The sequence below is a fragment of the Paraburkholderia sp. C35 genome (genome assembly GCF_003121405.1).
GTDB lineage: Bacteria > Pseudomonadota > Gammaproteobacteria > Burkholderiales > Burkholderiaceae > Paraburkholderia.
On the sequence record NZ_QBUY01000044.1, the window covers coordinates 1 to 56,775 of the forward strand.

Sequence of the window (56,775 nt, forward strand, 5' to 3'; positions counted from 1 at the left end):
ACCACAACACCCCCCCCCCCGCGCCCCGCAGCCGCAACCTGCAAAAAACCCGCAACCGCAACACCCGCCGCGCCTTCCACCATCCATCTATCCGTCTGCGCGAGCCGCTTCATCGCCGAAGTAATTTCCTCCTCGCTCACCAGCACGCACCGATCGATCACGCGCTGCGCAATCGGCAACGTAATCGTATCCGGCTCGACACCGCCTGCCGTGCCGTCTGAAATAGTATCCGTCTCCTCCACATCGATCACCTTGCCCGCCTGGATGCAGCGGTAAAGCGTCGTAGCATTCGCCGGCCAACACCCCACGACGTCCGTGCTCGCGCTCGCCGCCTTGATCGCCGAACCGATGCCGGAAATCAATCCGCCACCGCCCACCGACGCGAACACGGCTGCCAGTCCTAGCTGCTGCTCCATCAGCTCGACGCCGATGGTGCCTTGCCCCGCAATCACATCGATATCGTTGTACGGCGAGACGAACGGCAATCCCGCCGCTTGCGCACGCCGCGCCGCTTCGAGTTCGACTTCCAGCGTCGAAGCGTCGATCGTGACGACCGTCGCGCCAAGCGCGCGTATCGCGTTCAGCTTCACGGGCGACGCCGTCACCGATGCATACACCGTCACCGGCACGCCCGCGAGCTTGCCCGCCAGCGCGACGCCCTGCCCATGATTGCCCGTCGATACCGTCGCGACACCGCGGCGCCTGATCTCGGCATCGAGCAAACGCAGCTTGTTCGATGCACCGCGAAACTTGAACGAGCCGGTGTGCTGCAGATGCTCGCACTTCAGGTAGACATCGCAGCCCGTCTGCTCCGACAGCAGCGCGCTGTGCTCGAGCGGCGTCACGCGCACCTGCGGTCTGAGCACGCGGTGTGCGTCGAGAATGCGTTCGTAGAGATCTTCCATCGTCGGGCCTTTCAGAAATCGTTCAACAGATTGCCGGCCGTGCGGCCCGGCAGCGGCGTCGCGCCAGCCAGCAACGCGATCCGCTGCCCCGCCTTCACCAGCCTGAAGTGCTGCGCAACCACGAAAATGCCGTCGACATCGCTGAGCACACGCTCGCGTGGCGCGTCGGGCGGCGCATCGATGCGCACGATCTCCGCGATCAGATCACCACGCGCAACGGTATCGCCCGGTTGCTTCGCGTACACGACAATCCCCGTCGAAGGTGCACCGACATGCGATAAGCCTTCCAGCGGATAGACACGCGGTTCGGCTGTGCGCTCCGCATCGTGTTCGTCATAATCGATGATCGACTCGGCCGCGAGAAAACGCAGAATGCCTTGCGCGTCGGCGATAGCGAGTTCATCGCTCACATCCGCCTGACCGCGCAACTCGACAGAGGCGGCAAATCCGCTTTGCGCTGAATCGACGAGACCCGCCGACGCCAGCACGTTCCAAGGCTCCATATACGCTTCGTCGAATGGACCGCCGCCCGCGCGCTCTTCGAGAAACACGGCTTCGATACGCATTGCCTTCGCGAGCCGCAACGCGCGCATCTCCTGTGCACGCGTGCTGTAGAGATGCAGGATGCCGCGCGTATCGCAATGCAGATCGAGCAGGATGTCGTGCTGCAACGCCTCGCGCAGCAGATGCAGTTTGTTTGCCCTGACAGGATCGCGTGGCGACTGTGCAGCAAGCAGGCGCGCGAACAGCGCCTTGAATTGCGTCACGTCGTTGCGCTCGAAGCGCGCGTCGCTCAACGCGTGTTCGACGGCGCCCGCAATCGACGGAAAATGGCGGTTGAAATTTTCGCCGTTCTCCAGATTGAAGCGCCCGGTGGGCATGCCGAAAATCCGCTGACTCATGCCGACGGGATTCGCAAACGGCAACAGGACAATGCGCCCCTTGATGCGCCCGTCCGCTTCGAGCGCGCTCAACATGCGGAGCAGGTGATGCACGACCAGCAAGCCGGGATGCTCGTCGGCATGCAGGCCCGCCTGAATGTACGCGCTGCGAGTCGTGGCGCCCGTGCCGTCAAAGGTGTATCGGATCAGCTGATGCGCGGCGCCGGGCGCCACCTGCGGCAGGTCTATCGTCTCTTTGTGCACCGTCACGTCGATCTCGCCCTTTTCAAAGGTTGCTCGAAAAACAGATCCACCGCAAAGCCGTTTCGTCGAAGAGACGGAGAAGTCTCATATGGACATATTTATCCATAATAGACTACTTGTGGATTTTTTTCCAAGCGGGATCGTCGACGGGTGATTGGCCGTCACACGCAGCAAAGCGTCACGCCGCCATATGCCAGTGCCACGCGTCCAGCGCCATTCTCGCGCCGAGCGCGAGCAGCATCGCGCCCATCACGCAGCGCTGCACGCCGAGCCAGTTGGGACGCGTCGACAGAAAGCGCGCCAGGTTGCCCGAGAACATCGCCACCGCCGTGTTGACGGAAGCGAAGGCAAAGATCAGGGAAAAGCCCAGCGTCAACGACTGGCGGAACACGTCACCCGCGCGATAGTCGATGAATTGCGGCAATAGCGACAGAAAGATCAGTGCAAGCTTGGGATTCAACAGGCTGGTGGTCGCGCCCATCGCGAACAGCCTGCGCGGCCTTTCTATCGACGCGACTTCGACCTGCAACGGCGAACGGCCGCCGGGCCTCAACATCTGCCAGGCGAGATACAGAAGGTATAGCGCACCGCATACGGCCAGCATGCGCGCTGCGCCGGGTATCGCGAGAAACAGCGTCGTGATGCCGAACGCCGCGCCGAACATGTACGTCAGATAGCCGAGCATCACGCCCGACAACGAAATCAACCCGGCGCGCGTGCCTTGCGCGACCGAGCGCATCATCACGTAGACCATGTTGGGACCGGGCGTCACGGCCAGCATGCCGCCTACGGTGATGAATTCGACCATCGTTCTCATACGCTGCCTCGCTACGTCCGTGATACCGACCACGCTGGCAGTATCGATTTGCCCGACAGCTAAGTAAAACGATTTAAACTGAATGAATTCCTCAATTTTTCTGACTGATGAAAAAGCTCGATCTGGACGTTCTGGAAATGGTCGTCGCCGTGGCCGACACGGGCTCGTTTGCGCGCGCCGCCGCATCGTTGCACCGCACGCCGTCGGCCGTCAGCATGCAGATCAAGACCATCGAAGAAGCGCTTGGCAAGCCGCTATTCGTGCGTACTACACGTAACGTCGCGTTGACGGAAGAAGGCAGGACCATCGTCGACTACGGCCGGCGCATGCTGGCGATGCGCGAGGAAGCGTGGTCTTCAGTCGTGCGTCCAGAGATACGAGGCCGCGTCACGATCGGCGTGCCCGACGATTACGCGTCGTCGCTGCTGCCCACGGTGTTGCGCAAATTCGCGGTGGCGCACCCGCGCGTTCAGGTGCGCGTGATCGGCATGGCAAGCGGCGCACTCGTGCCTTTGCTGAAGGACAACACGCTCGATCTCGCATGCATCACGAAGACGCGCGGCGTCACGGGCGTGCCGATCCGTTCGGAGCGGATGGTGTGGGCCGCCGCGCGCGGCAACCAGCAGATATGGAAGGAGCGTCCGCTGCCTATCGCCGTGTTTGCGCCCGGCAGCACGGCGCGCGCGCATGCAATTGGCGCGCTGCAGCAGGCCAATATCCGCTATCGGATGTCGTATGAAAGCCCGAGTCTGCTCGGCCTGATCTGCATGGTGGAAGCGGGGCTCGCCGTCGCGCCGCTCGCGCGCTGCAGCGTTCCGCCGCATCTCGCGCAACTCGGCGAGGCGGAAGACCTGCCGCCCCTCGCCCCACTTGAAGTCGTGCTGGCACGCAGCGCGCGCTCATCGCGACCGCCGTGCGATTTTCTCGCCGAACAGATGCTCGCTGACCTCCGGCCCTAGCGTGTCGCCGCGCGTACGTCAGCCGAACGGCTTCACGCCGAACAACCAGCCATGCAGAAAGAACGCGAATACGGCCCAGATGACGACACCCGCCACGACGGGCATCACGTCGCGCGACAGCGTGCCGCTCGGATAGATCACACCCTCAGCGCGATCGCGCCGCAGCGCGGCGGCAAAATCGAGCACGGCCCACACGAAGAATGCACCGAACATCACGACCGCGTTCAGCGTGCCATTGGCGATGAGATGTCCCAATGCCCATAGCGCGACAGCGAATGTCATCGGGTGCCTGAAAAACGACTTGAAATGATTGCCCGGCGCGTGCGCGGCCGGAAACAGAATGAACGTGAGAAGTGTCAGCAGACCCGTCAGATGCGGTGCCCACACGGGCGGCGCCCACAGCACGTCCGGCTCGCGCCGTGCCATGCCGTAACCGAGGATGATCAGCACCAGCCCGATCAGGGAAACGACGGAATACGCCGCTTTCCATTTTTTCTCGCCCATCCGTGCAATCTGCGCCTTGCGCCAGTCTTCGGCGACGATGCGAACCGAATGCCCACCCAGAAACAGCAGCAACCCCACGATCAGTAGCAACATGACGGCTCCTCGTGACAGATGTCGATGCGTGGCAACGATTGTGCTGCATGCTGCCCGATGTGCCAATATCGCTCTGCGCGTGCCGGGCGTGCTCATGCGACAATGACGCGCTTTCTCGCGACATCGCCTCATTCCTGAAAGAAAGCAACGGCATGCTCGATGCGCTTGCAACATGCCGGCCTGTCATCGTAGAACCTACAACCACACGCGATGTTGAATCTTTCTTTCATGAGGCGGCTCGCGGGTGCCGCCCTGTTCGTCGTATCCGGGGTGGCTGCCGCGCATCCACATGTGTGGATACGGTTTACCGCGCACGTGCAGATGCAAGGCACGTCCGTCACTGCCATAGCGGAAACATGGCGCTTTTCAGAAGGCTTTCCAGTCCAGCTCGTCGGCATCGATACCTTGCCCGATAGCGGACCACTCGACGCCAGGCAGACCGCGATCTTCCGCGAACAGGCCTTCTCGTCGCTCGCGGGAGCCGGTTACTTCAGCCACCTTTATGCCGACGGCGACGTGCAACGTCTGGGCAATCCCACAGGCTTTCGCGTATCGATCGATCAGGGCAAGCTGGTCTACACCTTCGTATTGCCGCTCAAAAAGCCCATCGATGTGACGGCTCACAAGGTGTCACTCGGCATCTGGGACGAATCGTTCTTTGTCGATTACGAACCGGATGGCGCGAATGCCGTCAGCATCGACGGACACGCGGCTTCGCCCTGCACCGCCAAGCCCTTTCAGGATCACGCGCACCCGATCTTCAACGGCATCGTCGTGCCACAAGCGACGGCCATATCATGCTGAACTTCGAACGCGGTTTGCTTCGTCTGATGCTCGCGCTTTGCATCTCGGTTGCAGCGGGCGTTTTCGCTGCGCCATCGCAAGCGGCTTCTGCCGCTGTCGATGTATACGGTCAACCGGTGAAATCGGCTTCTTCGCCAGCGGAGAGCGCTGAGTCAGCCAGCGCGCCGTCCGCCAGCGTCAGCACGCAAACCATCGTGCTGCCCGAGTTCGTGCGCACCGTGCTCGCCACGTCGATCATCTGGCAAGGCCGGCTCAACGCACGCATCGCCGACGCCGCGCAAGATCTGCGACGCACCTCGACGCCATGGACCTGGCTCGCTTTGCTCGGCCTTTCGTTCGCGTATGGCGCGCTGCACGCGCTGGGACCCGGACACGGCAAACTGGTAGCAGGCACGTGGATCGGCTCGCGCCAGACGCGCATCGCGCAGGCCGTCGCGCTGGCTAGCTGGAGTGCCGCCGTGCAGGCGATGAGCGCGATCGTGCTCGTGTTCGGCGCTGTGTGGTTCGCAAAGGAAGGTGTAACGAGCGTGCTGTCCAGCGCGGCCTCGCTCGATATCGTCAGCTATGCGCTGTTGTGTGTGGCGGGTGGCTGGACGATCTACAGCACGCTCGCGCGGCGCGACTGCTGCGTCGATCCGCGCGCGTTGAAACTCGTGCCTGCGGAACGCGCCAGCGCATCGGAGGACGAACCGGCTTACCTCGGCGCAAAGCTGCAGCTTCGTGCGCGGGACTCGGGGCAATCGAAGCTGTTCGGGCGCGTGCGGGTCTCCGTCACCTCGCAGATTCTCGCCACAGGCTTCGCATCGGGTGTGCGGCCCTGTGTCGGATCGATCTTCGTGCTGATTGCGTCGGTGGCGGCGCACGCGCCGTGGGTGGGTATCGCGGCGACTTTCGCCATCGGTGCGGGCGTTGCCGTGACGGTGACGCTGTTCGGCTTGAGCGCGATCGGTGCGAACCGGTTCTTCATGGGCCGCAGTGGACACCTGCGCGCACGGTTCGATGCGACACGACGCGTCGTCGCGATAGCAGGCGCACTCGTCATCGTGCTGTTTGGCGCCGTGCAGGCCGCGCTGATTCTCGGCGGCTACGTGCAACCGGCTTTGACGTAAGCGCGGCTCACGTCGGCGCTTTACGCGCCAGCAAACTCCACGCGATTGCGCCCGCTGCGTTTGGCGCGATAAAGCGCTTCATCGGCCAGGCCATACGCGGTGTCGAAATCGGTCCCAGCGGCATTCGCGCTGACGCCAAAGCTCGCCGTGATGCGGCGGTCGACGGGCGATGCAAACACCAGCCGGCCAATCGCTTCACGCATCTTCTCGGCATGCTGCAACGCATCGGCTATTTCGAAGCCCGGTAGCAGCACGGTAAATTCTTCGCCGCCCACGCGGCCAATGAAACCCGGCTCGCGCACGATTCCGCGCAGACATTCCACGATCCCCATGATCACGGCATCGCCCGCCGGATGGCCGAAGTCGTCGTTGACGCGCTTGAATTCGTCGATGTCGAGGATGATCATCACCGCGCTGTCGTGGCGCAAGGCCTTCGCCGTGCGCTCGATCACCGCGCTGCGGTTGAACACGCCCGTCAATGCATCATGCGTCGCACGGTGCGCCAACTGCTGCGCGAGCGCCTGCATTTCGCGCTCGGCGCGATCGCTGCGGCCAATCAGGCGCCGCGTCTCGCGCATCAGACGCTCGTAGTGCGTAATCAGTTCGCCGAGCGACTGGCGATATTCGCTCGCATCGGCGTGAGCCGCTGCATGGATCGCACGCGCCTTGTCGAGCGCCTCGTTCTCGCTCTGGAACAGATCGGGTGCGTCGCTCGTGGGCGCATCCAGAGAGGAAGTCCGCGGCACCTTATTGTCCCTGATGAGCGACCGGGCGATCGGTGAACTCGATCGCATGAAAATCGGCCTTCAGTTCTTCACCGAACTCGAAGATCGTTTCGTCTTCTTCGTCGCGATACCAGTTCATCAGTACGCGGCTGCCCGATTGCGCAGCTTCGTCCAATGCATCGAACACGCTGAACAGCATCTTCGTGCTGGAGCTGTTGAAGTAGGTCAGAACGACATCGACGGTGATCACCGCGCCCACCGACTCTGCCAGATACTGGCGCAACTGTTCGATGACGGGTGCGTAAAACGCCGCTGCATTCTCGGGATACGACTCGCCCCGCAGCAGCAGCGAGTGCTGGTCGAAACGAAAGTCGACTTCAGGAGAGGTCGCTGTCGCGGCAATGTAGAGATTGTCCATAGCTCGTGCGCCTTATACTCAGATGATGGCCTTCAGGCAAAACAGCGTGGTTCCGGGTTCGTCGGCACGCGGATGAAACTCGAATTCAAGCGGTGCGCTCGCGTCGCGCGCCATCGTCAGGAAGCCGAGGCCTGCGCCCTTGCTGTCCTCGGGCGTATCGGCCCGCAACGAGACCTTGTAGGCCTGCTTGATCTCTTCCACCGACATGCTGCGCAACGGTTCCAGCTTGTTGCGCAGTCCTTCGACGTCTGCCGCAGCAATCGGATTGACGCACATCATCAGATGCCTTTCACCTTCCGTGCTGATGCAGACGGCGCCTTCGCGAATCGAGCCGCCGCCTTCGCTGTCGGGTTGAAGCGAATCGGAAGAATAGTGAACGATGTTCTGCGACAGTTCGACGAACGACGAAAACAGCTTGCGGCGCGTCGGCCCGCTCACGCCGGCAATTTCCAGCTGCAGCTTGACCACCTCGCCCATCGCGGCCACGATGTTATGAGAAAAATATCCCTTGTGATAGAAGAGAACGTTACGCCGCTGCGCCAGATCGAAAAAGGCGCTGTCTTGATCGAGTAGTTGAGACATGCTTTATTGGTCGGTAATGCGGGCACAAAACAGGGTGAGGTCATCGCGGCGCGGTTGCGCGCCTTGCCAGTCGGCCAGCGCAAGCCGCACTTTTTCGCAGATGACGGAAGGCGCTTCCGTACGATGCGCGAGAATCAGATCCAGCGCGCGGCGCCGGCCGAAGGCGATGTTCTTCGGCCCGCCAATCTGGTCGATCAGGCCGTCCGTGCAGATGAACAGCAGACTGCCCGGCGGCACCGAAATCTTGCGCAGCTTCCACGTGTAATCGGCCAGACTGTCGACATAGCCGACACCCATGCGATCGCCCGCAATGGTTTCGAACTGGTCCGCGTCCGGTGTGAGAATGTGCAGTGCGATTCGCGCGCCCGCAAAATGCAGCAGGTTTTCGCGCGTATCGAACCAGAAGAATGCAGCGTCGAGACCATCGTCCGATTGCGACACTTCGGCGCTGCTGTTTACCTGGCCCAGCAGCGTCTTCACATTGCGATTCACGGCGGCGAGCAACGCTGCGGGATCGCGCGGCCCGATCTGTTCCAGCGCCTGCGACAGCGACGCCGACGCGAGCAGCGTCATGAACGCGCCCGGCACGCCGTGCCCGGTGCAGTCGGCCGCCGCACCGAACCAGCCGTGCGGGAACGCAGCAAAATGATAGAAATCGCCGCCGACGACATCGCGCGGCTCCCATACGAGTGCTGCATCGGGAAGATTCGCAGCGAGCGTGTCGCGCGACGCGCGCAGCATCGCGCGCTGGATCACGCTCGCGTATTCGATGCTCTGCATGATCTGGCGATTACGTTCCGCCTGCATCTCGGCCACTGCGCCAAGCAGTTGAAGGCCGCTGCCAAGACCCACGAAATTACCGTCACGCGTCACGATAAAGCCGTCCACCAGCGCCTTCTCGCCGACTTCGACCGTCTTGAACGTGAGCGCTTCGATGCTCATGCCGGCATCGACGACCAGCGGCTCCTTGTCCATGAACGCGATACAACTCTTCTTGTCGTAAAGCTCGCGATGGAATGGCTTGCTCATCTGCGACAGGAAGATATCGCGATTGATCAGTCCGATAGGCCGGTTGCCTTCGATCACCGCGAGACTCGTCATGTCACGGCGCGAAGAGAAGATTTCCATCACGGCAGAATTGGGATCTTCGGCGTCGACGGAAGGAACCTGCTGACACAGGTCGCCCGCAGAGCGTGGTTCACCTTGTGCAGATGAACGGCGTAACCGTGAAAACGCGGGATGCATGGCGAAGCGAGCCGGTCGATGGAGGAACCCTGCACGCTAATGTTTCTCTGTGTACTTTACGTGACAGAAAATAAATTCTTTAGACAATTGACAACACAATTCCTGAATCCGTTATTCAACCGTTATGGTGGTGATTGAAAAAGATCTGCTATTCATCACGAATACTTGCAGAATAAACAAATGCAAACGTTTGCCGTTCGAAATATAGAAAAGCACCGGATTTAGTGCATCTTTCTCGCGTTGGACCAATACCGTCGGCACTGCCGAAACGCCGGGATGAACGACGCAATCCGCAGAGTACTTTGTGTTTATTTGCGTCGTTAATCGCCACGCAAACGATTGCCTTTTCGCTGGCGTGCGGAATGTACTAAAAACCCCGGCAAAAAATCACGCTCCCGAAATAAGATATTCGGGAGCCTATATTTCAGCGCAGACCGGTTATCAGTGAAGTGTCAGGCCGTTGATTTCCACCACGCGCTTTTCCCTGATCGACTGCTCAGCCGCCAGCCCGATCACGACCGCCTTCAGCCCGTCTTCCACCGACACCTTGACGGGCGCCCCTTCCAGCACCGACTGCTGGAAACCGAGGTGCTCGAAATACGTCGATCCATGATGCGCGCCGAGGCTAAGCAGTTTTTCATCTACCTCGACGGTGCGCCGCACGGGACCCTTCGGGTCACGCGGACTCACCACCAGTTCCGCCTGCCGCTCACCGCGTCCCGGCCAGTGCTTGCCCGCGCCCGGCACGAAGCACTCCACCTTGCCTTTGGCGCCCACCGCCGCGAACTCTTCCTGCCAGTACGCACCATCCGCGAACATGCACAGATCGAGACTCGCGCGCCGCCCGCTCTTGAACTCGACCACCACGTACGCGTTATCGATCATGTCGGGTACGTTGCCTTCGTACGATTCGTCGCGATGATTGACGTCGGCTGCCCCCGAAGCGAACACGCGCACCGCTTCATCATCGACGATCAGGCGCATCAGATCGAAGAAATGGCAGCACTTCTCGACCAGCGTGCCGCCCGTGCGTGCAGCAAAGCGGTTCCAGTTGCCGACCTTGGTCAGGAAAGGATGGCGATGCTCGCGGATCGAGAACATTTTCAATTCGCCAATCTGCCCGGCATGGATCTCGTCGATCATCGCCGTGAGCGGCGGCATGTAGCGGTATTCCATGCCGACCCACAACGGCGCACGATACCCTTCTGCTGCCTCGGCGAGATGACGGCAATCGGCAATGGTCGTGCAGATTGGCTTTTCGATCAGCGTCGGGTAAGCCGTCGGCGCACTGAGAATGTCTTCGAGAACGGCGCGATGCGTATCGTTCGGCGTGGCCACAACCAGCACGTCGCAAGCCTTGCTTTTCAGCAGATCGCGATGATCGGCAAACACCTGCACGTCGCGTCCCAAGGTCTTCGTGGCCGATGCAATCGACTCCGCATGCGGATCCGCCAGCGCCGTCACCATCGCGTTCGGCAGCAGCGCGATATTGCGAAGATGCTCCTGTCCCATCATGCCGGCACCGATCACGCCGTATCTCAAAGGCTCAGTCATGGAATCTCCTTCAGTGTAGAAGCGTGTGCGAATCCGCACACGCAGGAATGGTCAGAACGACGTGCGCAGGCCCACCGTCACCGCCCACGGATCGAAGCCTGGCGTCACAGTCGAATAGGTTGAATTGAGCAGCGCGAAGCCCTGCGTCGAATGGCTGTTGTTGGTGATCATCGACGCGTAGCCATACAGTTGCGTGCGCTTCGACAGAAAGTACACATAGCCCGCGTTGTAGGCCATTGCACGTGCCTCAGCGTTCTCGATGCGGCGCGCCACGCCCAGTTCGATATCGCCAGGTCCCGCCGGAATCTTCGCGTTGACGAGAAACGCCGACGCAAACCAGTTGGTCGCGTCCGTGCGCTTCGAATAGATATAGTTCACGCCGACAAAATTGCCGCTGTAGCCGTACGTTGCAGCAAACACATGCGTGAGTTGCGACGACGCCGTCAAGGTACTCGTGTTCGCGTAGTACTGGTAGCGGTTGAAGCCGTAGCCGAGCATCATGCCGAAGCGCTGGTACATCACGTTCGCGCCGATGTTGCGCCCGTCCGCCGTCTGTCCCGACGCATTCTGCGCGCCGAACGAATAGCCGATTTCGCTCGACAGCCCGTTGATGTTCGGCGTGCGATAGCGCACCGCATTCGGATAGAAGCCACCCGTACCCGATTTGCCGAGCGTCGTCGTATGTTCGAGCGACATGATCGCGGCGGGATTCGACAAGCCATACGTCGCGACGTCCGAAGCGAGGAACACCCAGTAAATCGGCAGGTACATGTAGCCTGCATCGATGCTGCCGTAAGTATTGCTCGACAAACCCACCGACGCGCCACGATTGAACATCGTCGAGCCGCCGCCTACACCTGTATAGGTGTTGAAGCCCGTTTCGAGCTGGAAGTTCGCGCGATAGCCACCGCCCAGATCCTCGCTGCCGCGAAAACCGAAGCGCGACGCCTGCAGATTGCCGCTCGCCGCCATCGCTGTCGCGCCCACTGTGTTGTTGAACTTGCCGTACTGCACAGCCGAATCGACGATACCGTACAGCGTGAGCGTCGATTGCGCCCACGCAGCCGTGTGTCCCGCTGTCGCCAGTGTCGCAGCCACTGCGCCGTTTCGCAGGCACGAGCGCGCCCACGCGCCCTTTTTCAGGCACTTTTTCGTGTGAAGCATCAGAAAGTCTCCAGATTCCTTTGGTTTTAGTGGTTCTTCTAGTGATGACGCGAGAGCGAGTGGCTGCCGTCCGTCTAGCCGACGACCGACACCTGCGCGAGTCCTGCATCGACGATCAGGTTCTGGCCCGTGATCGCCGCCGCTTGCGGACTCGCGAGAAACAGCACCGAATCCGCGATATGCGCGGGCTCGACGCGGAACTTCAGGCACTGCAAATCGAGAAACTGCTGATCCGAGGCAGGATCGCGCCACAGTGCAGTTTGTCGCGGCGTGACGACGGCGCCGGGCAACACCGCGTTCACGCGAATGCCGCCGTCGCCGAGTTCGCGTGCGAGCGTGCGCGTGATGCCGGAGATCGCGGCTTTCGATGCCGTGTAGCCGATCAGATTAGGCCGTCCACGCAGCCATGAAATCGAGCCGAGATTGACGATCGAACCGCCGCCCGCTGCGCGCATGCCCGGTGCAACGCGTTGCGTTGCGAATACGTGATGAGTCAGATTGACGGCGAGCATCTCGTTCCACATCTCGACGGACAGATCGTCGAGTGCATGGCGCGTGTCGCGGCCCGCGTTGTTCACCAGCGTGCGGATCGGTCCCAGTGCGCGAGCCGCGTCATCGAGCACCGTGCGATACGCGTCGATGTCGCGCACATCGCAGCGTGCAAACCAGGGGCGCACACGCCTGACAGACGACGCATCGCCGCCCGTGCTGCCGAGCCGCTCGCATAGCGCATGACCGGCCTGTTCATCGAGATCGCAAAAGGCCACTTGCGCGCCTTGTTCCCAGAATGCTTCGACGATCGCTTCGCCGATGCCCGACGCGCCACCCGATACGAACGCGACTTGCCCGGCCAGTGCCGGATATAGCGGACGGGTTGAATTCATGACTCGCTCCTGATTGATTCGGTATTCAGCGCCTGCATCGACATGACGACGCCTGCTTCAAGTGTTTCGCCGCGCGCGAGCACATGCATCGGCGGCTCGTTGCCGTTCAGCGCGTTGTTCGCATGGCTGACGGGTTCGAAGGCGAAAAACGGCTGACCTGCGGGACGGAACAGCACGGCGCAGCGCAACGCATCGCTCGCCTCGATGACAACGCGATGGTCTGGCGTGTCGATATGCGCGCTTCGGCTCCAGCCGGTAAAGCAGTTATCGACCACGGTGTCGTCCATCGGACCGAACTGTGGCGGGCGCGCGGCCTCGCATGGCAGATCGTTCGCGTCGCTGACCAGCATCGAGGTCCATGCGGTGCGCAGATGCGTGGCGCCCGTCGCTGTATCGAGTGGAAAGAACGGATGCCATCCCAAACCGCACGGCGCGCTGCGCGTGTCGGTGTTGGTGATGCGCAAGTCGAGCCGCAACGCATTGCCGTCGATTGCGATGCACTGCTGCGCTTCGAACGCGAACGGCCAATGCTCATCCGGTGTGTGCGTGAGCCGCATATCGACTGCATTCGCAGCGCTTGCGTGCACAGACCACGCGCGCTGAAACCCGACACCGTGAATCGCATGCGAGATGCCCGCCAGATTCTTCGCCAGCGCGTGACGCGTATCGCCGAACCTGAACGAACCGAACGCGATGCGATTCGAAAACGGCACGAGCGGATAGCACGCCGTCTTGCGCACATTGCCTGCTGCCAGTTCAGCAGCAGGCGTTGGCCGCAGCACGTCGCGGCCACGCCAGCGCGCATCGATGATCGCGCCGCCAAGCGAAGGCGCGACGCGCACCTGCCAGGCGTCGTTACTCAGCGACAACAGTTCGGTTGCGCTCGACATGATCAGTAAGGTCCACCCGCATTCGCGTTCGCCTTCACCTGATCGAATTCGGCGATAAATGCATTCGCCTGCCGCATCATCATGCCCATGTCGGATGCAATCGCGACGTAGTCGTAACCCATCTCGACAAACTCGCGCACCATCGCGGGCGTCGGTCCGACAATGCCGATCGGCATGCCGATCGCGTTCGCGCGGCGTGCGCAATCGGCGAGCGCGGCGCGCACTTCGGCATCGGCGAGATTGCCGATCTTGCCCATCGCCGCCGACAGATCGCCCGGCCCGACGAACAGCGCATCGACGCCCGGCACAGCGGCAATCGCTTCGAGTTGCGCGACGGCTTCGGGCGTTTCGAGTTGCACGATGCACGCCGTCGCTTCGTTGGCGCGCGTGCCGAATTCGCTCCACGTGCCATAACGGCTCGCACGATGCATGGCCGCAAAGCCACGCGTGCCGAGCGGCGGGAACTTGATCGATGCGACGGCTGCACGCGCTTCTTCCGGGCTTTGCACGTAAGGGAACATCAGCGTCGGCGCGCCCATGTCCAATGCGCGCTTCGCGAGCGTCGCATCGTTGCGTGCAATGCGCACGATGGGCGCTGCGCCACCGCATTCGACCGCCTGCAGCATATGCAGCACATCCGTGAATTCGAGCGGTGCGTGTTCCATGTCGATCAGCAGCCAGTCGAAGCCTGCATGTCCGAATGCTTCCGCCGATGCCGCCGAACCCGACATCAACCATGTGCCGAGCGGTTTGACGCGCATCGCGCTGTTGTCGCTACGTTGGATCGCGTCACGAAACGCATTGCGCGTGGGATCTTTCTTGATGCTGTTAGCCATGTCGTTATGTCCTGTGTTCAGAAAATCGACGGTTCGACGGGTTCTTCGAAGCCTGTGAGAAAGTCGAAGTCGCAACCTTTGTCCGCCTGCGAAACGCGCTCGATATAGAGCCGGATGTAGCCGCGCTTGCGCGGCGCGGGCGGCGCGCGCCAGTCTTCGCGGCGGCGCGCGAGTTCTTCGTCGGACAGCACCACATCAAGGCGCCCCGCTTCGACATCGAGTTCGATCATGTCGCCCGTGCGAATCAGCGCGAGTGGGCCGCCTGCCGCCGCTTCGGGCGCGACGTGCAGCACACAGGTGCCGTAGTGCGTGCCGCTCATGCGTGCATCGGAGATGCGCACCATGTCGCGCACGCCTGCTGCGAGCAGCTTTTTAGGAATCGGCAGATTGCCCCATTCGGGCATGCCGGGCGCGCCGATCGGACCGCCGCCGCGCAACACCAGCACCGTGTTCGCATCGACATCGAGATCGGGCGCATGAATCTTCGTGTTCATCTCGGCAATCGAATCGAACACGAGGGCGCGCCCGCGATGCTTCATCAGATGCGGGCTGGCAGCGCTCGGTTTGATGACGGCGCCATCCGGCGCAAGATTGCCGCGCAGCACGCCGAGCGCGCCGCGTTCGCTGACGGGATCGGTCAACGGACGGATTGCATCTTCGCCTTGCGGACGCTGACCCGCTTCGAAGCGCGCGATGTTCTCGCCGAGCGTTGCGCCCGTCACCGTGACGCAGTCGAGCGTCAGATATTCCTTCACGCCGCTGAGCAACGCAGGCAGGCCGCCCGCGTAATAGAAGTCTTCCATCAGGCGCTTGCCGGACGGGAACACGTCGGCGAGCACCGGGATGTTCTTGCCGATGCGCGCGATATCGTCGAGCGTCAACGGCACGTTGCCGCGGCCTGCAATCGCAATGGTGTGGATCGCTGCGTTGGTCGAACCGCCCAGCGCCATATACGTGACCACGCCGTTCTCGACCGACTTGCGATTGAAGAAACGGCTCGGCTTCAGGTCTTCCCACACCATGCCGACAATGCGCTCGCCGCTCGTCGAGCACATACGTGTATGCGACGAATCCATCGCGGGAATGCTGGTCGCGCCAGGCAGCGTGAAGCCCATCGCCTCGACGATCGACGTCATCGTGCTGGCCGTGCCCATCGTGTTGCAGGTGCCGGGCGCGCGCGTCATGCGCGCTTCGAGCGAGATCCACTCGGGCTGTTCGATGTTGCCCGCCACGTACTCGTCCCAGAACTTCTTCGTATGCGTGCCTGCGCCGACTGCCTGACCGCGATGACGGTCGTTGAGCATCGGGCCTGCCGGCACGAAGATGCACGGCAGATCCGCCGACAGCGCACCCATCAGCAGGCCAGGCGTGGTCTTGTCGCAACCGCCCATCAGCACGGCGCCGTCGATAGGCAGCGAGCGCAGCAGTTCTTCCGTTTCCATCGCGAGGAAGTTGCGGTAGATCATCGTGGTCGGCTTGACCATCACTTCGCCGAGCGACATCGCGGGCAACTCGAACGGCATGCCGCCCGCCTGCAGGATGCCGCGCTTGACGGCTTCCGCGCGCTCACGCAAATGCGCGTGACACGGCGACAGATCGCTCCATGTATTGATGATGCCGATCACCGGCCGCGACATGAACTCTTCGCGGCGCAAACCCATTTGCTGCAGACGCTGACGATGCGCGAACGAGCGCATGTCATCGGGTGCGAGCCAGCGCTGGCTGCGCAGTTCGCTGAGTTGTTTGAGCTTTTGTTGCACGATATTCACGCCGTGATAGAACGAAGTTGAGAGGATGCCGCGCTGACCTTGGTCTTCGTGTTCGCCTTCGCGCTCGCGTTCGTGACGGCGGGCGCGACGAGACTCGCGCCAGCAATCGCCAGCAGTACGAACACCACGCGCCGCACGGCGGCCGGCGACCAGTTAGGCGGATAGCGGCGCGCGAGCCACGTGACGATCAGCACGATCGGCAATGCTTCGACGCTCAATGCGAGCGACGCCGCATCGAAGCGCCCTTGCGCCAGCACGATGACGAGCCGCAGCACGGCATTGACGGCGAACAGCAGCACCAGCGTGTCGCGCACGACCACGCGATCGAGCGGCTGGCGATACAGATGGAACACCATCGGCGGACCGGCGCTGGCGAACACGCCGCCCATCACGCCGGAAATGCAGCCGTAAAACGCGAACGTACCGGGCGATGCAAGCTGTGCACGCGGCTTCGCCTGCACGACCAGCAACAGGCTGCACGCGAGGATCGCGAGTCCGAGCGCGAAGCGCACCACGCCGATGGCGTTATCGGATAGCCACGCCAGCAGGCAGGCGCCCATCGCCACGCCGACCAGACTGCTGCCATACGAAGGCGTCAGCAGACGGCGCGGCAGCGCGGGCACGCCGCGCACCAGCAACGCGGCGTTGGCGAGCACCATCACCGTGACCACGTTCGCGGCAACGGGCAATGGCGCAAGATGAAACACGGCGACGAGACCGAGCAACACCAGACCGAACGCGAAACCCGTGAGGCTCTGCGTGAACGTCGCAGTCGCGACGCACACGGCAAACAGCAGATGGTGGAGGAACGGACTGAGGCTCACGCTGCGTCCTTTGCCAGCGCGAGCAATTGCGCTTCGCGTGCGGCGCCGGCGCGCACGAACACGGGCGGCTCGCCGAGCGGTGCGGCCACTTCGATGGACTGGCCGCCGTCGTAGCGCGTGCCGCTCCACAGATGCGTCCACGCATCGCCTTGCGGCAGATACACGCGCCATTGCTCAGCACCTGCTGCATGAACCGGCGCGACCAGCAGATCGCGGCCATACAGGTACTGATCCTGAATCGCGTAAGTCGCGCGATCGTGCTCGTAATGCAGAAACAGCGGACGCTGCAGCGGCAGACCGCGCGCCGCCGCTTCATCGACGAGTCCTTGCACGTAGGGCTTCAACGCAACGAAGACACGCGTCATGCGCGCGAAGTGGGCGAGCACATCGGCGTCCTGCCAGAACTGGAAGTTTTCGTCGGGACGATTGCCTTCGTGCGTGCGCATCATCGGCGTGAAGGCGGCCATTTCGGCCCAACGCTGGAACAGCTCCGGCGTGCGCCGGTTGCCGAACAGACTCGTATAACCGCCGATATCGCTATGGTGGTACGCGTTGCCGAGCAGCCCCGACGACAGCGCGCCGCAGATCACCGTCTGCAAGCCATCGTGACGCGTGAAATCGACGGATTGATCGCCGGCCCACAACAGCGGGCAATGCGCCTGCACGCCCGTATAACCCGCGCGCATGAAGAACACGGCATCGCCGGTGCGGCCCGCGTCTTCGATCGCACGCGCATTGACCTCGGCCCACAGCGTCGGCCACGCGTTGTGCATCAGCTTCGCGTCGATGCCGTTCGCGAGCGTGACGTCCGTCGGCAGGTATTCACCGAAGTCTGCCATCCAGCCGTCGAGGCCCTGGTTCAGCATCTCGTCGCGAATCACGCGCTGCTCGAACCAGCGCGACGCCGCCGGATTCGTGAAGTCCACCACGCCGCAATCGAACTCGCCGAAATCGACCAGATAGTCGCTGCCATCTGCGCGCGTGGCCAGATAGCCGGCGGCTTTGGCTTCGACATACAGCGTGCCGTCATTACACAGATACGGGTTCACGTAGCCGAGAAAACGCACGCCATCGGCGTTGAGTTGCTTCACCCATTCCGCGTGCTGCGGATAGCGCGTTTCGTTCCAGCGCCAGTCCCAGAAGAGACGCTTGCCAAACGAAGTCTGGCGAATGCCGACCCAGTCTTCGCACCACAGACCGCTCACCTTGAGGCCCGCCGCGCGGCTCTGCTCCATGATGGCTTGCGCATGTTCGCGGCCATTTTTCAGGCCGAGAATCGCGCCGTCCATCACCCATGCAGGCAACGCGGGCTGACGGCCAAAGCGTTGCGAAATGCGTTCGACGAGCGCGACGAAGTCATCGGCAATCAGGAATTCGAGCCGCTCAGGAACGGCCCAGAATTGCAGTTCATGCCGCTCGGGATGACGGAAATCGAAATCGGCATAAGCCGTGGTTTCAGCGTGCAGACAGTACTTCTGCGACGACACGAAAGTCGGCTGCGGATAGTTCGTGTTGTAGTAATCGCCGCCCGACTTCGACGTCGTATCGGCCTGCCAGGTCAGATGCGTGCTCTTGTCACGGCCAACGCCCGGCTCCGAGGTCCACAGCGGATAACTGCGGCCACGCAGATCGAAGTACGACATCTGCTCGCCGCAGCCCCACACATGTTCGTTGCTCTGCGCAGGCACGCGCCACCACACTCGGTTGATCTCGCCGTTTGCCGCCGTCAGCGCCAGTTGCACGCCATGCGTTGTGCGGCTGGCGATGAAAGTCAGCTCGGCGTCGGCTTGCGCGTCGCGCGCCAGTTCCACGCGCGCGCTGCCATCGTCGAGCAGGGTCAGCCGCGCGTCGCGCAGCGCCACGCGTTCTTCAACGTAATCGCTGATGTCGAAATTGCCGCGATACATGTCGATCGTCTCGACGCCATGTCCCACGAACACAGCGGGTGCATCCGGCGCATGTTCGAAAAGCGTGCGGCCCGCGGCGCGCAACACGAGCTTGCCGCCCGCTTCTTTCTGCCAGTTCATCAGCTTTACCTTGCTATTACGTTGAGTTGATACGGTTTCGTTACGGCGCGCTCAGTGTCCGTTGGACTCGCTGGGCGACTGGCTCCACGCCAGCGCACGCTCACCCGCCGATGCACGGCGCCGGAACAGTGCGATCAAGGCGACGGCCACACACCAGGTCAGCGCGATCAGCACTTCGTATTGCGTCGTCACGCCGCCTTGGCGCGCCACGCCGATCGGCGAGAAGGTCAGGTAGATGCTGACCAGCATCGCGATCAGGAACACGCTCATCGTGCTGGCGTGACGCCATGGCGTGAGGTCGCCCGTTTGCCGCGATTGCGGCTCATATGCCGTGGCACGGCGATGACGTTGACCGAGCACCAGCATCAGCGCCACTTCGCACACGAACAGGATGCCCATGATGTGAATGAAGTTGATGCCGAGCAGCTTGTCGACCTGGAACACGAGAATGCCGAGCGTGTAGACGATCACATGCAGCAGCAGCACCATCTTTGCGGGGAATGCGCCGATCTTCTTGCTGAAGAAGCCCACCAGCACGACCGCGATAATCGGAATGTTGTAGAAGCCGGTGAAGCGGCGCATCACTGTATAGATGCCGTCCGGTGCGTACATCAGCAGCGGCGCGACCAGCAGCGACACCACGGCGATCACCACGCTTGCCGTCTTGCCCACGCGGATCAGCTTTTCATCGCTGGCTTCCGGCTTCCACACGCGGTAGAAATCGAATGCGATCAGCGTTGCCGTACTGTTGATCACCGCATTGAAGTGGCTCATCACGGTGCCGAACAGCACGGCGATAAAGAAGCCTTTCGCCCACCACGGCAGCACGTCGGTGACGAGTTGCGGATACGCGAGGTCCGGACGGCTCAACGGATGCGACGCATACAGGTGATACGCAACCACGCCCGGCAGCATCATGATGAGCGGCACAAGCAGCTTCATCAGACCCGACAGCAGCACGCCCTTTTGCCCTTCGGCGAGGCTCTTTGCTGCGAAGGTGCGCTGCACGATGGCCTGATTCGTACACCAGTAGAAGAGATTCGCGAAGATCATCCCCGTGAACAGCGTGCCGAACGGCACGGAGTCGTGCGGGCCGCCAATGGCGGAGAGTTTCTCGGGCGCCACCGTCGCGACGGTATGCACGCCGGCGAGAAAATCGCCATGGCCGAGCGCAAACAGACCGAGCACGGGCACCAGCAGACCTGCGACCAGCAGACCGACACCGTTGATCGTGTCCGACACGGCCACCGCGCGCAGCCCGCCGAAAATCGCATACAACGCGCCGATGATCCCCGACATCCACACGAGAATCGTGATCGTCGCCGGATACGACGTGCCCAGCAGCGCCTGCACGCCGAACACCTGGTTGAAGGTGATCGCGCCGAGATACAGGCCCGACGGATTCGCAACCAGCATGTAGCCGATCACGAAGAACGCACTGACCACGCGCCGCGTAGTCGAATCAAAGCGTTCTTCGAGAAACTGCGGCAAGGTCGAGAAGCCGCCGCGAAGGTATCGCGGCAGAAAGAACATTGCGAGCGCGACGGTCGCAATCGCAGCCGTGCATTCCCACGCCATCGCCGAGAGATTGTGCGCGTAGGCATCGCCGTTCAGACCGACCATCTGCTCGGCGGACAGGTTGGTCAGCATCATCGAGCCCGCAATGAACCAGCCAGTCAGCCCGCCGCTTGCCATGAAGTAGCCGCGCGCGCCGTGATCCTTCGCGCGGCGCGTGAACAGGTACGACACGAAGCCGACCAGCGCGGTGAAAAAAGCAAAACTCAGTATGGTGAAAATCATTGTCTCCTCGTCCCTTTGAGGTTGTCGTCGGGCTTCGTGCGGGCGATGCGCCTGGCAACCTGCGCCGCTATTTTCGCAGCGCTGCGATTTCAGTGCGAAATTTGCAGCGCTTTGTAAGGCTCGCCGTTCAGCCAGCCATCACGCCACGTGCATGCACAGGTATTTCATTTCGAGGTATTCGTCGATACCGTATTTTGAACCCTCGCGCCCGAGGCCTGACTGCTTGACGCCGCCAAACGGCGCTTCCGCTGTCGAGATCAGCCCCGTGTTGATGCCGACCATGCCGAACTCCAGCGCTTCCGCCACGCGCCAGACGCGCGCCATATCGCGGGTGTAGAAGTAGCTGGCAAGGCCGAACTCGGTGTCATTGGCGAGCGCGATCACGTCCTGCTCGTCGGTGAAACGCATCACGGGCGCGACCGGGCCGAAGATCTCTTCACGCGCCACGCGCATCGACGGCGTGACGTGGGTGAGCACGGTCGGCGCGTAGTAACGCCTGGTCTGATCGCTGCCCAGCGCCAGCGCTTCGCCGCCGCACAGCACCTTCGCACCTTGCGTGCGCGCATCGTCGACCAGTTCGCCGATCTTGGACAACGCACGCGCGTCGATCAGCGGACCGATCTGCGTCGAAGGCTCACGTCCGTCGCCGCAACGCAGCGCCTGCACGCGCGTCGCGAGCTTATCGATGAAGGCTTCGTAGATGCCGGCTTGCACGTAGAAACGGTTCGCGCACACGCAAGTCTGGCCGGCGTTGCGGTACTTCGAAATCAGTGCGCCTTCGATCGCCGCATCGAGATCCGCGTCGTCGAACACGATGAACGGCGCATTGCCGCCCAGTTCCAGCGACAGCTTCTGGATATGCCGCGCGCCTTGCTCCATCAGCCGCGCGCCGATACCCGTCGATCCCGTGAACGACAGCTTGCGCACAATCGGATTGCCCGTCAGCTCTTCGGCGATCGGTTGCGGATCGCCCGTCACGACGTTGAGCACGCCAGCCGGAATGCCCGCGCGCTCGGCGAGCGCAGCCAGAGCGAGTGCCGAAAACGGCGTCTGCGATGCGGGCTTGAGCACCATCGTGCAGCCCGCTGCGAGCGCCGGACCGGCCTTGCGCGTAATCATCGCGGCGGGGAAATTCCACGGCGTGATCGCGGCGCACACACCGACGGGCTGGCGGATCGTCAGCAGACGCCGGTCATTCGACGGCGTCGCGATCACATCGCCATCCACACGGCGCGCCTCTTCCGCAAACCATTCGATAAAGCTCGCCGCGAACGCGATCTCACCCTTCGCTTCGGCGAGCGGCTTGCCCTGCTCCGCCGTCATCAGCAACGCGAGGTCGTCCTGATGGTCGAGCATCAGATCGTGCCACTTGCGCAGCAGCGTCGCACGCTCCTTGGGCGTCAGCGCGCGCCACGCGGGCAGCGCGGCTTGCGCTGCGTCGATGGCTTCGCGCGTTTCGACGGCCGTCATCGACGGCACACTGGCAATCAGCGCGCCCGTAGCGGGATCGGTGACGTCGAAGCTGCGGCCATCGCGCGCCGTGCGCCATTCGCCGCCGATCAGGCATTGCGTGCGCAACAGAGTGGGGTCTTTCAGATCAGGCATGTCAGGTTCCGTCGATAGAAAATTCATACCGATGCGCGCCAGCGCGGTTCGGGCAATCCCGGCACTTGCGTGCGCATGGCGAAGAGTCCGCCCGCCAGCGGCTCGCGTTCGAGTTCCTCGGCGCTGCGTCCGGCGCGCGCCGTCGTGATGTAGAGCGTGCGCAGATCGTCGCCGCCGAACGCGCACATCGTCGGGCAGCGCACGGGCAACGGATACACCGCATCGACGCTGCCGTCCGGCGCGAAGCGGACCACGCGCCCGCCTTCGTAGAACGCGCTCCAGTAGTAGCCTTCGGCGTCGATCGCGGCGCCGTCGGGGCGGCCACGGTCGCTCGCCGTCGGCTGGATGCGGGCCCACACTTCGGCTTCGCCTGTTGCGCCCGTTGCGAGGTCATACGCGCGGCGGTAGATCGTGAAGTTGGGTGTGTCGGAGTGATAGAGCCAGCGGTTGTCCGGGCTGAACGCCAGTCCATTCGACGTCAGCAGACCCGCTGCCAGCGCGTCGAGCTTGCCGTCTGCGAAGCGGTACAGGTGCGCGTTGCCGCCTGCCTTCGGTTCATCGATGGTGCCCGCGAAAAAGCGGCCTGCCGCGTCGCAACGTCCATCGTTGAAGCGGCTCGTGCGCACGTCTTCCGGGTTGGCAGCGAGTTGGCCCGTCGGGCGCGCAGCCTCGTCGAGCATCCACATGCCCGAGCGCAGCCCGGCGATAAAGCCACCGCCCTCGCGCAGCGCAAAGCAGCCGATGTGCTCCGGCAGCGCAAACGTCTGATCCACACCCGTCGCGGGATCGAAGCGGTGCAGCGCCGGTTCGAGAATATCGACCCAGTACAGCACGCGCTCGCGCTCATCCCAGCGTGGGCATTCGCCGAGTTCGGCACGGGCGTCGAGGACGCAGCGGGGATCGGAAGAAGACATGTCACCGTAAGCTGTTTAGGGCGCATCGCTAAAATCGCAGCGCTGCGAAATAATAGCGCTACGATTCTGGAGACCGATACCAGGGTTAGTGCGGAGACAATGACTCGTTGCGCTGCGTCAATTACAATATAAGCTCCGCGCCGATGGTGGCGCCTGCCCTTCCCACCGCTTGCAGCCCATGTCTCAGACAGCCAAGGCACCGCGCTCCCGGCGCAGCACCAACCGGGTCACGATGGACGACGTCGCCGCCCGTGCGCGCGTGTCGGCCAGTTCCGTTTCGCTGTTCCTGCGCAATCCCGAGGCGGTGTCGCCACGTATCGCGCCGCGCATCAAGCAGGCCATCGACGTGCTCGGCTACGTGCCGAACCTGCTGGCGGGCAGTCTCGCCGCGGCGCGCACGCGCGCGATCGGCGTGGTGGTGCCATCGCTCGGCAACGCGTTCTTTTCCGCGACGGTCGCGGCGATGCAGACCGAGTTCGACCGCCACGGCTATCAGTTGCTGCTCGGCGCGACCGAATACCAGCCGGGCCGCGAAGCGGATCTCGTGCGCACGTTCCTGTCGTGGTCGCCCACGGCGCTGGTCGTGACTGGCTGCCGTCACGACGACGAAACCCGCGCGCTGCTGCGTAGCGCACGCGCGCCCGTGGCGGAAATGTGGGAACTCGGCGATCAGCCGTTCGACCTGCAGGTGGGTTTCTCGCACTACGCAGCGGGCGAAGCCGTCGCGCGTCACATGCTGGAAATCGGCGCGCGCCGCGTGGCGTTCATCGGCGCGCGCATGGCGAGCGACGTGCGCGCACGGCAACGCTGCGAAGGGTTCAGCCGGGAAATGCTGAAGGCGGGCATCGAAGCGCGCATCGAAGACGTACCGGGCGATGCATCGCCACAAACGGGCGCACACGCGCTGGCCGACATTCTGCAGAACATGCCGGACGTGGACGCCATCGCCTGTTCGAACGACGTGATCGCCCTTGGCGTGCTGTTCGAAGCGCAGCGGCGCGGCATCCCGATTCCGCAGCAACTGCGCGTGGCCGGGTTCGGCGACTTGCCGTTCAGCGAAGAATGCGTGCCGCCGCTCACCACGGTTCAGCCGCGCGCAAACGAGATCGGCCTGCGCATCGCGCAGGAACTGATGGAGCGCACCGACCACGAACCCGCCGACGACATCGAGCCGCGTATCGTCGATGTCGGCTTCGAACTGGTCGTGCGGGCCAGCACGTCAAACGTCTTGACCGATCACGACGCGTAATCGGACGCGGTCAGCGGCGACGTCTGCACAGTCGGACGCGCCTCGCGCGCAAACAACCGGCGGCATGCCGCGCGATTCTGCGCGCTGCCCGTCGCAAACGACACCGAATCGCACATCGCCGTCGCACCATTGCCGGAATGGCCGGCTGCGGGGCTGGCTGGCTGCAAGGTGCTGGCGTTCGCGGCACTCGCTGCCAGCAGCAAGGTCAATGCAAATGGCTTGAAAATCGTCATGGCTTTTCGCGCTGGATCCCTTGTCGCACAAGGCCTGGCGCGCCTCTCACTACAGTCTTTGAAGTCTAGCAGTTGCCCGTGCGGACTTCACAGAAGGGCCGCTGCAAAAGACTCTTGAAGAACGCGGAACGATCTCGCGCGCAGGCGCCCTGTCCGACCTCGCTGCAGTGCACATCCGTTTTGCGTTAAAATGTACGAACTAGTTAGTTCTATGTGAATTTGCGCTGTTCCTGCAACGCGCATCTCCTCACATCGCACGCGTCGCGCCCAGCCATCGCCCGGTGCGCGCCTGTGCCAAACCATCACGATGGATTCCATCGCGCGTCGACTTTCCGGCGGGCTGCGCGCGCACGCGCGCGGCCCGTGGCGTTTCGCGCGCGCTCACTTTGCGTACCCATGAAAACAAGCCATGTCCAAGCAACCTCAAACTAAGCCCATATCGACGGGCGCCCGCGTCGGCCTGATGCTCGCTGGCGGCGTTGGCCTGCTGCTCGGCCTGTACTTCGCGATCGGCGGCGCGCTGCTCATCGCGCGTGGCGGCAGTGCGTACTACCTGCTGATGGGACTCGCCGTGTGCGCAACGGGTATCCAGCTGGCGCGCCGCAAGCCTTCCGCCTGCGTGATCTTCGCGCTGGTGATCGTGGCGACCGTGCTGTGGGCCATCTGGGAAAGCGGCTTCGATTTCTGGCCGCTGCAGACGCGCATTTTCATGTTCACGATACTCGGCATGCTGCTCGCGCCCGTCTATCCCGCGCTGCGCCGCCTTCAGGGACTAAGCCCGGCGAAAGGCGCGGCATGGGTGGCGAGCCTCGTGCTGCTCGCGTGCAACGCGGGCTTCGTGTACGGCATGTTCGTGCCGCATGGAACGTTCGGCGTGGAGGCCCGTGCGGCTGCGGGCGCAAATGGTGACAACGGAAGCGGCGACTGGTCCGCATACGGGCACTCGGCAGGCGGCGACCGCTTCGCCGGCTACACACAGATCAACCGCGACAACGTGAAGAACCTGCAGGTCGCGTGGACCTACCATACGGGCGACGTGCCCGTCAGCCCTGGCGGTGGCGGTGCGGAAGACCAGCAAACGCCGCTGCAGATCGGCGATACGCTGTTCCTGTGCTCGCCGCACAACACCGTGATCGCCGTCGATGCCGCCAGCGGCCACGAAAAATGGCTTCACGCCTTCCCGACCAAAACCACCGTCTGGGTACGCTGTCGCGGCCTCGCGTATTTCGACGCGACGAAGCCCGTGCAACAGCCGAACGTCGCCGGTTCGACGCCCGTCACGCCCGTTGTGGTCCCCGATGAACACGCTGCCTGCCGCCGCCGCATCTACATGAACACGATCGACGCGAAGCTCGTCGCGCTCGATGCAGACACCGGCAAGCTGTGCGCCGACTTCGGCAGCAACGGCGTGATCGATCTCAAGGCGGGCCTCGGCAGCGCGGCAAGTCCGCTGTACGAACTGACTTCGCCGCCCACCGTGGCGGGCACCACCGTCGTGGTCGGCGGCCGGGTGGCCGATAACGTGTCGCTCGACATGCCGGGCGGCGTGATACGCGGCTTCGACGTGATGACGGGCGCCATGAAGTGGGCGTTCGACCCCGGCAATCCGCAGGACAAGCAGGCGCCTGCGGCCGGCAAGACCTTCACGCGCTCGACGCCGAACGTGTGGGCGCCGATGTCGTACGACGCGACATCGAATACGGTGTATATGCCTGTCGGCAGCGCGGCAATCGACCTGTGGGGCGTGAAGCGCACGAAGCTCGACGAATCGTATGGCGCGTCGATCCTCGCGCTCGACGCGACTACCGGCATCGAAAAGTGGCACTTCCAGACCGTCCATCACGATCTGTGGGACTACGACGTGCCGATGCAACCGACACTCGTCGATTTCCCTGTCGATGGCAAGACGGTGCCTGCGCTGATCGTCGGCACGAAGATGGGCCAGCTGTTCGTGCTCGACCGTCAGACGGGCAAGCCGCTCACGAAGGTGATCGAGCAGCCGGTCAAAGCCGCGACGATCCCGAACGAACCGTATGCGAAGACGCAGCCGCTGTCGGTCGGCATGCCGCAGATCGGAGCGGAAGTACTGAAAGACGCCGACATGTGGGGCATGACGCCCATCGACCAGATGATGTGCCGCATCACCTTCCGCGGCATGCGCTACGACGGCCTGTTCACCGCGCCGGATACGGATACGTCGCTCAGCTTCCCCGGCTCGCTCGGCGGGATGAACTGGGGCGGCCTGTCGTACGATCCGAACGCGGGCATGATCTACGCGAACGACATGCGCCTCGGCCTGTGGGTGCATCTTGTGAAGGAAGACCGCAAGGCAGGCACGTCGAACGGTAATGAAGCGGTGAATGCCGGCATGGGTGCCGTGCCGCTCGGTGGCACGCCGTACTCGGTGACGAAGGACCGCTTCTTCTCGCCGCTCGGCATTCCGTGCCAGAAGCCGCCGTTCGGCAGCCTGACGGCCATCGACCTGAAGACGCGCAGCATTGCGTGGCAGGTGCCGCTCGGCACGGTGAAGGACACGCGTCTGTGGGGCGTGCAGATGCATATGCCTACGCCGATCGGCATGCCGACTATCGGCGGCTCGCTCAGCACGGGCGGCGGCCTCGTCTTCTTCGCGGCGACGCAAGACTACTATCTGCGTGCATTCGATAGCTCGACGGGCCGCGAGGTCTGGAAAGCGCGTCTGCCCGTCGGCAGCCAGGGCACACCGATGAGCTACGTGGTGAACGGCAGGCAGTACATCGTGATCTCGGCGGGCGGCGCGCGCCAGTCGCCGGATCGCGGCGATGACGTGATCGCTTACGCGCTGCCGCAATAATGCGCGTCGTGCAACGCACCAGGATAGCGCTCGCGATATTCGCCGCCTGCGCCGCGAGCGCGCACGCGCAGTCGTCCGTCACGCTCTACGGCGCGCTCGATACCAGCATTGAGATCACCAATCCTGGCGGCGGCTACGTCGCGCGGATGGATTCGGGCGCGTATCGCGGCTCGCGTGTCGGGCTGCGCGGCGCGGAAGACATCGGCAACGGCGTGCAGATCCTGTTCGATCTGGAGAATGGCTTCAGTTCGGGCAACGGCTCGCTCGCCGTTGCGAACACGATCTTCAACCGTCAGGCGTGGATCGGTGCATCGACGCCGTACGGGACCGTGCGCGTCGGCCGCCAGTACTCGCCCATCTACATTCCGTTCAAGGGGCAACTCGATGCCTTCGGCGCAGGCACCATCGCATCGGGACTCGACAACCTGTCGAAGATCACGCCGTACGCGAGCAATGCCGTCACGTATCTGTCGCCGGAGTTTCACGGCTTTTCGACCACGCTGATGGCCATGTTGCGCGATGCCCGCGATAACGACGGCAACGGCCTCGCCGGCCATATCGAAACCTTCGCGTGGCGCAACGGGCCATTCCGCATTTCGTATGCGCACCAGCAGACGCACGGCGATGGCGCATTGCGCGCCAACCTGGGCGGCGTGTCGTATGTGTACGGTCCCGTCACCGGCTTCGTGTCGTTCTTCAATGGCGACGGCGGCACGCCGCGTTATCACAACGATGGCGTGTCCGTATCGGCACGCTATGCTGTCACACCGCGATTGCGCGCGTCGCTCGGTTACACGTTTCTGCGCGACCGCTCGGGCGGCGACAACGATGCCGACCAGTTCAGCGCGGCCTGCGAATACGATCTGTCGAAGCGCGTGCTGCTTTACGCCAGCGCGGGCTGGCTGCGAAATCGCGGCGAGGGCGAGTTCACGCTCAAGGGCGTGAACGTGACGGGCCTCACACCATCGTGGCCGGGCGCCGCGGTGCGAGGCGTGCAACTGGGGATGATCGACCGGTTCTAGGCGCCGGCCTTATCCCACTGCGGCGCGAACGCCGGATTCACGAGGCGCTCGTGCTTCGGCAGCGCGGCAATCGTCGCGCGGTCTTCATCGTCGAGACACACATCGAGCGAAGCGAGATTCGAGGTCTGGTTCGCCAGGCCCGCCGCCTTCGGCACGGCAGCGACGTTCGGCTGTTCGAGCAGCCAGGCCAGCGCGATCTGCGTCGGCAGCACGCCGTGCTTGCGTGCGATGGCGGCAATCTCCGCAATCTCCGACACGCGATTGCGCGCGAGCGGACTATACGCCGTCAGCGCCATGTCATGCTGCCTCACGAATTCGAGCAGCTTCGTCTGGCCGAGCGTCACGTGATATTCGACCTGAAGCGCTGCAAGCGGCGCGCCGATCGTCTCGACAGCCTCACGCAACAACGGCAACGGAAAGTTCGCCACGCCGATCGCGCGCGCCAGCCCGCGTTCCTTCAGGCTCACGAGCACATCGAGCGTGCGGCGCAGGTTCATGTCCGGCGTCGGCCAGTGGATCAGGAACAGGTCCACGTAATCGCTTTGCAGATCGCGCAGCGAGCGCTCGAACGAAGCTTGCAGCGCCTGCGGTTCGAGCTGGTCCCACCAGACCTTGCTGGTCACGTGAATCTGCTCGCGCGGTACGGATGTCGCCGCGAGCGCCGCGCCGACCGCATCTTCGTTCTGATAGCCGGCCGCCGTATCGATATGCCGATAGCCGAGTTCGAGCGCCTGCACGACAGCACGCGTGCAGTCTTCGCCCGTCATCGGCCAGGTGCCGAGACCGAGCTTCGGCATGTCGAGGCCGTGCCGGTTGACGATGTGTTCCAAGCGTTGTTTCTCCATCGTTGATAGGGGTGGTTGGGTGCGCGACTGCGTGTCACTCGAAACCGAACAGCCGCCGCGGCGTGTCCCACTGGATCTGACGACGCGTGGCCGCATCGGGGACGATCTGTTCGAACAGCGTCAGCAAGGGTCCGTAATCGAGGCGCTCGGGCGCGCGCAGGAACGGCCAGTCGGAACCCCATACGCAGTGTTGCGGACCGAAGGCGCGCAGCAGCGCATCCGCATAGGGCCACGCATCTTCATACGGATGCGCTTTCGCCGAATACTTTTGCCAGCCCGACAGCTTGACGCTCGCGCGGCCGGAATCGGCCAGTTTCAGCAGCGCCTGAAAGCCCGCCTGCCCGACGCCTGCGGCGATGTCGGGACGCCCGCCATGGTCGATCACCACCTGCGCGGCCTGCCGCGCGAGCCACGGCCCGAGCACGGCCATCTGATCGCCGCACACCTGCACCTGCGCGACCATGCCGAGATCGGCCAGCATGGCGAAGAGCGCACCGGCATCGCGTACCAGTTCGATACCTTCCATCGCGGGATTGAACGCGACGCCGGCCACACCCGCGCGCTGCAGCGCGATCAGTTCGTGACGGCTGATGTCGTTATCGACTACCGCGATGCCGCGAAAGCGCCCTTCGTACGCCTGCAGGGCATCGAGCATGCAGCGGTTGTCGGTGCGATAGCCGCTCGTCGGGCCGACCAGCAGCGCATGCCGCACGCCATACGCGTCCATCACCCGGATGAACTGCGCGGCGGTGCCGATTTCCTGCTGTGCAGGCCGGTACGCCGTGTCCTCGCGATAGGGAAAGCGCGCCGGGTCGAAGATATGGCAGTGGCAGTCGATCTTGTCTTGTTCGAATACGCTCATCTCAGGTTCCATGTGCCAGCCGTGCCTCTGCCGCGCGCCACCGCGCAGATCGCGCACGGCCATACTAGTGAGTCGCGGCGCCGCCGTCGTATACCGTGTTTAGGCTACCCTATAACCTTTGGTTAATACTTGCACGGATACGGAACAACAATGCGTTTCAAGCTGCGACAGATGGAAGTGTTCCGCGCGGTGATGCTGACCGGCTCGATCAATGCGGCAGCAAAGATGCTGTACGTGTCGCAGCCTGCTGTCAGCAAGCTCGTCGCTCACACGGAGACCACGCTCGGGCTGCGCCTCTTCGAGCGCACCAAGGGCAGGCTCGTGCCGACCGCGGAAGCGCAGGCGCTCTATCGCGAGGTCGAGCAGGTGTATCAGTCGGCGCTGCGTGTCGATGCGTTTGCGCGGGCGCTGGCGCGCGGGCCGGCCAGCCTGCTGCGGGTCGCGTGCAGCCCGTCGCTCGCGCCCGCGGTGGTCGCGCCCGCCATCGTCGAACTGAAGCGGCAGTTGCCCGGCCTCAATGTCGACTGGCACACGTCACTGATGGCCGACATGCCCCTCGAAGTGTTGAGCAAGACCATCGATGTCGCGATCACATCACTGCCGATCGAACACGAACACCTGGAAGCCGTGCCCTTCATGCGCGGCCGGATGGTCTGCGCGCTGCCGCCGGGCCATCCACTCGCCGCACGCGAACGGATTGCGCTCGCCGATCTGGAGCAGGAGCCGATGATCCTGTTCCGGCGCGACATCCCGTTCGGCACGATGATCGTTCACGCGTGCCAGCAGGCCGATGTCGAACTGACTTCCGTGGTCGATGTCACGCGCGCCGATCAGGCGCTGGCATTGGTGCGCGGCGGACTCGGGCTGACGATCGTCGACGAGTTCGCAGCGCGTGATATCGATTGCACCGTGCGGCCGCTCGTGGAAGCGCTCGAGATGGTCGCGACCTTCGTCTATTCGAAGTTCTCTCCGCCGTCGCTTAGCGCGAGCTTGCTGATGGAAGCCGTGCGCCGTCGCGCCGGACAGCTGGAACGACAGATCGATTGATGTTTCAGATGCAACGCCGTGCTTGCCTTCGCGAGTCTTCTGCGCATCGCGCCTTCCCCCTACGATTGTTCCTGCGCACATCGCGCACGACGCAACCCGCCACGACAGCACGTTGTGACGCCGTTCGCCACATCGTAGGAGAGAATGGAAATGAGCCGCATTGATCCATGGAGCCATATCGTCAGCGGCTTGCACGAACGCAAAGCAATCAACGCACAACCTGATTCCGCACTCGCCGTGCGCCACGCGCGCGAGCGCAACAGCCCGATGCCGCCCGCGATGGCAAACGCTGCATCGATTCGCCGTATCGAATGGCAAACTACCTGCACGATTCTGGTTTCGTGGAGCGATTCGACGCTAGGCCGCATCGAGGATCAGACATGGCGTGCCGGCTTCGCGCGCGCTTCAGGTGTGTGCGGACTGACGGGCGAACCCGTTCGCCGTGGCGACCCCGTGTTCCGTCCGCTTCAACGCGGCGGCGTACTGCCGAGAAACGCATTCGATATGATTCGCGCCGACAGATTGAGCGCGTCCAACACCGGCACACCGAACTGACGACAAACAACGGATACAAAAAAGCGGAAGATCGCCATGCGATCTTCCGCCTTCACGCACTCACTGCGCCGCGCGTCGATACCTCGCTACATAGCTCGCCTGCGCGAGGATGTTGCCGTGCATCTGATACGCGACCAGCGCCGGACTCGACGCCGCTTTCACATCGATACCCGCAACGCTCAGCGCCGATACCGTGACGATGTAACGATGCCCTTCGCCCTGCGGCGGGCAAGGTCCGCCGTACTTCGACTCGCCAAAGTCCGTCAACGTTTCGATTGCACCGGCGGGCATCCGCTTCGGGTCGCCGGACGCGCCCTTTTCAAGCGATGTTTGCGATGCCGGTATGTTGACGACTTCCCAATGTGTCCAGCCGAGACCGCCCGTGGGCGCATCGGGATCATGAATGGTCACGACAATGCTCTTCGCACCGGACGGCACATGTGACCACGAGATATGCGGCGAAACGTTATCGCCGTGACAGCCGAATCCGCCGTACACCTGTTCGTTCACGAACCGGCCCTGGCTCAGGCCATCGACCTTGACCTTGAACGGCTCAGCAAAAGCATGAACCGGGAAAAGCGCGGCCAGCATCGAAACACCGATCGTTGCGCGCGCAAGAAGATGGGATCTCATCGTGTGCTCCGTAGGGGAGTGAAACGTACGAGTACTGCCGCCCATGCCGCCATGGCACGGACGGCATACAGGCGCTTAGCCGAACGACGAGAGAGGATTGCCTGCAGCCAGTGCATCGGCGCGATTCGGCGCGGGCGGATAGATCCATTGCGTGTTGATCATCTGCTTGCGCGCCTTGCCTTCGGCATGCGTCAGCCTGATTTGCCGGTCCCAGCCTTCCGAGTAGATTGCGCCCCATTCGCCAAGATCGACGCAGGTCGCGTAGAACGGCTGCCGGTACGTCAGGGTCGGCGCGCCAATCAGATCCGCGGCAACGTTGTGTCCGCCGAATTGCCCCATCACGACCGCGTGCTGGCACGACATCAGCGCATAGCGGCCTGCATCGTCGGTGAGTGCGCGCGCGACGTCGCCCGCGACGAATACATGCGGCGCTTCCGGCACACGCAGATCCGCCGCGACTTCGACGCGGCCAAGCGAATCGAGATTCGATGAAAGTTGCGCGGCCAACGGACTGGCGCGCATGCCGCCTGCCCAGATTACCGTGCCTGCTTCGATATGTTGACCCGATGCCGTGCGCACGCCTTGCGCATCGACGGCTACCACGCGCGATCCGAGCACGGTCTCAATGCCGAGCGTTTCGAACGCGTCAGCAATATACGGACGCGGATTGACGCCGAGATCAGGACCGATCTCATCCTGCGAACCGATCACGACGACGCGAATCCGCGCATCGGCGCCAAACTTCTCGCGCAGGCGCTTCGGCAATTCGGTTGCCACTTCGATGCCCGTGAAGCCGCAGCCCACCACCGCGACGGTATTGCGCGCAGTGGTTGCGGGCTGCGCGGCGAGCCTGTCGAGATGTTCGTCGAGTTCGACGGCATCTTCGATACGGTCCACCGAGAACGCACGCTCCAGACCCGGAACGGCTGGCCTGCTGAGCTTGCTGCCGCTCGTCAGCAGCAGGCGGTCATAGGCGAGCGAATGCTGTTGCCCATCTGGCGACACCACGTTCACCGTCTTGTCCGCAACGGAGATCCGCTCGACGCTGCCTTCGACATACTTCACACCGATTGCATCGAGCAAGGGCAGCAGCGGCGCGGCCATATTCTGCGGCTCGGCTTCGTACATACGCGGGCGAATCTGCAATTCCGGCCTCGGCGAAATCAGCGTGATGTCGACATCGCTGCTCGTCACACCCGCGCCGTCCAGTACACGGGCCGCGCCTAGCGCGCCCCACACGCCGGCAAAGCCGGCACCCACAATCAGAATCTTCTGCGACATGATCATTGCCTTCAGTCAAAAAGTTGCGAAATCGATCACAGACGCAGAAAGGCCCACGAAATGCAGGGTCAAACGCGCCTGATCGACGCGGGAGAAACGGCCCGTACGACCATCGTCGAGACGGATTGTAGGAAGGGGAATTGAAAGCCAGAAGCACTGCGCGTGCGTTCACCGTGTTGCCTGCAAGGCAACAATCGGCGGCAGCGCGCAAAACGAATGTGAGGTTGGTGAAGCGGTGCAATAGCCTAGCGGGCGAACTCCGTGGTCTTCACCGCTTCCGCCAGATAGTCGACGAATGAAGCGATGCGCGCCGAAATGGCCGTGTTGCGATAGTAGACGGCATTGATGGGTTGCCGTACGTCCTGCGTCTGGCGCGCAAGCAGTTGCACGAGCTTGCCTTCACGACGATCGCGGCCCGTCATGAAGTCGGACAGGCACACGATGCCCGCGCCTTCCAGCGCGAGTTGCCGCAGCGTTTCACCGCTCGACGATGCGATGGCCGGCTCGATCCGGTAAGGCTCGTTGTCCGGCCCGACCAGCGGCCACGTATTGAGCGACTCGGGTTGCGTGAAGCCGAGCAGCGAATGCTTCGCAAGGTCTTCTACACGTTTGGGATGCCCATGCGCTTTCAGATACTCCGGCGTCGCGAGCACACGGATGCGGCTACTGCCAACGGGTCGGCCGTGCAGTGTCGAATCTTTGAGCGGTCCAATGCGAATCGCGACGTCGGTGCGCCGTTCGAGCAGATCGATGATGCCTTCGTTGCTGTTCAGTTCGAGTTCGACTTGCGGATAGCGCGCCCGATAACCGGCAACCAGCGGCACGATCACGTGCAGCATGAACGGCGTGGCGGCGTCGATACGCAAACGGCCTGAGGGCCGCTCGCGCCGCGCGGCGAGTTGTTCTTCGGCGTTCTCGACAGCGTTGATGATCTCGCGGGTGTTCTGCAGGAATGCCTTGCCTTCTTCCGTCAGTTCGAGCCGCCGCGTGGTCCGCCGCAGCAACGTGGTTTGCAGTTTCTCTTCGAGCCGCCCGAGCGTGCGGCTCGCGCCCGATACCGTTTGCTCGAGCTGCTCGGCGGCAGCCGTGATCGAGCCTGTGTCGACCACAGCCGCGAAGGTTTGCAGTTCGTCGAGTGTGACTTTCATACTTGATCTGGAATCAATAGTGCTCCCTTTATAGACCAGTTTTTCTGCAAAAGTAAAGCGGACACACTGCGCGTGGTGCGCTACGGATGGCGTCCGCCGAAATTCGGCATCGTGCCGTTCGCACGAGCCTGTTTGAGTTCCGCTACGACTTCCGCGCGCGTCTTCGGACGTCCGTTCGATACGCTCGCCGTGTGATTGCGTTGCGCGACGCTGACCGGGCCGCGTGTGTTGACATGGCTGTTTCGAATGGTTCGTTCATGCTTGCGCGCTGGCTCGCGCATGTCCTCGCGCATTTCTTTGGTCGCGCTCGAATGGGATGTGCGTGCTGGCGTTTCGACGGCATGCTGTGCGACCGTGTCCGGCGCGTCGCGCGTTGCGGCCAGCTGATTCGCTTTTGCGGTCGCCGCTTTCGTCTTCGCTTCGCGCATGCGAAGCTCCTGCTGCAGGGCAAGCGCTTGCGGAAGATCCGCATGCACGGCCAGCACTTCGTCGAGCAACACCTTCGCGGCAGTCAGGTCGTTGCGCTGCAGGTTGTCGCGGATGGCTTGCAGGACATATGCGATGTCTGCGTCGGATGTATCGTCGAGTGCGGTGGCTGGCGGCTTAGTGCTATTCGATGACGCAACGGGCGCGCTGTCCGTCGCCGTCGTGTCATCGCGATGAAACGGCCAGATGTCGCCCGATCCGATCTGCACCACAACGGCCGCGAGTGCCAATCCGCCCATCACGATGCAGCCCGCCAGCGCCTTTTTGTCGAAACGACCATTCATCGTTTCCCTCCTTTACATGACGAAAAGGCGCCGTGCGACGATGCGGTTTGGGAGAAGTACCGTATGGCAGCAGATCGCGGCGCAATGGCGGCCGCGAGACGAGAATGCGAGCAAGAGAGGTGCCAGCGAAGTGCGCTTCAGCTTGCGATTGCGCGCACGGTCACATTCCGAATTGCGCTTCGGAGGTGCCCGGGTTTCTCACTCCGCCATCGTGAACACCGTCCGCGCCCTTCCCACATCGCTCTGCCAATACTTCGAAAGTTCGGCGAGCGGCACCGCATGCGTCTCGATCTCCAGCCGCGCGGATTCCGCGGCATGCAACACCTCGCCCGCCGAATGCATCAACCGGTCGAACGGCACGCTGCCAATTCCGCTTCCCAGCAAACTGATGGCCGACGCACGCAGCACCGCGCCCGGCAATTCGAGCGACGCCCCGCCAATCGAGCCGATCTGCACGAAGCGCATCGGATAGCCATCGGGCAGCGCGCGCGCCGCGCATGTCAGCAGCGCCTGCGCAGCCGCGCCCCACAGATAATCGAGCACCACATCGACGCCCGCGCGGAAATGCGGCTCGAACGCGCGATGCAGCGCCGCTTCATCCTGATCGAGCGACACCACATGATCGGCGCCGACTGCCTGCAGCCCTTCGAGCGTCTGTGGATGACGCCCCGTCGCGATCACTTTGGCCGCGCCCAGATGTTTCGCGATCTGCACCGCTAGCCGACCGGACGCGCCCGTCGCGCCGTTGATCAGCACCGTCTCGCCCGGCACGAACTTCGCGCGCTCGATCAGCGCCGCCCACGACGACATGCCCGGAATCGCCATCGCGGCCGCTGTGACGGGATCGAGCGCGTCAGGAATGGCGAGGCATTGCGCTTCTGGCACGAGTGCCTGCTGCGCCAGCCCGCCCGACGGCGCCTTCGGCCCGAAGAAATAGACGCGCGTGCCATCTTCCCGGCGCCCCACGCCGTCGATGCCCGCCACGAACGGAAAGCGGCCCGTCGACGAGTAATGCGAACCGGATGCCTTCGCGCGCGTCACGTGGCTCAACGCCGACGCTTCGACATCGACGAGCACGTAGCCGGATTCGGCAGATGGCGCATCGAAGTCGCCATATGCGGGCATCTGCCCTGCCTGTGTAACAACGGCTGCTTTCATGATTGCACCTCGCTCAGTTGGGTTTCGATCCACGCGCGCAGCTTCGCGTCGCGAATCTCCAGCACATCGAAAAGCCCGGTTGCACGCAACGCAGGCAATGCGTCGACGATATCGGCAGCCGCCTGCGCGCGCGCCGTTTCGTCGGTATCGGCGGCGCTCCATGCGCTCGCGTTGGCCAGAAAGGCGGCGACGGTGCCCTTGCGGATCGTCGTGCCGCGCACGTCGATATGATCGGCGTGATCGGGAAGAAGCTGTTCGGCTCGCATCGACTGCACTCCTCGTAAATGATGTCGAAGCCAGTCTAGATCTGCAGGATCGGCGTGTCTCAGGTATAAAAGCCATTCGATACGGTTTTCCGGCCATGACCACTCCGCTGATCCGCCCCGACCTCGTTCTGTCATCGGACGGCCCGTTTCTGGCCGCCGCCGAACTCACGCAGCGCGAATCCCGCGCGACCTCCCCGCACAGCCATGCGCGGGGCCAACTGATGGGTGCGCTGAGCGGTCTCGTGTCGGTGGGTGTGAACCGTCAGCAGTGGGTCGTGCCCGCCGTGCACGCAATCTGGATTCCGCCGCATTGCGAGCATTCGGTGCGCTCGCATGGGCCGTTTGCGGGCTGGAGCGTGTTCATCGCCGAGCCGCGCTGCGCGGCGCTGCCGCCCGAACCGCGCGCGATCCGCACGACGCCGCTGCTGCGCGCCGCCGTCAGCCGCGCCGCAAGCTGGGACGGCACGCCACTCGACGCGCAGCAAACGCGCATCGCCGATGTGATTCTCGATGAAGTGGCGGCCTCGCGCGCTGAATCGCTAGGATTGCCCGCGCCTGAAGACGCGCGGCTCGCGCGCATTACCGATGCACTCGCGCAAGACCTGTCGGACTCGCGGCGCCTCGAAGAATGGGCGCAATGGGCCGGGCTGTCGGCCCGCACGCTGAGTCGCCGCTTCGTCGCCGAAACGGGCATGAGCTTCGCGCAATGGCGCGCGCAGGCGCGGCTGCTGCGCGCGCTGGAACGGGTCGCCGAAGGTGTCAGCGTGACGACCATCGCGCTCGAACTCGGCTATGACAACGTGAGCGCGTTCATCGATATGTTCAAACGCGCGACGGGCACCACGCCGGGGCGATATGCGGCGATGAAGCCGGCATCGCCCGATGCTGCTGACCACGTCTAGCCTTCAATACGTGTAGTCGCCAATCACCTGCCTGACCTTCTCCAGCGATTCGCGCAACACGTCCAGTTCGACGGAACCCAACGCGAGGCGCACGGCATGCGGGACATGATGCGAGGTCGCATACGGCTCCGCCGTTGAAACCGAAATATGCTTGCGCATCAGCGCCGCGGCCACCTGATCGGCGCGCACGTCTTCAGAAAACGGCAGCCACACGAAATACGACGATGGATGTCGAACGCAATCCATCCCGGCGAGAACCTCAGCCGCTATCGCCTGACGAGTCTTCGCGTCGCGGCGCTTCTCCGTTTCCAGCCGCCTGAGGGTGCCGTCTTCGAGCCACGCGCACACCAGCGCGATCATCACGCCGGGCGTGTTCCATGTCGTCGCCCGCAGCACGCGCTCGATGGCTTTCATCGGTTCAGTCGGCGCAGCCACATACCCCACCCGCAATCCCGTGGCGATGTTCTTCGAAAAGCCGGACACGTACCCGGTCGTCTCCGGCGCGAGTGCGGCGAGCGGCGCGGGCGGCTTGTCGGCAAGGAACGCGTAGGCGGCGTCCTCGATGATCAGCAGGCCATGACGGCGCGCGATCTCCACCAGTTGCTTGCGCCATCGCGCGCCCGTCACCCAGCCGAGCGGATTGTGCAGCGTCGGCATCACGTAGACGGCTCGCACGCGCCGCGTCCTGCACAGGCGCGCCAGCGCTTCGAGATCGAAGCCCTGCCCGTCCGCCGACGGCAAGGGCGCCAGTTCCAGCCGGCAGGCCTCGGCCAGCACCTTGAAGCCGGGATAGGTCAAGGTATCGACGGCAACGACGTCGCCGGGCTGCAGGAGCGCCATCACGGTCGCCGCCAGCCCCGCCTGCGCGCCGTTCACCAGCGACACCTGCTGCCAGTCCACCGCCAGCCCTCGCGATGCGAGATGCCGCGCCACGGCCGCGCGTTCGTGCTGACGCCCGCCGTGCGGCTGATAGCGCAACAGGCTTTCGAGATCGCCGGACGATGCAAGCTGGCGCAAGCCGTTACGCAGCAGATCGCCCTGGCCGGGCAGCGCCGGATAGTTGAAGCTGAGATCGACCATGCCCGCCGCGAGCGCGAACTGGTCGATGCCCTGGCGCGCAGGCAGCGAAATCTCGCGCACGTACGTGCCGCGCCCCGTTTCGCCGCTCACGAGTCCCATCGCTGCGAGCTCGGCATAGACACGCGTCGCGGTGACGAGCGCCAGCCCGTGCTTCGCGGCGAGATCGCGATGCGTCGGCAGACGCGTGCCCGCGCGCAGCCGTCCCGCGCGGATATCCGCTGCGAGCGCGTCGACCAGTGCCTTGTAACGGGGTTGAGCCATACGCAGATGTATCCATGACAATTATTTGATTGTAATGGTCTTCGCGCCTAGCATGTGCTCACCCCATTCAACAGCAGGCGCGACATCATGCACATCGCCATTCTCACGTTCGAAGGCTTCAACGAACTCGATTCGCTCATCGCGCTCGGCATTCTCAATCGCGTGAAGAAGCCGGACTGGCGCGTATCGCTTGCGACGCCGCATGCGCGCGTCAAGTCGATGAACGGCGTGACGGTCGAAGGACAGATCGCGCTGCACGAAGCGAATACTGCGGATGCCGTTATCGTCGGCAGTGGCGTGTTGACGCGCAATGTCGTCGCCGATCCCGCGCTGATGGCGCAGATGCAGTTCGATCCCTCGCGCCAGCTGCTGGCCGCGCAATGTTCCGGCACGCTCGTGCTGGCGAAGCTCGGCCTGATCGACGGCGTGCCTGCCTGCACCGATCTCACGACCAAACCGTGGGTACAGGAAGCCGGCGTGGACGTGCTCGATCAACCGTTCTTTGCGAAGGGCAATGTCGCGACGGCAGGTGGATGTCTCGCGTCGCAGTATCTGGCGGCATGGGTGATTGCGCGCTTCGAAGGCGTCGATGCGGCTGCGAGCGCGATGCATTACGTCGCGCCCGTTGGCGAGAAAGAAGAATACGTGGCGCGTGCGATGCGCAATATCACGCCGTATCTGCAGGAGACGACTGCCACCGCATGAGTACGCGACACGTGCAACGGGCCGCGTTTTTAACCTGTTTTCCGTAGGCCCGTCATCACAATCGCGACACGATTCCGCGCTGAAACGACATTGAAAAAAGGTGCGGAAAAAGCAACATAAAAATTAATCGAATCCGGCGAAATAACTGCTCAAGCCCATCCGATATTGGCCGACAACCAGCGTAATCGACGCTGCGCAGCACGTCATTTTCAGCGCGTCGTCTCACGATATCGGCTAGTGGTTGTCATCGGGCAGAGGTCAATTTGAAGCTTACGGATTCGATTGCATTCAGGTTCAGCGCGGCATCGGGTGCCGCACTTGCCATCACGGTAGTTCTTCTCACGACGGTTGGCGCATGGAACGTGCGCAATCAGGCTGTCGATGAATTCGAGCAGTCCAGTCATGCGCGTATCGTTCAGGCTGATGAATCGCTCGATGTGAGTTTCAGGGAAGTCGAGCAGAACCTCACCTATCTCACGCAAACCGCGCAACTCAAATCCACGGATCAAAGCATCACCGATTATCTGAACCACGGCGGTCAGATGACGCCGGACAAGAACGGCGAGATCGAAAAGACCATCTTCGCCAAGCTCAAGCAATTCGGCGACACGCATCCCAACATGCGGTATCTCGACATCGGCACACGCTGGGGCGGTTATGTGCAGTGGCCAATCGAGAGCCTGAATGGCGAGCACTACGATCCGCGCGTCAGGCCCTGGTATGAACTGGGTATGACGGCGCCCGATCGCGTCGTGCGTCCCGCGCCCTATCTGAGCGCGACGGGTTCCGGCGGCGCGATCATTCCGTTTGCGCGCGTCGTGAAGGACAACAAGGACGACATTCTCGGCGTGCTCGAAGGCGACATCTCACTCGACGACTTCGCGCGGCTCACCAGCGGTATCCAGTTCGGCAAGACGGGTTATCTGGTCGTCACCGACAGCAACGGAAAGATTCTGATCGATCCGCGCGAGAAGAAACACGAATTCAAGGACCTCAAAGGACTGGGCGGCGGTTACGAACAGCTGGCCAATGCAGGCGATGGCCTCACGCGCATCCAGATGGACGGCGTCGATTACCGGAGCTTCATCTATACGTCGCCGAAGAACGGCTGGAAATACTACGCGCTCGTGCCGGAAGCGGAAATGATGGCAGCCGCCAACCGGCTCACGTGGACGCTGATCGGGATGGGGCTGCTGGTGCTGGTGATCGCCGTGCTCATCATGGTTGCATTGGGCCGCCGCATGACCGATCCGATCCGCAATCTCGCGCAGTCGATGCACGAGATCGCATCCGGCGACGGCGACATGACACGGCGCCTGCCGCAACTGAGCAACGACGAAGTCGGCCATCTGGCGAAGCAGTTCAATGCGTTCGTCGAAAAGCTGCACGGCGTGCTGCAGAAAGTGATGACGAGCAGCCGTCATCTCGAACTGGCCGCAAGCGAGGTGTCGGCGGGCAATCTCGATCTGTCGTCGAGAACGGAGCAACAGGCTGCGTCGATCCAGCAAACGGCAGCGAGCATGGAAGAACTGGCCGGCACGGTGCGCGGCACCGCCGATCAGGCGAAGACCGCCAACGCGGTCGCGGCGAACGCCGTGCAAGTGGCGCGGCGCGGTAATGAAGCTGTGTCCGGCGCGGCGAAAACGATGAACACGGCGGTCGAGCAATCGGGGCGCATCGTCGGCATTGTCGGGATGATCGAAGGGATTGCGTTTCAGACCAATATTCTGGCGCTGAATGCCGCGGTCGACTCCGCGCGCGCAGGCGAGAGCGGACGCGGTTTTGCGGTGGTCGCCGCCGAGGTGCGCAACCTGGCCCAGCGCTCGACGGGTGCGGCGAAAGAGATCAAGGCGCTGCTGGAAGCATCCGTCGGCAATGTCGAGGCAGGCGCCGAACAGGTGAACCTTGCGGGCAAGACGATTGCCGAACTGACGGACGCCGTGTCGAATCTCGCCACCATCACCAGCGAAATCGCCGATTCCGCGCGCGAGCAAAGCCGCGCGATCGGCGAGGTCAATCAGGCTGTGTCGCTGATGGACCAGTCGACCCAGCAAAACGCGGCGCTGGTGGAAGAGATGGCGGCTGCGTCCGAATCGCTCAGCACGCAGGGCAAGGATCTCAACTCGACGGTTGGTTTCTTCAAGCTGGGCGCGTGATATTCGGGCGGGTTCAGGCGGCGCGCGCCACTGTTCGCGGGCGTGGCGCCACCGTTCTCGTTTCGAGAAGTATGAATTGACCTGGCGACGGATTCTGCTGCGGGCTCAGGGTGCCTAGACTTCGGTCTCAAGTGATCGGGATGTCCCAGTCACCTCTGACCCGAGGAAAACGCCATGAAGCTGTACTACCACCCGCTGTCCGGCCACTCGCACCGCGCCCGCCTGTTCCTGTCGCTGCTCGGCATCGAGCACGAGTTGATCCAGGTCGATCTCGCCGCCGCCGAGCACAAATCCGCTGCTTTCCTGAAGCTCAACCGTTTCGGCCAGCTGCCCGTGCTGGTCGACGGCGACACGACCATCGCCGACTCCAACGCGATTCTGGTGTACCTTGCCCGCAAGACAGGCAAGACCGAATGGCTGCCGCAATCGCCCGCACACGAAGCGGCCGTGCAGCGCTGGCTGTCCGTCGCTGCCGGTGAAATCGCCTTCGGCCCCGCCGCCGCGCGTCTCATCACCGTGTTCGGCGCGAAATACAACGCGGAAGAACTGATTGCCCGCGCGCACCACATCCTCAAGCTGATCGACGAAGAACTGGCCGGACGCGACTTCATCGCCCAGTCTCATCCGACGATTGCCGACGTGGCGCTGTACAGCTACATCGCGCGTGCGCCGGAAGGCAATGTCGATCTGTCGTTCTATCCGAATGTCGCGACATGGCTGAGCCGCGTCGAGGCACTGCCCGGCTTCGTCGAGTTCCAGAAGACGCCTGTGGGCCTCGCTGCGAACCAGTAAGGCAGCAACGGTGCGCGCGACTCCGCGCGCAACAAGGTGCGATGCGTAGCTTCCCGCCACTTCGCTGGAGAGGCAGATCATGAATACGGTATCGACGGATATTGGCTCGCCCTGGCATGCTGGCGAGGTCGCGTTGCAGCAGAAGGTCGGCGTGGAGGGCAAGATGCGCGAGCTTGGCCGCCGCGTGATCCGCGACTACATGCCCGATCAGCATCGCACCTTCTTCAGGCAGTTGCCGTTCATCGTGACGGGCGCAGTTGCCCGCGACGGCGACGTGTGGGCGACGCTCGTAGCCGGTCAGCCCGGTTTCATGCAGTCGCCTACCGAGCGTACGCTGCGCATGAACATCGGCGTCGATCCGCAGGATCCCGTTGCCGACGGGCTGGACGACGGCGCGGCGATCGGCCTGCTCGGCATCGAGTTGAACACGCGCCGCCGCAACCGTATGAATGGGCTCGTGCGCGGCAAGACGGCTACGGGCTTCGATGTCGCGGTGATGCAGAGCTTCGGCAACTGCCCGCAGTACATCCAGGCGCGCGAATTCGAGTTCATCCGGGACCCCGGCGAGTTCTCCGGCATCGCGCCGCTCGAATCCGCCAGCCTGACGGACCACGCCCGCGCGATGATCGAAGCCGCCGACACGTTCTTCGTCGCGTCCTACGTGGGCGACGGTGAGGGCCGCCAGGTCGACGTATCGCATCGCGGCGGCAAGGCAGGTTTCGTGCGGATCGGCGACGACGGCCGGCTGAGCATTCCCGACTTCGCGGGCAACCTGTTCTTCGCGACGCTCGGCAATTTCCTCGTGAATCCGCGTGCAGGACTTGTGTTCGCCGATTTCGAAACGGGCGATCTTCTGCAACTCACGGGCGAAGCGACTGTCGATCTCGATTCGCCCGAAATCGCCGCATTTCAGGGCGCCGAGCGGCTCTGGCACTTCACGCCGCGACGGATAGTCTATCGCCAGGGCGCGCTGCCGTTGCGCTGGAAATTCCAGGCCAACGGCTGGTCGCCGAACTCGCTGATGACAGGCAGCTGGGATGAAGTCTCGAGCCGCCTGAAGGCCGCGGAACTGGCGAACGCATGGCGGCCTTTCAAGGTGACGAATGTGGTCGACGAAAGCACGACGATCCGCTCGTTCCATCTCGAACCAACTGACGGCGCGGGTCTGATTCCGCACGCCGCCGGCCAGCATCTGCCGATTCGCGTCACGCTGCCCGACTGCACGAAACCGACGATTCGCACCTACACGCTCTCGACGGCGCCCGCTGACGGCCTGTATCGGATCAGCGTGAAGCGCGACGGGCGCGTGTCGTCGCATCTGCACGATACGCTGCAGATCGGCAGCATCATCGAGGCGCGCGCGCCTGCCGGGCAGTTCACCGTCGATGCTGCCGAACGCCGCCCCGCCGTGCTGCTCGCAGCAGGCGTCGGCGTGACGCCGATGCTCGCGATGCTGCGGCATATCGTCTACGAAGGGCTGCGCAAGCGGCGCGTGCGGCCCACATGGTTCTTCCATTCGGCGCGTTCGCTGAAAGAGCGTGCGTTCAGCCGCGAAATAGAACGGCTTGCGGCGTCCGCCAACGGCGCAATCGAAGTGGTGCGCACCTTGTCGGATACGGACGGCGCGCGCGAAGGCAAGGACTTCGACGTAGCAGGACGGCTGGATGTCGCGCTGCTGTGCGACACGTTGCCCTTCAACGACTACGACTTCTACCTGTGCGGCCCCGCTGCATTCATGCAGTCGATGTACGACGGCCTGCGCGACCTCAATGTCGCGGACAATCGCATTCATGCCGAAGCCTTCGGCCCATCGGGCTTGCAACGCAGGAAGGACGCGGCGGCAGCCACCGGCCCGGTGCGCGCCGCTGCAACGCAGCCGGTGCCCATCGCGTTCGTGAAGTCGGGCAAGGAAGCGCGCTGGAATCCCGATAGCGGCTCGCTGCTCGAACTCGCCGAATCGCGCGGGCTGAACCCCGAGTTCGGCTGCCGGGGCGGCAGTTGCGGCACATGCCGCACACGCATTGTCGAAGGCGCGGTCGCCTATTCGATCACACCGGAATTCACGGTGCCGGACGACGAAGCGCTGATCTGCTGCGCCGTGCCTGCGAACGCCGAGACGGGCGGCGGCGATCGTCTGCTGCTCGATCTGTAATCGGGGCAGGCCATGCGCGAAGCGCTTGCAAACGCTGCTATGCTTGATGTTGCTTCGCCTGTGGAGCGGCCGTGCGCGGCTGGTCGGCAGGCCTCTTCTCTCCTTTTCGCGTTCGTCCCGGCATACATGGACAGGCTCCAGGCAATGAACACCTTCGTGACGGTAGTCGAGACGGAAGGCTTCGCGTCGGCGGCGCGCAAGCTCAACGTGTCGCCATCCGTCATCAGCCGGGTGATGAACGAACTCGAAGAGCATCTCGGCGTGCGGCTGTTGACGCGCACGACGCGCGTGGTCCGAATGACGGATGCCGGTGCCACTTTCTTCGAAGACTGCCGCCGCATTCTCTCGGAAGTCGAGATAGCGGAACTGTCGGCAGCGGGCGCGAATACCACGCCGCGCGGCCAGCTGACCGTGACGGCGCCTGCGCTGTTCGGCAAGATGTACGTGATGCCCGTCGCTCATGAGTATCTGACGCGCTATCCCGCTGTGAATCTGCATTGCTGGTTTCTGGACCGCGTCGTCAATCTCGTCGATGAAGGCGCCGACGTCGCGGTTCGTATCGGCGAGTTGCCGAGTTCGTCGTTGCAGGCCATCGCTGTCGGCAAGGTGCGGCGCGTGCTGTGTGCGGCACCGGCCTATCTGGAAACGCATGGCGTGCCGCAGCATCCCGACGATCTCGCGTCGCACGTCACCATCCAGTCGACGGGTCTCACGCATGCGCCCGAATGGCGCTTTCATGTCGACGACAAGCCGTTTACCTTGCCGATCCAGCCGCGCCTCGTCACCACCACCAACGATTCCGCGATCTCGGCGGCGCTGGCGGGGCTGGGGATCGTGCGGCTGCTGTCGTACCAGGTCGCGCAGGAACTCGCGGAAGGCACGCTGCAGGTGGTGCTGCCCGAATACGAGCTTCCGACCTTGCCGGTGCATGTCGTGCATCGCGAAGGCAAGCATGTGAATCAGAAAGTGCGCGCGTTTCTCGATCTCGCGATCGAAACGCTGCGTGCAAAGGCGTCGCTCTGGCATGCGTGACGACACCTTAAAACAGGCTTTGGCGGAGCAAGCGCGGTACGGCCATGCCGAAGGTATCGAGGTGCTGCATGCGCGCTTCCATCGCCACCGCTTCGCGACGCATGCGCACGATACATGGGCTATCGGCGCGGTGATACGCGGCGCGAAAGATTCGATGTCGGATACGCAGCAACCGGCCATCGTCCGTGCAGGCGAGGTGTACGCGATACCGCCGCATGTGGCGCATGCGGGCATGTCGATCGGCGACGCGGGTTGCGAATATGTGATGCTCTATGTGCCCGACGCCGAATGGCGAATGCAGTGCGATATCCATCATGTTTCGCCGCACGTGCTGTCGCGGCCCGTGCCGATGCGCGGCGCCATCGCGCCGTTCACGCAGTTCGCCGCGTTGGCGCTGCAAGACGCGCCCGTGTCGTCAGCCTTCGCGAGTGAATGGGCGCTGGTGTGTGATGCGGTGCTCGGCGCCTTGAGCGGCCGCCATGCGTCCGCACCGTCCACTGCTGTTAGCGCAGACAGGCGTCTGCGCGACGCACGCGCGTATTTGCAGGCGTTTTCGAGCCGCAACGTGACGCTCGATGAACTGGCGCGCGAAGCGTCGTTGTCGGCATCCGAGTTGTGCCGCCGCTTCACGGCGGCGTTCGGGCTGAGCCCGCATCGTTACCAGCTGGTGTTGCGCCTGAAGACAGCCAAGCGTCTGTTGCTGGATGGCGTGACACCCGCCGATGCCGCCCTCTCGACGGGTTTCGCCGATCAGAGCCACCTGGGACGTCACTTCAAGGCGATGTTCGGCGTGACGCCGGGCGCCGTCGCGCGGCGTGGCAGCGCAAAAACGTTCTAGATCGTTTCGCGCCCAACGCATACGGTAGCGCTTTCGCATTTTCTTCGAGAGCACTGCCCATGCAAGCCGAGACCTTGTCGCCGCGCATCACCGCGTTTCACGAATCCTATGCCGATGAAGCCGTCGCGCTGATCCTGCATATCCAGAATGTCGAAAGCAAGGTCGGCATCGCGATTGAAGATCAACCGGAACTGCTCGATATCCAGCGGCATTTCATTGCCGGCGGTGGCGGTTTCTGGGTCGCGCTCGATCCGGACAATCACGTGGTCGGCACGATTGCGCTGCAGATGCTGACGGCGCAAGTCGCCGTGCTGAAGAAGTTCTTTGTGGCCGCTGCGTGGCGAGGCGCCGGGTCTGGATGCGCGTCGCGCCTGTATGACATGTTGATCGAACATGCCAGAAGCAAAGGCATCGAGACGATTCTGCTCGATACGCCTTCGGTCGCGACGCGATCACATCAGTTCTATCTGCGTCACGGATTCCAGCAGATCACCGCGGCTGAATTGCCCGTGAAGTACGCGTATCCGGATCGTGATTCGTTGCTTTTCAGGCTGGATATCGCGTGATGCTGATGGAGCGTCACGCGATTTATCCGACCACTACAGTCAGAACCGGTAATACACCGACGCAAGCGTATTGAGTTCGCTTCGACGCTCGGTAATAGGACTCGCTGCGGCATAGTGCTCCAGACGACCGAGCGTCATCGCAACGGAAGCGTACCAGTGCTTCGAAATATCGTAGCTGACGTAAGCATTCAGATGCACGTCGCGAATGCCCGAGCCCGTGCTGTAGGCGGGCAATCCCGATGCCGCGCTTTGCTGGCCCGACACGCCAAAGAACGTCCGCGTATAAAGCGCGTCGGCCCACGTAAAGCCCGGCCCCACCGAAAACAGCCAGCCGCCCGCAGGCAGCGACGCATAGAGATCGGTGACAACGGTCTTGCCCTGGCCATGCCCGGCGATGTCCTGATACAGCGCGACCGATCCGGTGAACGCCCACACCGTGTAATCGGCAAAGAGCTTGAGTTTCGGGCCTGCGTCCACATTGCCCAGGCCATGCAGATGCGGATCGTCCTTTTCCTGGCGCGACTGGAAATCGAAGCTGATCGAGGCGCCGACGTGATAGTTCTCGCTGCGGATCACGTTCAGTCCCAGCACGTCCGGGCCTTGCGAGAACACGCGGTCATCGTAGGAAATATCGAGCGAAGGGAACGGGATATAGCGCAACTCGTGCGAACCCGGATACTGCGGCGTGATGAACACGCCCGGCCCCACGCCGATCTTCCACTTGCTGGCCGGCTGCGCGGCAACGCTGTTATCTGGCGGCGTCACGGCGTCGTCGGCCATCGCGTTGGTTGCGTAGACCAGCGTCATTGCAGCGGCGAACACACTGGCGCGCTTCGCCAGCAACATGCTTTCATGCTTCGACATCACGCGCGTCCTTTACCCATTGCTGCCAGCTGCCGCAACCTGCGGGCAAGCGCTTTCGATACCACCGGCTTTCCGCCCGCATCGCCCGTGCGGCTGGTGATTTCGCTTTCGCGCAGAAACAGCGCAGTTTCGCGCGCAACGATTTCGCGCTCGTTATCCGAGGTGATCATGTGATACGAATCGTCGAGCCAAATCGTGCGCAGGAATGTCGATTCGATCTCGGAAGCAACGAAGCGCGGATTGCGCGGGCTGGATGTTTCGTCGTCGATGGCGTGAATGATCAGGCAGTCGTTGCGGATCGTGCGCACCTGCGAACGCACGGTCGCCGCGAGGCGGCTCGCTTCGTGCAGCGCGGGCAGCGAGATCGTCGAAGGACCGACTTCGCTGAAGTCGTCGCGCTCCATCGCACGCGCGATCTTGGCGCGCAGTGCGTCGTTACGCAGTCCGTACGGCGCCGATTCGCGATACCGGTAGCGCGAACGTAACGGCGAGTAGTACGCCCAGTTCAGCAGAAAGCGATACCACGGAATGGCCCAGCCATCATAAGCAAGCGTCAGCGACAGCAGCGCGACGGCCTGCGCCTGCGGACGCCGATGCACCAGCGCAAGCGCGAGCGCCGCACCGATCGACAGCCCGCAGATCGACACGCGTTCGTGACGTGCGGCCAGCGCGTCGAACTCGCGCGTCGCCGCGTCGAGCCAGTGCTCCATCGCCTGCTCCGGCGAGCCGGCCGTGTAGCCGTTCAGTACGGGCACGCACGTCGTGAAGCCTTCGTCGTTCAGAAAGCGGGCGAGGTAGCGCAGTTCGAGCGGCGAACTGGACAGGCCGTGCAGCATCAGTACGGCGTGGCCGTCGCCTTCGTTGAAAATCGTGCGAACCGAGGTTTTCATGTGTGTTACTCGCCGATGCGCAGCACGAGGAAATCGCCCGCGTGCGTGGTGAAGCGTTCGCACACGCAATCGACGAGATGCGCGGCGCTATCGGCTGGCGTGCCGTGCGCGCCTGCCGGCGCGTGTGCAGCGGCGGCGTGGCTCTCGCGCAGCCGCAAACGATGCCGGCCCGGCCACAGCGCATTCGAGAGGCGGCGAATGTCTTCCGGCTCGACATCGTCGAAGCGCGGCCCTGGCGCGATTTCAGCGGGAGGCAAAGGCAGTGTGGCCGCCAGCGCTGACGTCTCTGCGCTTGATGGGGCGTTGGATGCAGCAGCGCCTCGTGCTGCGCTGGCCGTACTCGCCGCGTCGACGCCATGGGTCCACTCGGGCATGCGCTCGAGCGCCTGGATCAGCACGAAGGATTTGCTATGTTGCGACAGATGCCGCAGCAGCCGATGCGTCTCATCGACAGCCCGATGCGCGAGCATGCGGTCGTTGTCGTGGCGCAGCAGCATTTCGTAACGCGACTGCGCAACCGACGTAATCAGCTCAGCGCGAAATTGCGCACGCCGCAATCGCTCGATCAACGTAATGAGCAGCAGCGCGACGATCGGATACGACGTGACGAACAGCACATCGGAACGGTTGATGACGCCGAGCATTGCGTAGGGCGGCACGAACAGATAGTCGGCGATGCCCAAGCCGGCGAGCATCACCGTCAGCGCAGGAGCAAGGCCAAAGTAATATTCGACCAGCACGGCTGCAATGCTGAAAGCGGTCCCCGGCATCACAGGGCCGAGCACCGGGTGGAGCAGAAGGCGCACGCCGCTCGCGATGCAGAGCGCGGCAACGGCGCCAATCCACCGTCGCGCCCCCCGAGGCGCCCAGCGACGGGCATTGTGTACTTGCATGAAATCGTCTTGGCCGGACTACCGGACGCTCTTTTGACTGTAAAGAATCTGTCAGAATAGGCGGACCGGAATAAGAATGTCCGCGAAAAGTCCGAACGATAGCACACGTAATCCGTTGTAATACTTGGCATTTCCCAAATTTCGTCATTTATGCGACGCTCGCAGACCCGCTTTATGCGCGCTAACGTTTGCGCTGCGTCAAGGGGCGCAGTCGATCGGATTCCAGTCGTACACGACATTCACAGCCTCCTCGTTCGTCCACTCGTGAATCGCGTGCTGCGCGATGTGTAGCAACGCCATCGTTTCTCTCCTCTCCCAACCTTCGAAGTCCCTCGCTTGCGATGCATCCGTCCAGGGTGCACGATGAAACACTGTCGATAAAGCACTGATCCACTTTGCATACGCGAGCAGGTCCGCATGTTGCTGAGCGGTACGGGTTGAGCGGCACACGCGCAGCGCATGGTGAAGCACGGAAGCGGAGGCTATCAGCATGAACGACGTGAACAAGACGGATACCTCGAAGCGCGCGGCCAGCGGCATGTCCGTGCAACCACCCAGGCCAGGTATCGCGCGATGGCTCAGCGTGCTCTTCGCCTTGCTCGCGGGGCTGTATCTGCTGGCGGGCGGCATCTGGCTCGTCACGATAGGCGGCTCGCCGTATTACATCGTCGCGGGTGTCGTCCTGCTGGCCGTCGCATGGCTGATCCATCGCGGCAACGGTTCCGCGTTGCTGCTGTATGCGCTGCTGCTGATCGGCACGCTGATATGGGCCGTCTTCGAAGCGGGCTTCGATTTCTGGGCGCTCGCACCGCGCACCGATGTCCTCGTTGTCTTCGGTGTCTGGCTGCTGCTGCCGTTCGTCTATCGCACTTTCGCGCTCCCCGCGCGGCCCGGCGCTGTTGCGCTCGCGGTCTGCCTGGTTATCACCGGCGTCGCTCTCGTCTACGCTTCGTTCAACGATCCGCAGGAGATCAACGGCAAGGTCGAGCAAAGCGCGGCCACGTCGATGGCGCCTCCCGATACGCCTGCCGCAGAATGGACGGCATACGGCCGCACGCAGGCGGGCACCCGTTATTCACCGCTCACGCAGATCAATCAGGACAACGTCAAGAACCTGCAGGTTGCGTGGACCTTCGAAACGGGTGACAAGAAAGGCCCGAACGATCCCGGCGAAATCACCGACGAAGTCACGCCGCTGAAAGTGGGCGATGAGCTCTATCTGTGCTCGCCGCATCAGATCCTGTTCGCGCTGGATGCCGCGACGGGCAAGGAGAAATGGCGCTTCGATCCGGGCCTGAAGGCCAACCCGACATTCCAGCACGTCACCTGCCGCGGCGTGTCGTACTACCAGACGGCGGCAGCCGCCGCTGCGAAAGACGAAGCCGCGCAACGCGCATTGCCCGCCTGTGCGCGACGCGTGCTGCTGCCCGTCAACGACGGCCATCTGTATGAACTCGATGCCGCCACAGGGCAGCGCTGCGCCGGTTTCGGCAATAACGGCGATCTCGATCTTCAGCATCTGCAACCGGTAAAGACGCCGGGCCAGTATGAGCCGACCTCGCCGCCCATCGTCACCGACAAGATCATCGTGATGGCGGGCGCGGTGACCGACAACTATTCCACCCGTGAGCCGTCCGGCGTGATCCGCGGCTTCGACGTGGATACGGGCAAACTCGTGTGGGCGTTCGATCCCGGTTCCGACGCGCCGAACGTCATTCCCGACGACCAGCATGCGTACACGATCAATTCGCCGAATTCGTGGGCGCCCGCTACTTACGATGCGAAGCTCGATCTCGTCTATCTGCCCATGGGCGTGAGAACGCCGGACATCTGGGGCGGCGACCGCACGCCGCAGGACGAGCGCTATGCGAGCGGTCTGCTCGCGCTGCATGCATCGACGGGTAAGCTCGCGTGGTTCTACCAGACGGTGCATCACGATCTGTGGGACATGGACCTGCCCGCACAGCCGACCATCGCCGACATCACGGACCGCAGCGGCAACGTCGTGCCCGCCATCTATGCGCCCGCCAAGACGGGCAACATCTTCGTGCTCGACCGCCGCACGGGCACGCCGATCGTACCCGCGCCCGAGCAGCCCGTGCCGCAGGGCGCGGCGGCAGGCGACCACGTTTCGCCGACGCAGCCGTTCTCGCAGCTCACATTCCGGCCTGCAAACAACCTGTCGGGCGCCGACATGTGGGGCGCGACGATGTTCGATCAGCTCGCGTGCCGGGTGATGTTTCACCGGCTGCGCTACGAGGGTCCGTTCACGCCGCCGTCCGAACAAGGCACGCTCGTGTTTCCCGGCAATCTCGGCATGTTCGAATGGGGCGGTCTTGCCGTCGACACCGACCGGCAACTCGCGATTGCCAACCCGATTGCACTGCCGTTCGTGTCGAGACTCATCGCGCGCGGGCCGGGCAATCCCATCGAGCCGCCCGCAAGCGGCGGCGGAGGCACGGGCACGGAATCCGGCATCCAGCCGCAATACGGCGCGCGCTTCGGCGTGACGCTCAATCCGTTTCTGTCGCCCATCGGCTTGCCTTGCAAGCAGCCCGCGTGGGGCTACGTTGCGGCGCTCGATCTGAAGACGAATCAGGTGGTGTGGAAAAAGCGTATCGGCACGGTGCGCGACAGTTCGCCCGTTCCGTTGCCGTTCAGGATGGGCATGCCGATGCTCGGTGGCCCGATGACGACAGCGGGACATGTGTTCTTCATCGGCGCGACAGCGGACAACTATCTGCGCGCCTTCAGCACGGACACGGGCGCAGAACTATGGCAGGCACGACTACCTGCAGGCGGCCAGGCCACGCCGATGACGTATGAAGCGGGCGGCAAGCAGTTCGTCGTGATCGCAGCGGGCGGACATGGATCGTTCGGCACCAAGCTCGGCGACTATGTGATCGCGTATGCGCTGCCCAGCCAGTGATGAATGAGCGCAGCGTTGCATCGCGAGACTATTCGGGCTTCGCGATATAGCGCTGCGCCAACGCTTCATAAAGCGGCGGCGCGAACAGCTTCGACACCTGGCTCGAAATCAGCGCCGTCGCCATCAGCGACAGCACCAGCGCATGTCCGTTGATCATCTCGATCACGATGACAAACGACGTGATGGGACTTTGCGTGACGGCGGCGAGATAGCCGACCATGCCGAGCGCGATCAACATGGGCAGTTGCATCTGACCGAACAGAAGATGCAGCGCGTTGCCGATGCCCGCGCCAATCGCCAGCGAAGGCGCAAACAGACCGCCTGGCGCGCCGGGCAGATACGAGCCGACCATCGACGCCATTTTCAGCAGCGGATAGCTCACGCCGAGCTGCGAATGACCTTCCAGCATGCCGCGCGCTTCGGCATAACCGCTGCCGAACGTATGGCCGCCCGCCACCACACCGATCACGGCAATGAACAGCCCGCACGCGGCGCCGAACGCAACGGGATGTCCCTTGCGCCATTCGACGAGCCGTGCCGGCATCCAGCGCCCGGTATTCAGCAGCAGCCAGCAGAACGCGCCGCCCGCCACGCCCGTCAGGATGCCGAGCAACACCACGGCGACCACGAGCAGATCAGGAAAATGCCCGTCGATATTGATCGTGCCGAAGTACGTGTAATTGCCCTGCAAACCCAGCGACACGACACCCGCGAAGATGATCGCGGTGATCAGCACGCCACTGGTGCGCGTTTCGAAGCTGCGGGTCAGTTCTTCGATGGCGAACACCACGCCCGCGAGCGGCGCATTGAACGCGGCGGATAGCCCTGCCGCCGCGCCCGCCAGCGCCAGCTTGCGCTCCAGGCTCACGCCGCGCAGGCTGCGAAAGCGCGCGGGATAGAAACGCCGCAGGCTGAACATCAGCGCCGCGCCGACGTGGATGGTCGGCCCTTCGCGGCCAATCGTGAAGCCGCCGAGAATCGACAGGAACGATACGGCGATCTTGCCCACCAGAATGCGCAGATTCAGCAGGCGTGGGCCGAGTTCGCGCCCATCGTGAAGCGTCGCGATCACTTGCGGAATGCCGCTGCCTTCGGCACCGGCGAACCAGCGCCGCGTGATCCACACGCCGAGCGCGCCCACTGCGGGCGTCAGGACAAGCGGTAGCCACCAGAAACGCGTCGTGTAGCGCAGGAACGTGTCGTAGCCAAAATCGATCAGCCACGCGTACATGACGGCGACAAGCCCGGTCGCGACAGCGCCGAGCCAGACCACGCCGTAATGCAGCCAAAGGCGCCTCGCGCGCCGCAGCGCGCGCCGGTCGGGAAATACGGGAATGCGCATCGGGGAAGTCAGGTGGCCGGAGCCAGATAAGGCACATTGTGACATAAATGCGCGACACCCTGTTTTTCGGCACTTATAGCCCGATGCGTGAAACGCTACTCGCTTGCGTCGCCGAACACCCAGCCGAACGAGCCGTAGTGCGACTTATGCTCGGCGGCGAGTTTGAGCAGAAGGCGTTCGCCTTTCGGCGTCAGATGCACCTGGACCTGACGGCGATCTTCGGCGTCGGGCTTGCGGATCACGAGTCCCACCGATTCGCAGCGCGACACGAGCGCAGCGGTGCCATTTGGCGCGGCCTGCAAACGCTCGGCCAGTTCGCCGACCGTCGCCCATTGCCGCCCCTCGAAGCCGCGCACATGCAGCAGCAGTTGATATTGCAATGTGGTGATGCCCGCCGCGTTGGCGATCTCTTCCGATACCCGCAGAAACTTGCGCAACTCATAGCGGAATGCCGACATGGCTTCCAGATCGTGTTTGTCGGGAAGGTCGCGTTTGGGTTGCCTGCCTGAGCTCATGTGAAGTCCTGGTGAATGCAGCGACGATGATGTCGCGGATCATACCCAGGATCGTACAAACGCAACGAGACAGGGCGTGCCTGCGCGCCCTGTCTCGTGTCCCGCGCGGGACAGCATGCTTACTGCGACATCGCGCCCGATGCCGGATGGTTCATGCCCATCGCGTCATGCTTCTTCATCTTGCTGCTCTTCTTCATCGAATCGTGCGACATGTTGTCCTTCTTCATCGCGTCGTGCGACATGTTGTCCTTGCTCATCGCATCGTTTGCCATGGCGCCGCTTGCCTGCGCGAAGACGGCGGTCGTGCTCATTGCGAGGGCTGCTGCGAATACTGCTGTCATCAGTCGTTTCATTGCTCATCTCCTTGGTGGGTAGAAAGTGGTATCCGGCTCTGCCGGAACCAGAAAAAAACGCGTCACGCTCACGAACCGCCGAACCAGTTGTAACCCTGATCGACCCAGTAGCCGCCCGGATACGTATTGGTCACGAACATCTCGACGATATGCTTCGGGTTCTTGTAGCCGAGCTTGGTCGGCATGCGCAGCTTCATCGGATAGCCGTATTTCGCGGGCAGACGCTGGCCGTCGTAGTCGAACGTGAGCAAGGTCTGCGGATGCAACGCGGTCGGCATGTCGATGCTTTCGTAGTAATCGTCTGCGCAGCGAAAGCCGACGTACTTCGCCGTCGTGTCCGCGCCCACGCGGCGCAGGAAGTCGGCGAACGGTGTGCCGCCCCAGCGTCCGATCGCGCTCCAGCCTTCCACGCAGATATGCCGCGTGATCTGTTCCGCGTGAGGCAGCGCGTACAGCTCGGGCAGCGCCCACACACGCTGTCCCGTCACGAGACCGCTCACTGCCAGCCGATAGTCGCTGCCGTCCACATCGGGCACGTCGTCGATACCATAGAACGCGTTGAACGGGAATGGGCGCGTGATTTGTGCTTCCGTATAGGTCGGCGCAAGCTGCTTCGGATCGAACAGGAACGCCTGCGCGCGATCGTTCAGACGCGACACGGCAGTGAGAAACGTGTCGACCGATTTCTCGTCGGTGATCGAGCAGCCGGTTAGCAGCGACAGGCCGCCTAGCGTCAGCAGGCGCTTGCCGAACAGACGGCGCGAAGGATTGTCGAGTTCGCGGCGCGCATCGGCGAGAATCGCTGCGCGGTCGAGTTTGATGAGGGTCTTGTCGTCGGATTTCATCGCATGTTTCCGTGTGTCGATCAGCGGCCGCGCAGCATGGTCAGCAGCGAGCGCGGCACGAGTGCGACCATCGCGACATGCACGGCGATAAACGCCGCCATCAGCGCCATCGCGCAGAAATGCACGACACGCGCGTTGTCGTAGCCGCCCATCAGTTCGCGCAACAGCGGAAACTGCACCGACTT

At 63.2% G+C, this 56,775-nt stretch carries 54 protein-coding genes (1 of these 54 only partly in view); 17 read left to right on the forward strand and 37 right to left on the reverse strand.

The window, feature by feature from the left end:
* The 3 genes from DK391_RS23800 to DK391_RS23810 all read right to left on the reverse strand — a co-directional run.
* On the reverse strand, positions 1-905 hold a 905-nt coding region (locus tag DK391_RS23800), incomplete at its 3' end, for a threonine/serine dehydratase (protein ID WP_109480449.1).
* A gap of 11 nt (positions 906-916) precedes the next feature.
* On the reverse strand, positions 917-2,056 hold the full coding sequence (locus DK391_RS23805; RefSeq protein ID WP_109480450.1) for a succinylglutamate desuccinylase/aspartoacylase family protein: 1,140 nt from the start codon (positions 2,054-2,056) through the stop codon (positions 917-919).
* Positions 2,057-2,228: 172 nt separating this feature from the next.
* Complete coding sequence (locus DK391_RS23810) at positions 2,229-2,867, reverse strand: LysE family translocator (RefSeq protein ID WP_109480451.1); 639 nt, start codon at positions 2,865-2,867, stop codon at positions 2,229-2,231.
* A 107-nt stretch (positions 2,868-2,974) separates the two neighbouring features.
* Here DK391_RS23810 and DK391_RS23815 point away from each other — a divergent pair, with 107 nt between their 5' ends.
* Entirely contained in the window at positions 2,975-3,826 is an 852-nt protein-coding gene (locus DK391_RS23815; RefSeq protein WP_109480452.1) for a LysR substrate-binding domain-containing protein, read from the forward strand.
* 18 nt (positions 3,827-3,844) lie between these two features.
* Here DK391_RS23815 and DK391_RS23820 read toward each other — a convergent pair whose 3' ends face one another.
* Positions 3,845-4,423 carry an NnrU family protein gene (locus tag DK391_RS23820; RefSeq protein WP_109480453.1) on the reverse strand — a complete coding sequence of 193 codons (579 nt, stop codon included), beginning with the start codon at positions 4,421-4,423 and terminating at the stop codon, positions 3,845-3,847.
* A 210-nt stretch (positions 4,424-4,633) separates the two neighbouring features.
* On the opposite strand from DK391_RS23820, the gene DK391_RS23825 reads away from it, so the two are divergent.
* Positions 4,634-5,227, forward strand: coding sequence for a DUF1007 family protein (locus DK391_RS23825; protein ID WP_109480454.1), 594 nt, complete (start codon positions 4,634-4,636; stop codon positions 5,225-5,227).
* Positions 5,221-6,336, forward strand: a complete 1,116-nt coding sequence (locus DK391_RS23830; protein WP_109480455.1) for a high frequency lysogenization protein HflD — start codon at positions 5,221-5,223, stop codon at positions 6,334-6,336. The genes DK391_RS23825 and DK391_RS23830 overlap by 7 nt, the downstream gene beginning before the upstream one ends.
* A gap of 20 nt (positions 6,337-6,356) precedes the next feature.
* Here the strand turns inward: DK391_RS23830 and DK391_RS23835 are convergent, their stop codons facing one another.
* From DK391_RS23835 to DK391_RS23905, 15 genes are all read right to left on the reverse strand, one after another.
* Entirely contained in the window at positions 6,357-7,082 is a 726-nt protein-coding gene (locus DK391_RS23835) for a GGDEF domain-containing protein (protein WP_109480456.1), read from the reverse strand.
* 1 nt (position 7,083) lies between these two features.
* A complete protein-coding gene (locus DK391_RS23840; protein ID WP_109480457.1) occupies positions 7,084-7,479 on the reverse strand; it encodes a DUF1987 domain-containing protein in 396 nt (131 codons plus the stop codon).
* A gap of 18 nt (positions 7,480-7,497) precedes the next feature.
* The gene (locus DK391_RS23845; protein ID WP_109480458.1) at positions 7,498-8,061 is read right to left on the reverse strand and encodes a SiaB family protein kinase; all 564 of its coding nucleotides are present in this window, start codon (positions 8,059-8,061) and stop codon (positions 7,498-7,500) included.
* A 3-nt stretch (positions 8,062-8,064) separates the two neighbouring features.
* Positions 8,065-9,306, reverse strand: a complete 1,242-nt coding sequence (locus DK391_RS23850; RefSeq protein ID WP_343225444.1) for a SpoIIE family protein phosphatase — start codon at positions 9,304-9,306, stop codon at positions 8,065-8,067.
* A 441-nt stretch (positions 9,307-9,747) separates the two neighbouring features.
* Entirely contained in the window at positions 9,748-10,860 is a 1,113-nt protein-coding gene (locus tag DK391_RS23855) for a Gfo/Idh/MocA family oxidoreductase (protein WP_109480460.1), read from the reverse strand.
* A gap of 51 nt (positions 10,861-10,911) precedes the next feature.
* The gene (locus tag DK391_RS23860; RefSeq protein WP_109480461.1) at positions 10,912-12,024 is read right to left on the reverse strand and encodes a porin; all 1,113 of its coding nucleotides are present in this window, start codon (positions 12,022-12,024) and stop codon (positions 10,912-10,914) included.
* A 74-nt stretch (positions 12,025-12,098) separates the two neighbouring features.
* Positions 12,099-12,908, reverse strand: coding sequence for an SDR family NAD(P)-dependent oxidoreductase (locus DK391_RS23865; protein ID WP_109480462.1), 810 nt, complete (start codon positions 12,906-12,908; stop codon positions 12,099-12,101).
* The gene (locus DK391_RS23870) at positions 12,905-13,798 is read right to left on the reverse strand and encodes an aldose 1-epimerase (RefSeq protein ID WP_109480463.1); all 894 of its coding nucleotides are present in this window, start codon (positions 13,796-13,798) and stop codon (positions 12,905-12,907) included. The genes DK391_RS23865 and DK391_RS23870 overlap by 4 nt, the downstream gene beginning before the upstream one ends.
* Positions 13,799-13,800: 2 nt before the next feature.
* The gene (locus DK391_RS23875) at positions 13,801-14,634 is read right to left on the reverse strand and encodes an aldolase/citrate lyase family protein (protein ID WP_239482930.1); all 834 of its coding nucleotides are present in this window, start codon (positions 14,632-14,634) and stop codon (positions 13,801-13,803) included.
* A 17-nt stretch (positions 14,635-14,651) separates the two neighbouring features.
* The gene (locus tag DK391_RS23880; RefSeq protein WP_204117426.1) at positions 14,652-16,394 is read right to left on the reverse strand and encodes an IlvD/Edd family dehydratase; all 1,743 of its coding nucleotides are present in this window, start codon (positions 16,392-16,394) and stop codon (positions 14,652-14,654) included.
* 5 nt (positions 16,395-16,399) lie between these two features.
* A complete protein-coding gene (locus DK391_RS23885) occupies positions 16,400-17,227 on the reverse strand; it encodes a sulfite exporter TauE/SafE family protein (RefSeq protein ID WP_109480465.1) in 828 nt (275 codons plus the stop codon).
* Positions 17,224-19,254, reverse strand: coding sequence for an alpha-glucosidase (locus DK391_RS23890; protein WP_109480466.1), 2,031 nt, complete (start codon positions 19,252-19,254; stop codon positions 17,224-17,226). Before DK391_RS23890 ends, DK391_RS23885 begins: the two co-directional genes overlap by 4 nt.
* Positions 19,255-19,305: 51 nt before the next feature.
* Complete coding sequence (locus DK391_RS23895; protein WP_109480467.1) at positions 19,306-21,054, reverse strand: solute:sodium symporter family transporter; 1,749 nt, start codon at positions 21,052-21,054, stop codon at positions 19,306-19,308.
* Between the two features lie 138 nt (positions 21,055-21,192).
* A complete protein-coding gene (locus DK391_RS23900; protein WP_109480507.1) occupies positions 21,193-22,659 on the reverse strand; it encodes an NAD-dependent succinate-semialdehyde dehydrogenase in 1,467 nt (488 codons plus the stop codon).
* 23 nt (positions 22,660-22,682) lie between these two features.
* On the reverse strand, positions 22,683-23,573 hold the full coding sequence (locus DK391_RS23905) for an SMP-30/gluconolactonase/LRE family protein (RefSeq protein ID WP_109480468.1): 891 nt from the start codon (positions 23,571-23,573) through the stop codon (positions 22,683-22,685).
* 178 nt (positions 23,574-23,751) lie between these two features.
* Here DK391_RS23905 and DK391_RS23910 point away from each other — a divergent pair, with 178 nt between their 5' ends.
* Positions 23,752-24,822, forward strand: a complete 1,071-nt coding sequence (locus DK391_RS23910) for a LacI family DNA-binding transcriptional regulator (RefSeq protein ID WP_109480469.1) — start codon at positions 23,752-23,754, stop codon at positions 24,820-24,822.
* Here the strand turns inward: DK391_RS23910 and DK391_RS23915 are convergent.
* The gene (locus DK391_RS23915) at positions 24,810-25,055 is read right to left on the reverse strand and encodes a hypothetical protein (protein WP_109480470.1); all 246 of its coding nucleotides are present in this window, start codon (positions 25,053-25,055) and stop codon (positions 24,810-24,812) included. The genes DK391_RS23910 and DK391_RS23915 overlap by 13 nt on opposite strands.
* Before the next feature lie 409 nt (positions 25,056-25,464).
* Here DK391_RS23915 and DK391_RS23920 point away from each other — a divergent pair, with 409 nt between their 5' ends.
* Both DK391_RS23920 and DK391_RS23925 read left to right on the forward strand, forming a co-directional pair.
* Entirely contained in the window at positions 25,465-27,888 is a 2,424-nt protein-coding gene (locus tag DK391_RS23920; RefSeq protein WP_109480471.1) for a membrane-bound PQQ-dependent dehydrogenase, glucose/quinate/shikimate family, read from the forward strand.
* The gene (locus tag DK391_RS23925; protein ID WP_109480472.1) at positions 27,888-28,910 is read left to right on the forward strand and encodes a porin; all 1,023 of its coding nucleotides are present in this window, start codon (positions 27,888-27,890) and stop codon (positions 28,908-28,910) included. Before DK391_RS23920 ends, DK391_RS23925 begins: the two co-directional genes overlap by 1 nt.
* On the opposite strand, the gene DK391_RS23930 is transcribed toward DK391_RS23925, so the two are convergent.
* Together DK391_RS23930 and DK391_RS23935 are read right to left on the reverse strand one after the other, a co-directional pair.
* A complete protein-coding gene (locus DK391_RS23930; RefSeq protein WP_109480473.1) occupies positions 28,907-29,740 on the reverse strand; it encodes an aldo/keto reductase in 834 nt (277 codons plus the stop codon). The genes DK391_RS23925 and DK391_RS23930 overlap by 4 nt on opposite strands.
* A 49-nt stretch (positions 29,741-29,789) precedes the next feature.
* Positions 29,790-30,617, reverse strand: coding sequence for an amidohydrolase family protein (locus DK391_RS23935; protein WP_109480508.1), 828 nt, complete (start codon positions 30,615-30,617; stop codon positions 29,790-29,792).
* Positions 30,618-30,767: 150 nt separating this feature from the next.
* Here DK391_RS23935 and DK391_RS23940 point away from each other — a divergent pair, with 150 nt between their 5' ends.
* Positions 30,768-31,664 (forward strand): LysR substrate-binding domain-containing protein, encoded by an 897-nt coding sequence (locus tag DK391_RS23940; RefSeq protein ID WP_109480474.1) that lies wholly within the window; start codon positions 30,768-30,770, stop codon positions 31,662-31,664.
* Positions 31,665-31,814: 150 nt separating this feature from the next.
* Positions 31,815-32,219, forward strand: a complete 405-nt coding sequence (locus DK391_RS23945) for a DUF3331 domain-containing protein (RefSeq protein ID WP_109480475.1) — start codon at positions 31,815-31,817, stop codon at positions 32,217-32,219.
* Positions 32,220-32,279: 60 nt separating this feature from the next.
* Here the strand turns inward: DK391_RS23945 and DK391_RS23950 are convergent, their stop codons facing one another.
* The 6 genes from DK391_RS23950 to DK391_RS23975 form a co-directional block, all read right to left on the reverse strand.
* On the reverse strand, positions 32,280-32,852 hold the full coding sequence (locus tag DK391_RS23950; protein WP_109480476.1) for a YbhB/YbcL family Raf kinase inhibitor-like protein: 573 nt from the start codon (positions 32,850-32,852) through the stop codon (positions 32,280-32,282).
* Between the two features lie 75 nt (positions 32,853-32,927).
* The gene (locus DK391_RS23955; RefSeq protein WP_109480509.1) at positions 32,928-34,133 is read right to left on the reverse strand and encodes an FAD-dependent oxidoreductase; all 1,206 of its coding nucleotides are present in this window, start codon (positions 34,131-34,133) and stop codon (positions 32,928-32,930) included.
* Positions 34,134-34,378: 245 nt separating this feature from the next.
* Complete coding sequence (locus DK391_RS23960; RefSeq protein ID WP_109480477.1) at positions 34,379-35,281, reverse strand: LysR family transcriptional regulator; 903 nt, start codon at positions 35,279-35,281, stop codon at positions 34,379-34,381.
* A gap of 80 nt (positions 35,282-35,361) precedes the next feature.
* Positions 35,362-36,051 carry a DUF4148 domain-containing protein gene (locus tag DK391_RS23965; RefSeq protein WP_109480478.1) on the reverse strand — a complete coding sequence of 230 codons (690 nt, stop codon included), beginning with the start codon at positions 36,049-36,051 and terminating at the stop codon, positions 35,362-35,364.
* 198 nt (positions 36,052-36,249) lie between these two features.
* Entirely contained in the window at positions 36,250-37,209 is a 960-nt protein-coding gene (locus DK391_RS23970) for a zinc-binding alcohol dehydrogenase family protein (RefSeq protein WP_109480479.1), read from the reverse strand.
* Positions 37,206-37,475: a hypothetical protein gene (locus DK391_RS23975; protein ID WP_109480480.1), complete on the reverse strand. Its 270-nt coding sequence runs from the start codon at positions 37,473-37,475 to the stop codon at positions 37,206-37,208. The genes DK391_RS23970 and DK391_RS23975 overlap by 4 nt, the downstream gene beginning before the upstream one ends.
* 95 nt (positions 37,476-37,570) lie before the next feature.
* On the opposite strand from DK391_RS23975, the gene DK391_RS23980 reads away from it, so the two are divergent.
* Positions 37,571-38,377 carry a helix-turn-helix transcriptional regulator gene (locus DK391_RS23980; protein ID WP_109480481.1) on the forward strand — a complete coding sequence of 269 codons (807 nt, stop codon included), beginning with the start codon at positions 37,571-37,573 and terminating at the stop codon, positions 38,375-38,377.
* 3 nt (positions 38,378-38,380) lie between these two features.
* On the opposite strand, the gene DK391_RS23985 is transcribed toward DK391_RS23980, so the two are convergent.
* Entirely contained in the window at positions 38,381-39,718 is a 1,338-nt protein-coding gene (locus DK391_RS23985; protein WP_109480482.1) for a PLP-dependent aminotransferase family protein, read from the reverse strand.
* A gap of 87 nt (positions 39,719-39,805) precedes the next feature.
* Between DK391_RS23985 and DK391_RS23990 the strand changes: the two genes are divergently transcribed.
* The 7 genes from DK391_RS23990 (at position 39,806) to DK391_RS24020 (ending at position 47,959) form a co-directional block, all read left to right on the forward strand.
* On the forward strand, positions 39,806-40,423 hold the full coding sequence (locus DK391_RS23990; protein WP_109480483.1) for a DJ-1/PfpI family protein: 618 nt from the start codon (positions 39,806-39,808) through the stop codon (positions 40,421-40,423).
* Between the two features lie 263 nt (positions 40,424-40,686).
* Positions 40,687-42,579: a methyl-accepting chemotaxis protein gene (locus DK391_RS23995; protein ID WP_109480484.1), complete on the forward strand. Its 1,893-nt coding sequence runs from the start codon at positions 40,687-40,689 to the stop codon at positions 42,577-42,579.
* Between the two features lie 174 nt (positions 42,580-42,753).
* Positions 42,754-43,371: a glutathione S-transferase gene (locus DK391_RS24000; RefSeq protein WP_109480485.1), complete on the forward strand. Its 618-nt coding sequence runs from the start codon at positions 42,754-42,756 to the stop codon at positions 43,369-43,371.
* Positions 43,372-43,450: 79 nt separating this feature from the next.
* Positions 43,451-45,523 carry a pyridoxamine 5'-phosphate oxidase family protein gene (locus tag DK391_RS24005; RefSeq protein WP_109480486.1) on the forward strand — a complete coding sequence of 691 codons (2,073 nt, stop codon included), beginning with the start codon at positions 43,451-43,453 and terminating at the stop codon, positions 45,521-45,523.
* Between the two features lie 126 nt (positions 45,524-45,649).
* On the forward strand, positions 45,650-46,555 hold the full coding sequence (locus tag DK391_RS24010) for a LysR family transcriptional regulator (protein ID WP_109480487.1): 906 nt from the start codon (positions 45,650-45,652) through the stop codon (positions 46,553-46,555).
* On the forward strand, positions 46,548-47,393 hold the full coding sequence (locus DK391_RS24015) for an AraC family transcriptional regulator (RefSeq protein WP_109480488.1): 846 nt from the start codon (positions 46,548-46,550) through the stop codon (positions 47,391-47,393). Before DK391_RS24010 ends, DK391_RS24015 begins: the two co-directional genes overlap by 8 nt.
* Positions 47,394-47,452: 59 nt before the next feature.
* The gene (locus DK391_RS24020) at positions 47,453-47,959 is read left to right on the forward strand and encodes a GNAT family N-acetyltransferase (RefSeq protein ID WP_109480489.1); all 507 of its coding nucleotides are present in this window, start codon (positions 47,453-47,455) and stop codon (positions 47,957-47,959) included.
* Between the two features lie 39 nt (positions 47,960-47,998).
* On the opposite strand, the gene DK391_RS24025 is transcribed toward DK391_RS24020, so the two are convergent.
* From DK391_RS24025 to DK391_RS24035, 3 genes are read right to left on the reverse strand one after another with little or no spacing between them, the layout of a single operon-like run.
* The gene (locus DK391_RS24025; RefSeq protein WP_109480490.1) at positions 47,999-48,823 is read right to left on the reverse strand and encodes a MipA/OmpV family protein; all 825 of its coding nucleotides are present in this window, start codon (positions 48,821-48,823) and stop codon (positions 47,999-48,001) included.
* Entirely contained in the window at positions 48,823-49,713 is an 891-nt protein-coding gene (locus DK391_RS24030) for an alpha/beta fold hydrolase (RefSeq protein WP_109480491.1), read from the reverse strand. The genes DK391_RS24025 and DK391_RS24030 overlap by 1 nt, the downstream gene beginning before the upstream one ends.
* A 5-nt stretch (positions 49,714-49,718) precedes the next feature.
* Positions 49,719-50,606, reverse strand: a complete 888-nt coding sequence (locus DK391_RS24035) for a DUF4118 domain-containing protein (RefSeq protein ID WP_109480492.1) — start codon at positions 50,604-50,606, stop codon at positions 49,719-49,721.
* Positions 50,607-51,144: 538 nt separating this feature from the next.
* Between DK391_RS24035 and DK391_RS24045 the strand changes: the two genes are divergently transcribed.
* On the forward strand, positions 51,145-53,535 hold the full coding sequence (locus DK391_RS24045; protein ID WP_109480510.1) for a glucose/quinate/shikimate family membrane-bound PQQ-dependent dehydrogenase: 2,391 nt from the start codon (positions 51,145-51,147) through the stop codon (positions 53,533-53,535).
* Between the two features lie 28 nt (positions 53,536-53,563).
* Here the strand turns inward: DK391_RS24045 and DK391_RS24050 are convergent, their stop codons facing one another.
* The 5 genes from DK391_RS24050 to DK391_RS24070 all read right to left on the reverse strand — a co-directional run.
* Positions 53,564-54,877 (reverse strand): chloride channel protein, encoded by a 1,314-nt coding sequence (locus tag DK391_RS24050; protein ID WP_109480494.1) that lies wholly within the window; start codon positions 54,875-54,877, stop codon positions 53,564-53,566.
* A 95-nt stretch (positions 54,878-54,972) separates the two neighbouring features.
* Complete coding sequence (locus DK391_RS24055; protein WP_109480495.1) at positions 54,973-55,392, reverse strand: MarR family winged helix-turn-helix transcriptional regulator; 420 nt, start codon at positions 55,390-55,392, stop codon at positions 54,973-54,975.
* Positions 55,393-55,511: 119 nt separating this feature from the next.
* Positions 55,512-55,745, reverse strand: coding sequence for a pentapeptide MXKDX repeat protein (locus tag DK391_RS24060; protein WP_109480496.1), 234 nt, complete (start codon positions 55,743-55,745; stop codon positions 55,512-55,514).
* Between the two features lie 68 nt (positions 55,746-55,813).
* On the reverse strand, positions 55,814-56,590 hold the full coding sequence (locus tag DK391_RS24065) for a molybdopterin-dependent oxidoreductase (protein ID WP_109480497.1): 777 nt from the start codon (positions 56,588-56,590) through the stop codon (positions 55,814-55,816).
* Between the two features lie 20 nt (positions 56,591-56,610).
* On the reverse strand, positions 56,611-56,775 hold the final stretch of the coding sequence (locus tag DK391_RS24070; protein ID WP_109480498.1) for a cytochrome b/b6 domain-containing protein. Its footprint extends 474 nt past the window's final position; the window shows 165 of its 639 coding nt (coding positions 475-639); its start codon lies off the right edge, out of view — the gene reads right to left on this strand; the stop codon is at positions 56,611-56,613.

Excerpts from the sequence above, each read along its gene's own strand:
- DK391_RS24030 (WP_109480491.1), bottom strand. The coding sequence starts at position 49,713 with ATGAAAACCTCGGTTCGCACGATTTTCAACGAAGGCGACGGCCACGCC.
- DK391_RS23845 (WP_109480458.1), bottom strand. The coding sequence starts at position 8,061 with ATGTCTCAACTACTCGATCAAGACAGCGCCTTTTTCGATCTGGCGCAG.
- DK391_RS23810 (WP_109480451.1), bottom strand. The coding sequence starts at position 2,867 with ATGAGAACGATGGTCGAATTCATCACCGTAGGCGGCATGCTGGCCGTG.
- DK391_RS23875 (WP_239482930.1), bottom strand. The coding sequence starts at position 14,634 with ATGGCTAACAGCATCAAGAAAGATCCCACGCGCAATGCGTTTCGTGAC.
- DK391_RS23970 (WP_109480479.1), bottom strand. The coding sequence starts at position 37,209 with ATGAAAGCAGCCGTTGTTACACAGGCAGGGCAGATGCCCGCATATGGC.
- DK391_RS23950 (WP_109480476.1), bottom strand. The coding sequence starts at position 32,852 with ATGAGATCCCATCTTCTTGCGCGCGCAACGATCGGTGTTTCGATGCTG.
- DK391_RS23925 (WP_109480472.1), top strand. The coding sequence starts at position 27,888 with ATGCGCGTCGTGCAACGCACCAGGATAGCGCTCGCGATATTCGCCGCC.
- DK391_RS23990 (WP_109480483.1), top strand. The coding sequence starts at position 39,806 with ATGCACATCGCCATTCTCACGTTCGAAGGCTTCAACGAACTCGATTCG.
- DK391_RS24045 (WP_109480510.1), top strand. The coding sequence starts at position 51,145 with ATGTCCGTGCAACCACCCAGGCCAGGTATCGCGCGATGGCTCAGCGTG.
- DK391_RS23945 (WP_109480475.1), top strand. The coding sequence starts at position 31,815 with ATGAGCCGCATTGATCCATGGAGCCATATCGTCAGCGGCTTGCACGAA.
- DK391_RS23985 (WP_109480482.1), bottom strand. The coding sequence starts at position 39,718 with ATGGCTCAACCCCGTTACAAGGCACTGGTCGACGCGCTCGCAGCGGAT.
- DK391_RS23940 (WP_109480474.1), top strand. The coding sequence starts at position 30,768 with ATGCGTTTCAAGCTGCGACAGATGGAAGTGTTCCGCGCGGTGATGCTG.
- DK391_RS23865 (WP_109480462.1), bottom strand. The coding sequence starts at position 12,908 with ATGAATTCAACCCGTCCGCTATATCCGGCACTGGCCGGGCAAGTCGCG.
- DK391_RS24060 (WP_109480496.1), bottom strand. The coding sequence starts at position 55,745 with ATGAAACGACTGATGACAGCAGTATTCGCAGCAGCCCTCGCAATGAGC.
- DK391_RS24065 (WP_109480497.1), bottom strand. The coding sequence starts at position 56,590 with ATGAAATCCGACGACAAGACCCTCATCAAACTCGACCGCGCAGCGATT.
- DK391_RS23900 (WP_109480507.1), bottom strand. The coding sequence starts at position 22,659 with ATGCCTGATCTGAAAGACCCCACTCTGTTGCGCACGCAATGCCTGATC.
- DK391_RS24015 (WP_109480488.1), top strand. The coding sequence starts at position 46,548 with ATGCGTGACGACACCTTAAAACAGGCTTTGGCGGAGCAAGCGCGGTAC.
- DK391_RS23855 (WP_109480460.1), bottom strand. The coding sequence starts at position 10,860 with ATGACTGAGCCTTTGAGATACGGCGTGATCGGTGCCGGCATGATGGGA.
- DK391_RS23915 (WP_109480470.1), bottom strand. The coding sequence starts at position 25,055 with ATGACGATTTTCAAGCCATTTGCATTGACCTTGCTGCTGGCAGCGAGT.
- DK391_RS23980 (WP_109480481.1), top strand. The coding sequence starts at position 37,571 with ATGACCACTCCGCTGATCCGCCCCGACCTCGTTCTGTCATCGGACGGC.
- DK391_RS24005 (WP_109480486.1), top strand. The coding sequence starts at position 43,451 with ATGAATACGGTATCGACGGATATTGGCTCGCCCTGGCATGCTGGCGAG.
- DK391_RS23895 (WP_109480467.1), bottom strand. The coding sequence starts at position 21,054 with ATGATTTTCACCATACTGAGTTTTGCTTTTTTCACCGCGCTGGTCGGC.
- DK391_RS24025 (WP_109480490.1), bottom strand. The coding sequence starts at position 48,823 with ATGTCGAAGCATGAAAGCATGTTGCTGGCGAAGCGCGCCAGTGTGTTC.
- DK391_RS24035 (WP_109480492.1), bottom strand. The coding sequence starts at position 50,606 with ATGCAAGTACACAATGCCCGTCGCTGGGCGCCTCGGGGGGCGCGACGG.
- DK391_RS23825 (WP_109480454.1), top strand. The coding sequence starts at position 4,634 with ATGTTGAATCTTTCTTTCATGAGGCGGCTCGCGGGTGCCGCCCTGTTC.
- DK391_RS24010 (WP_109480487.1), top strand. The coding sequence starts at position 45,650 with ATGGACAGGCTCCAGGCAATGAACACCTTCGTGACGGTAGTCGAGACG.
- DK391_RS23840 (WP_109480457.1), bottom strand. The coding sequence starts at position 7,479 with ATGGACAATCTCTACATTGCCGCGACAGCGACCTCTCCTGAAGTCGAC.
- DK391_RS23910 (WP_109480469.1), top strand. The coding sequence starts at position 23,752 with ATGTCTCAGACAGCCAAGGCACCGCGCTCCCGGCGCAGCACCAACCGG.
- DK391_RS23820 (WP_109480453.1), bottom strand. The coding sequence starts at position 4,423 with ATGTTGCTACTGATCGTGGGGTTGCTGCTGTTTCTGGGTGGGCATTCG.
- DK391_RS24055 (WP_109480495.1), bottom strand. The coding sequence starts at position 55,392 with ATGAGCTCAGGCAGGCAACCCAAACGCGACCTTCCCGACAAACACGAT.
- DK391_RS23870 (WP_109480463.1), bottom strand. The coding sequence starts at position 13,798 with ATGTCGAGCGCAACCGAACTGTTGTCGCTGAGTAACGACGCCTGGCAG.
- DK391_RS23850 (WP_343225444.1), bottom strand. The coding sequence starts at position 9,306 with ATGCATCCCGCGTTTTCACGGTTACGCCGTTCATCTGCACAAGGTGAA.
- DK391_RS23890 (WP_109480466.1), bottom strand. The coding sequence starts at position 19,254 with ATGAACTGGCAGAAAGAAGCGGGCGGCAAGCTCGTGTTGCGCGCCGCG.
- DK391_RS24050 (WP_109480494.1), bottom strand. The coding sequence starts at position 54,877 with ATGCGCATTCCCGTATTTCCCGACCGGCGCGCGCTGCGGCGCGCGAGG.
- DK391_RS23975 (WP_109480480.1), bottom strand. The coding sequence starts at position 37,475 with ATGCGAGCCGAACAGCTTCTTCCCGATCACGCCGATCATATCGACGTG.
- DK391_RS24000 (WP_109480485.1), top strand. The coding sequence starts at position 42,754 with ATGAAGCTGTACTACCACCCGCTGTCCGGCCACTCGCACCGCGCCCGC.
- DK391_RS23960 (WP_109480477.1), bottom strand. The coding sequence starts at position 35,281 with ATGAAAGTCACACTCGACGAACTGCAAACCTTCGCGGCTGTGGTCGAC.
- DK391_RS23905 (WP_109480468.1), bottom strand. The coding sequence starts at position 23,573 with ATGTCTTCTTCCGATCCCCGCTGCGTCCTCGACGCCCGTGCCGAACTC.
- DK391_RS23965 (WP_109480478.1), bottom strand. The coding sequence starts at position 36,051 with ATGAATGGTCGTTTCGACAAAAAGGCGCTGGCGGGCTGCATCGTGATG.
- DK391_RS23860 (WP_109480461.1), bottom strand. The coding sequence starts at position 12,024 with ATGCTTCACACGAAAAAGTGCCTGAAAAAGGGCGCGTGGGCGCGCTCG.
- DK391_RS24020 (WP_109480489.1), top strand. The coding sequence starts at position 47,453 with ATGCAAGCCGAGACCTTGTCGCCGCGCATCACCGCGTTTCACGAATCC.
- DK391_RS23815 (WP_109480452.1), top strand. The coding sequence starts at position 2,975 with ATGAAAAAGCTCGATCTGGACGTTCTGGAAATGGTCGTCGCCGTGGCC.
- DK391_RS23920 (WP_109480471.1), top strand. The coding sequence starts at position 25,465 with ATGTCCAAGCAACCTCAAACTAAGCCCATATCGACGGGCGCCCGCGTC.
- DK391_RS23935 (WP_109480508.1), bottom strand. The coding sequence starts at position 30,617 with ATGAGCGTATTCGAACAAGACAAGATCGACTGCCACTGCCATATCTTC.
- DK391_RS23830 (WP_109480455.1), top strand. The coding sequence starts at position 5,221 with ATGCTGAACTTCGAACGCGGTTTGCTTCGTCTGATGCTCGCGCTTTGC.
- DK391_RS23955 (WP_109480509.1), bottom strand. The coding sequence starts at position 34,133 with ATGTCGCAGAAGATTCTGATTGTGGGTGCCGGCTTTGCCGGCGTGTGG.